The following is a 55242-nucleotide window of genomic DNA, read 5'->3' as shown; positions in this document are numbered from 1 at the left end:
AGGGCGGCAAGCTGCGCTGCATGGGCTCGACCACCTACAAGGAGTTCCGCCAGCACTTCGAGAAGGACCGCGCCCTGTCGCGCCGGTTCCAGAAGATCGACGTGAACGAGCCTTCGGTCGAGGATGCGGTGAAGATCCTCAAGGGCCTCAAGCCCTATTTCGAGGATCACCACCAGATCAAGTACACCGCCGACGCGATCAAGATGGCGGTGGAACTGTCGGCCCGCTACATCAACGACCGCAAGCTGCCCGACAAGGCGATCGACGTGATCGACGAGGCCGGTGCCGCGCAGCATCTCGTGACCGAGAGCAAGCGGCGCAAGACCATCGGCGCCAAGGAAATCGAGGCCGTCATCGCCAAGATCGCCCGCATCCCGCCCAAGAACGTCTCCAAGGACGACGCCGAGGTGCTCAAGGATCTCGAACCCGCGCTCAAGCGCGTGGTGTTCGGGCAGGACGACGCGATCACGGCCCTGTCCTCGGCGATCAAGCTGGCCCGCGCCGGCCTGCGCGAGCCGGAAAAGCCGATCGGCAACTACCTCTTCGCCGGCCCCACCGGCGTCGGCAAGACCGAGGTGGCCAAGCAGCTCGCCTCCACGCTCGGCGTCGAGATGCTGCGCTTCGACATGTCGGAATACATGGAGAAGCACGCGGTCTCTCGCTTGATCGGTGCGCCTCCGGGCTATGTCGGCTTTGATCAGGGTGGCCTGCTGACCGACGGCGTCGACCAGCATCCGCATTGCGTGCTGCTGCTCGACGAGATCGAGAAGGCGCATCCGGACGTGTTCAACATCCTCCTGCAGGTGATGGACCACGGCAAGCTGACCGATCACAACGGTAGGGCTGTGGATTTCCGCAACGTGATTCTAATCATGACCTCGAACGCCGGAGCCGCGGAGCAGGCCAAGGAGGCGATCGGCTTTGGCCGGGCGCGGCGCGAGGGCGAGGACACGGCCGCGATCGAGCGGACCTTCACGCCCGAATTCCGCAATCGTCTCGATGCGGTAATCTCCTTCGCGCCGCTGGCGCGCGAAACGATCATCTCGGTGGTCGAGAAGTTCGTGTTGCAACTCGAGGCGCAGCTCATGGACCGCAACGTCCATATCGAACTCACCCGCGAAGCGGGCGCGTGGCTGGCCGAGAAGGGCTATGACGAGAAGATGGGCGCGCGTCCGTTGGGCCGTGTGATCCAAGAGCACATCAAAAAGCCGCTCGCCGAGGAGCTTCTGTTCGGTCAGCTGACCAAGGGCGGCCTCGTGAAGGTCGGGGTCAAGGATGACAAGATCGTGCTCAGCTTCGAAGAGCCGGGGGCCAAGCGGCTGTCCGGCAACCGCCCGCCGCTGCTCACTGCCGACTGAGCCGGTACTTCGACGGAAACGCAATGATCGCCGCGCGGCCCCCTCCCGGGGCCGCGCGTTTCGTTTGTCACGACCCGGTGCGGTCCCCCGCAGGTTCTGGTTCCCCCCCCTGTCCCGCACCACCCTGCCCCGGCCCCACGGCCCGTCGTCCCGCTTCAAAGGAGCGCCACATGTCCCGTTTCGCCTTCGCCCTTGCCTTGGCTCCTACCGCGATCCTCGCGCAGGAGGCGCCCTTCCGCCTCGCCCTGCCGATCGACTGCACTCCCGGCGAGGACTGCGTGATCCAGAACTATGTCGATGCCGATCCCGGCCCCGAGGCCGCCGATTTCACCTGCGGTCCTCTGAGCTACGACACGCACAAGGGCACCGATTTCCGGCTGCCAACGATCGCGCGGCAACGCGAAGGGGTCGACGTCCTCGCCGCCGCTCCCGGCGTGGTGCTGGGGCTGCGTGACGAGATGCCCGACATCCTGCAAGGCTGGGACGGCGCGCCGGAGCTGGAGGGGCGCGATTGCGGCAACGGCGTCACTATCAGCCACGAGGGCGGCTGGGAGACGCAGTACTGCCATATGGCGCGTGGCTCGATCGCGGTGGCGCAGGGCGATCGCGTGGAGGCGGGCACGCGGCTGGGCGCGGTCGGGCTTTCGGGACAGAGCCAGTTTCCACATCTGCATCTTTCAGTGCGCAAGGATGGAGAGGAAATCGACCCCTTCGATCCCGAGGACACCGCCACCTGCGGCGATGCCGCGCCCGCCGACACGCTGTGGGAAGCGCCGCTGGCCTACCTGCCGGGCGGGCTGCTCGATGCGGGGTTTGCCGCCGGGGTGCCCGACTGGTTCGATATTCAGGCCGGGGAGGTCGTAGCCGAGGTCACGACCGACACGCCGCTGGTGCTCTGGGGCTATGCCTTCGGCGGCCGCGAGGGCGATGTGATGCGGCTCACGGTGACGGGGCCCGACGGTGTCGTGGTCGATAACGAGGTGCTGCTCGACAAGACGCAGGCGCAGCTGTTTCGCGCCAGCGGACGCCGCGCGCCGGAAGGCGGCTGGACCGATGGGAGCTATGAGGGGCGGATCGCCCTGATCCGCGCCGGCGAAATGCTGGACGAACGCCAGGTGCCGCTCGACATGGATGAATGACCCTTCACCGCTCGGTCAGCTTCAGCTCGATCCGCCGGTTGCGCGCGCGCGCCTGCGCCGTGTCCCCCGGGTCGAGCGGCTGGTATTCGCCAAAGCCGTTGGCGGCGAGGCGGCCGGGCGGGATGCCCTCCTCCTCGCTCATGTAGCGCACGACTGAAAGCGCGCGGGCTTGGCTCAGCTCCCAGTTGTCCCTGTAGCGGCCACCGCCCCGGATCGGGATGTCGTCGGTGTGACCATCGACCCGGATCACCCAGTCGATGCCGGGCGGGATCTCCGCGGCGATCCGACGCAGCAGCGCGGCCACCTTGGCGATCTCGGCCTTGCCCGCCTCCGACAGCGTCGCCTCTCCCTGCCCGAACAGAACCTCCGAGGAGAACACGAAGCGGTCGCCCGCGATGCGCACGCCTTCCTGTCCTTCGAGCATGCCACGCAGCTCGCCGAAGAAGTTCGAGCGATACCGCTCGAGGTTCTCCGCCTCGGCGGCGAGGCGTTCGGCCTCCTCCTGAAGCCTGAGGCGCTCATCCTCCTCCAGTTCGCGTCGCCGCCGCTCCTCTGCGGCGGCGCGGGCCAGCGCGGTGGTGAGCTGCCGACCCAGATCCTCGATCTCGGCCTCGGCCACGGCTTCGGTGGTTTCGGCCCGCCCGAGCAGGCTGCGCAGTTCGGCCAAGTCCTCGCGCAACGCCGCGACCTGCGCGTTGAGCGCGGCCATGCGGCGCTGCGCCTCGGCCGAGGCGCCCTCCTCGTCCGACAACGCGGCCCGGGCCGTGGCAAGGAGCGCCGCGCGGCGCTCGGCCTCGCTGCCTTGCCGCTCCGCCTCATCGCGCGCGGCGACAAGATCGGCCAAGGCCTGCGCCAGACGCGATTCGATCTCTGCCCGCTCCTGCTCGGTCTCGCTGCGATCCTGCGACAGGGTCTCGGCGCGGGTTTCGGCGGCCTCGCGCGCCGAGATCGCCGCCGCCAGACGGTCGGCAAGATCGGCTCGGCCGCGCTCGGCCTCTTCTCCGGCGGCGCGTGCGGCCTCGGCCTCGGCGCGAGCCGCGTCGCGGTCGAGCACCGCGGCGGCGAGCCGCGATTGCAGCTCGGCCTGCGTGGTCTCGCCCGCCGCCAGCGCCGCCTCCAATTCGGCCCGCACCGCGTCGAGATCCGCCTCGCCCGCCTCGCGGGCGGCCAGTGCGGCGGCAAGACGGGTCGAAAGATCCTCGGTCTCCGCCTCGGCCTGCACCAATGCCGCGCGGGCCTCCTCCAGTTCGGTTTCGGTCTGCTGCGCCAGATCGAGCGCGGCGGCGAGTCGGGCGTCGAGCCCTTCGCCGCTGCGCAGCGCGCGGGTGAGTGCGTTCTGGCTCTCGGAGCGGGCAAGGACCGCCTCGGCAAGCGCCCGGTCGAGATCGTCGCGCGCGGCCTCGGCAGCGGCCAGAAGCGTCAGCGTCTCCTCGGCCTCGCGCCGCTTTTCCTCAAGCGTCAGCGTCATCGCAGACAGCTCGGCATCCGCGTTCTCGAGCCGGTCGCGCAACCGTTCGGCGGCGGCGGCATCGGCCAACCGCTCGGCCTCGAGTGCGGTGATCTGTTCGGCGTCTTCGTCCCTTTCGCCCTCGAGCGCCGCGATCGTCTCGGCGGCGGCCTCGGCCCCGGTCTCCAAATCGGCGACCAGCGCCTCCAGCGCCTCGCGTCGCGCTGCCGCCAACCGCGCCGCCTCGGCCTGCGCGTCGATTTGGTCGCGCGCGGTGGCCAGCGCGAGGTTCGCCGCGTCGCGCGCGCCCTCGGCCTCGCCCGCGCGTTCGCGGGTGGTCTCCAGGTCCTGTTCGAGCCTGGCGACCCGGTCGCGCGCCTCGGCGCGATCGGCCAGAAGTGCCGCGACCCGCGCCTCGAAATCGGTGATTTGCGTCCGTGCGCCTTCGAGCGCCTCGTCCTGCGCCGCGCGCTCGGCCGAGAGCGTCGCGATCCGGTCGAGTTGCGCCTCGGCCTGCGCGCGTGCCTGCGCCAGCTCGTCGCTGAGCCCGCTGATCTCGGTGTCACGCTCGGCGGCGCGCGACCGTTCGAAACCGAGCGCCACGCCGAGCCGCTCGACCTCCTCGCCCAAGGCGTCGAGTTCGCTCTCCTGTCCGGTGATGGTGTCGCGCAGCACGAATTGCATCACCGTGAAAATCGTCAGCACGAACATCAGCACCAGAAGCAGGCCGGTCATCGCATCGACGAAGCCCGGCCAGATCGAAGACTGGAAGCGGTTGGAGTTGCGGCGCTTGAGGCCCATGGATCAAAGATCCGGATGGCCGCGCGTGGCGCGCAGGCCGCCGGGGTGGTTGGCCTCGCGCAGCACCCGGCTCAGCCCCGAGAGATCGGTGCGCAGCTCGACCAGCATCTCCTGACGCCCGGCGGAGATCTCCTCGAGAATGCGCAGAAGCTGCACGTCCATGTTGCGCAGGCGCATCCGCGTCTCGCTATCATTGCCACCCTCGGCGGCGCGGACCAGCGCCTCGTGCACCCGCTCCTGCCCCTCCGCGATGCGTTCGAGCGCGGCCCGCTCGCCTTCGGGGTCCATGCGTTCGGCGATCCGCGTCAGCGTGTCGGTCAGCGCCGCGATCCGGGCCTCGCCGTCGCGCCGCGCCTCCTGCGTGGCGCCGACGGCGGCACTCAGCCCCTCCATCCGCGCGCCCAGATGTTCGACCATCTGCGCCAGGATCCCGCTGTCGCCGCCTTGGCCCGCATGTTCGTCGCCTGATGCATAGCCGAGCCGGGTGATGGTCGAGAGCCATTCCTCAAGCTCGCGGTAGAACCGGTTCTGGCCATGCGTGGCGAAAAGCTCCAGAAGCCCAACCACGAGCGACCCCGCGAGGCCCAGCAGCGAGGAGGAGAACGCCGTGCCCATGCCGCCGAGCTGGGTCTCGAGCCCCTGTTGCAGCCGCCCGAAGATCGCGCTGCCGCTTTCGCCCTCGGCGGGGTTGAGCGAGCGGATCGTCTCGACGAGGGCCGGCACCGTGGTGGCGAGGCCGTAGAACGTTCCGAGCAGGCCGAGGAAGATCAGCGTGCTCGCGAGGTAGCGCGTGATCTCGCGCTCTTCGTCGATGCGCTGGGCCACCGATTCGAGGATCGAGCGGGCGCTGTCGGGCGAGATGTGCCGCCGCAGCCCGCGCGAGCGCAGCAGTGTCGCCAGCGGCAGGAGCAGCCCCGGCGCGGGGCCGATGCCCTGTGGATGGCGCGCGAAGGTCTCGATCCAGCCGACCGAGCGGATGAGCGCGATCACCTGCCAGAAGCAGGCCAGCACGCCCAGCACGAAGAAGGCCGAGATGGCGCTGTTGAGCCAGGGGTTCGACAGGAAGATGCCGCGCAGCACGTCCCAGCCCAGCACCAGCCCGGCCGCGACCAGGCCCAGCGCCAGCAGCATCGACAGGATCTGCCGGACCGGTTGGGAGAATTGCGGTTTCGCCTCTGGCTGCCTCATGCGGGGCCATGTCCTCGTGGTTGTGACGTGTGAACCATAAGGATCGCGGCGGCAGGAGGCCAATGGCCTTTCACGGCAGCGCGGCGTCCTGTGGCGGCGCCGCCTCTCAACTGCCCGCGCGCAGCGTCTTCACCCGCTCGACCAGCCAGTCGAGATCCGGGTCATGCACGCCCATCTCGGTCAGATGCGCGGAGGTGTTGAAGAGGTATTCGTCATTGGGCCCGCGCCCGCCCACCGCCCCCGCGATGCGCCGCGCCTGGGTTTCGAGATCGAGCGAGACGTATTGCTCATGCGCGGGGTCGATCACGTAGGTCAGCGCCTCGACCACCCGCCCATCGGTGAGCGCCAGAGGCTGGTGCGTCTCGATATAGGCCGAAGAGACCAGTTCGCGTTCGCGCAGCATGGCAATCACCGTTTCAGTCTCGGCCTCGGGCGCGCGCAGCGCCAGACCGGTGCAGACCGACCCCAGCGCACGGTCGAGCGCCAGCACGAGGCCCGGCGTCTCCGGCGTGCCCCGATGGTGGATCGACGACATGCAGAAGCTGCGGTGCCAGCCGTCGAGCCGGGCCACCACCACTTCGCGCGGCGTGAATCCCGGATTCCACAGAAGCGATCCGTAGCCGAAAACCCAAAGCCCAGTCTGGTCGGTCATGCTGGCCCTCCTAGCTGCCCCCCTGTAGATACCCGATCCTGAGCGGGCGAAAGGGCCTAGATACATGCGATTCATCCTCATCCTCGTGGCGCTTCTCGCGCTGGCCTTCGGCGGCTGGTGGTTCTGGGGCAGCCGCGCCGTCGACGCGCGGCTCGCAGAGCTGACGCAGGAGTTGCGGGTAGCGGGCTGGCAGGTCGATTACGCCACCGATGGCACGGAAGGCTTTCCCTACCGGTTCGATCTGGATCTGCGCGAGCTGTCGCTGGTGTCGCCCGACGGCGTCTTCGGCTGGCAGAGCCCGCGGCTCAGGGTCGTCGCGCAAAGCTATCAGCCGAACCGGCTGATCCTCGCGGCGGACGAGACACACCGCGTCTCGATCCCGGGTCAGGACCTCGACATCACCGTCGCGGGGCCGCGCGCCTCTGGCGCGGTGGAGATCGGCGAGACGCTCCCCCTCACTGAATTCACCGCCGAGGCCGGGGATCTCGCGGTCGCCTCGTCGCAAGGCTGGGAGACCCGCGTGGCCAGCTTGCTGGCGGCGCTGCGCGCAAGCGGCGGCGTGAACGGCTATGATGCCTATGCCAAGGCGACCGATGTCGCAGTGCCGCAGATGTGGCGCGCGGCGTGGGACCCGTCGGGCCGCCTGCCTGCCGAGATCGCGGCGCTGACCCTCGACGCGGAACTGGGGTTCGACGCGCCGCTGACGCTTTCGGGCGCGCCTTCGCGCATCAAAAGCATCGACCTGAGTGACCTGTCGCTCGACTGGGGCCCGGTGAGGGCGCGGGGCAATGGCGCCTTGCAGGTCGGCGCCGACGGCGTGCCCGAAGGCGAGGTGTTGCTGGAGATCACCGGTTGGGAGACGCTTCTCGATCTCGCGGCGCAAGCGCGCGTGCCGCTGGCCGAATCCTCGCTGCTGCGCGGCGCGCTGGGCACGATGGCCCAAGGCGACGTGCTCAGCGCGCCGATCACCTTCGCGAACGGGATGATGCGGCTCGGCTTCATCCCGCTGGGGCCTGCGCCCCTGTTGCGCTAACGGCAGTAGGGGCTTCGGTTCGAGGCGGTATCGAAGTGGAAATGGTCCCGATGCGCCGCGTTGGCGTCGGGGCCGAGCACGGTACCGAAGGGACCGCAGGCGGCCTTGTGCAGATCGCGCAGCGCCGGCCCCGCGCCACGGCTGTTCCAGTCCGACTGCACCGAGACCTGACGCCCGTCGCGCAGGCCCAGCGCGGTGATGTCGATGGCGCGGCCGAAAGCGTGTTCGGAGAGCTGCGCGCCTTGTTCGTTGTTGCGCGAGCGGCAGACATAGCTTCCGGCGGTGCGCAGCACGGCAAGGCCGCCGCCGGTGGCCGACAAGGCCGGCTTGGCCGACTGGCCAACCCATTCGGCCAAGGCCCGCGCCGTGTCGCAATCGACCACCGCCACCGGCAGGACCTTCACGCCATGCACCGCCGTAATGCGGACCGGGGCCTCGATGCCGCAGGCCCCCGCCCCGTTGACCGGGGCGATGCGCGCGCCTTCGAGCCCCGGCACGCCGCACAAGGCCCCCGCCGCGTCGGCGGGCGGCGGCGTGCGGGCGGCGGGGGCCGAGACGGCTTGCGACCGGGCCAGCGACGCGGCGATAGCGGCGGGGCGCTCTTCGGGGCGCGAGGCGGTGGAAACCGCCTCCGGCGAGGCGCTGGCGATGACAGCGGCGGGGGGGACCGGTTTGGGCGCGTCCGCCGGCACCGAGGCCGGGGCCGCTGTCGAGGCGAGGCGCGCGCGGGGCCGCGAGACGGTCAGCGGTTGGCCCGTCGCCCCGGCGAGCTCGGCGACAGGGATCTCAGCCGGCGCATCGGCCGGGATCTCGGAAACGGTCTCGGCGGCGCGGCCCACGGGACGGGTGGCGGTTTCGGGCGCCAGATCCTGCGCCGGCAGGACCACGGGCCATGCCAGAAGCAGCGCAGCCAGCGGCCAGCCGGCCCGGCTCATCCCCGGCCCTCCGATTTTTCGGCGCGCGATGCGCCCCGGCCGAAATCCGGGGCCGCAGTGTCCTGCCCCGCCTCGATGATGCCGCGACGGATCGCTCGGGTGCGGGTGAAGTAGTCATGCAGATGATCGCCGTCGCCGGTGCGGATGGCGCGCTGCAGGGCGAACAGCTCCTCGGTGAAGCGCCCGAGGATTTCGAGCGTCGCCTCCTTGTTGGTGAGGAACACGTCGCGCCACATGGTCGGGTCCGAGGCGGCGATGCGGGTGAAGTCGCGAAAACCCGCGGCGGAATACTTGATGACCTCGCTGTCGGTCACGCGGCGCAGGTCGTCGGCGACGCCGACCATGGTGTAGGCGATGAGGTGCGGCGTGTGGCTGGTTACGGCGAGGACGAGGTCGTGGTGATCGGCATCCATCACGTCGACATGCGCGCCCATGCCTTCCCAAAGCGCCGAAAGCCGCGCCGTGGCCCCGGAATCGGTGTCCGGCGTGGCTGGCACGATCAGGCACCAGCGGTTGTCGAAAAGCTCGGCAAAACCCGAACGCGGCCCCGAATGTTCGGTCCCCGCGAGCGGATGGGCGGGGATGAAATGCACGCCTTCGGGGATGTGCGGCGCGACGGCTTCGATCACCGACTTCTTGACCGATCCCACGTCCGAAATCGTGGCGCCGGGCTTCAGCACGGGCGCGATCTCCTTGGCCACGGCGCCCATCGCACCCACTGGCACGCAGAGCACCACCAGATCGGCACCCTCCGCGGCCTCGGCCGCCGTCTCGCAGACCCGGTCGACGAGGCCGATCTCGCGCGCAACGGCGCGGGTCTCGGCCGATCGGGCATGGCCGGTGATCTCGCTCGCGAGGCCCGCGCGACGCATCGCATGCGCCATCGACGAGGCGATGAGGCCAAGCCCGATCAGTGCGACGCGGTCATAGACCGGCGCGCTCATGCCGCGCCCTTGAAGCGGGCGATGGCGTCGATCACGCGCGTGCAGCCTGCTTCGTCGCCCACGGTGATGCGCAGCGCCTGCGGAAGGCCGTAGCCGTCGACACGGCGCACGAGAATGCCTTCCGCGCGCAAGGCGTCGTCGCAAGCCCCGGCCTCGGCCTCGTCGGCGAAACGTGCCAGCACGTAGTTGGCGTGGCTCTCGTCGCAGGCGATACCAAGGCCCAAGAGCTTGTCGCGCAGCCAGCCGCGCAGCCGCGCGTTCTCGGCCCGGCAATGCTCGGTGAAGCCCTCGTCGCGGATCGCGGCCTCGGCCACCGAGAGCTGGGTGCTGGAGAGGTTGAAGGGCTGCCGCACGCGGTTGAGCACGTCGATGATCGCGCGTGGGCCATAGCCCCAGCCGATCCGGAGGCCGCCGAGGCCGTGGATCTTGGAGAAGGTGCGGGTCATCACGACGTTGTCGCGCGTCTCCACCAACTTGGCGCCGCCATCGTAGTCTTCGGCGAACTCCACATAAGCTCCGTCGAGCACGAGGATCACCTGATCGGGGATCGCCTCGGCCAGTCGCGCGACCTCCGTGATCGGGATCATCGTGCCGGTCGGGTTGCCGGGGTTGGTGAGATAGATGATGCGCGTACGATCGTTGCAGGCGGCGAGGATCGCGTCGACATCGACCACACGCTCGCGCTCAGGCACCTCGATCGGGGTGGCCCCGGCCGCGCGGGCGAGGATCGGATACATGGCGAAGCCGTGCTCGGTGTGGATTACCTCGTCACCGGGGCCCGCATAGCATTGGGCCAGGAATTGCAGCACCTCGTCGGAGCCGACGCCGCAGATGATGCGCTCGGCATCGAGTTCGCGGATCTCGGCGATGGCGGCGCGCAGTTCGGCGTGGTCGGTCGAAGGATAGCGGTGCAGCGTCGCGGCCGAGCGTTCCAGCGCGGCCAGCGCGCGGGTGCTGGTGCCGTGGGGGTTCTCGTTGGACGAGAGCTTGAGCGGGCTGGCATGGCCTTCGAGCCTGCTCTGTCCGCCCACGTAGAGGGCGATGTCCATGATGCCGGGTTGCGGGGTGATGGTCATTCTCTGCGCTCCTGTCGACCGGGCCTCCATAGCCGGGGCCGGTCATGGTTTCCAGCGTCATGCGCAGCACTCGCCCCTGCCCGTCAGCGACGTGCCGCCGCAGCCGTCGCGACGACCAAGCCGCAGCGAAGGGCGGCGTTTCACGAATGGGCAATGGTCGGATCGCCCCACCCGCATGCGCAAAGGGCCGCGCGGTCTCCCGCGCGGCCCCTGCCGTCCCTCGATCCGTTGTTCGGATCAGTTCTTGGCGTAAAATTCGACGACGAGGTTCGGCTCCATCACCACCGGGTAGGGCACGTCGCCCAGCGCCGGGGTGCGCACGAAGGTCGCGGTCAGCTTGGAGTGGTCCACCTCGAGGTAGTCCGGCACGTCGCGCTCGGGAAGCTGGATGGCCTCGAGGATCACGGCGAGCTGCTTGGACTTGTCACGGACGGCGATGACGTCGCCTTCCTTGACGCGGTAGGAGGGGATGTTCACGCGCTTGCCGTTCACGGTCACGTGGCCGTGGTTCACGAACTGGCGGGCGGCGAAGACGGTCGGCACGAACTTGGCGCGGTAGACCACGGCGTCGAGACGGCGCTCGAGCAGGCCCACGAGGTTCTCACCGGTGTCGCCCTTGACGCGCTCGGCTTCGCCGTAGATGCGGCGGAACTGCTTTTCGGTCAGATCGCCGTAGTAGCCCTTGAGCTTCTGCTTGGCGCGCAGCTGGATGCCGAAATCCGACAGCTTCTGCTTGCGGCGCTGGCCGTGCTGACCGGGGCCGTATTCGCGGCGGTTCACCGGGGACTTCGGACGGCCCCAGATGTTTTCGCCCATGCGGCGGTCGATCTTGTACTTGGCAGAGGTGCGTTTGGTCACTCTCTGATCTCCTTCTGTCGGCCCGAAGAGCCATGTCTCGAAGGGCGTTGTCCTCTGGGACGGCTCGCGCCGCCTCCCGACAGGGATCCCCTCGCGGGGTCCGCCAACACCAATGAAAGTCCCGGGACACGAGGACCCGGGACGGGCGGCTTATATCCCCCGCAGGCGCGGAGTCAACCACCCCGCTTTAATAGCCGAATTCGAGCTTGAGGGAGCCCAGAACCTGCGACTCATGCTGGCCCTCGAACTCCTCGGACAGCCAGCTCAGCCCGTAGAACAGCCGCGTTTGCGCCTGCGGTTGCCAGTGCAGGCCGATCCGGGCGCGGCGTCGGTCGCGCGTCTCGCGCCTAGGCAGGAACACGCTGTCACCCGCCCATGCCGTGTCGGCACCAACCACCAGCGAGAGGCCGGTCGTCTCGGCCTCGATGCCGCGATAGGGCTGGCCCGTCACCGGATCGCGCAGCCACCGGTCGCCATGGCCGATGCCGCCCCAGATCGCGTCGACGCCGAGGCGCGCGATCTCCTCGGAGCCGGATTCGGCGGCCAGAAAGGGCCGCAGGGTCAGACCGGGGGCCATGCGCCACGGCCGGACCACCTCGCTCTGGGCATGCAGGTGCAGCGCGTCGCCAAGCTGCCGGCCGATGCCACGCGGTGGATCGAAGCCGAGGATCTCATGCGCGCGCTCCTGAAACGCCGAGACCCCGGTCGAGGGACCGATGGCGATGACCTCGCCGCCAAGGCTGGTCTCGAAAGGCCCGAAGGACTGGTGGGCAAAAGCGCCGAAGGCCACGAGCCCGGCATAAGGCCGGTCGTCGCGCCCGTCGCGGGTGCGGGCGGGGGCGATCACCTCTGTACGAAACCGAAGCTCGGTGATCGCATCGGGCGCGGGCGGCGGCGCGCCGTCCCAGCCCTGCCCGCGCAGCATGGACAGGGCGAAGGACCCCGAACGCCAGCGGTCATGACCGTCGCCCGCATAGTCGTTGGAAAAGACCCGCCCCCAGCCGAGCGTTTCGGCCGCAGCGAAGGCCGGGACCGTAGCGGTGAGACCGAAGGTCAGGGCGAGGATCAGGGCGAGGATCAGGGCGCGCATCCGGGGCTCTCCGCTGGGATGCCCCCGGTCTAGCCGCCGCCCTGCCCCGTGCGCCAGCCCCGGCCCGACGCCTCGCCTCAGGGCGTGTCCTTCGCGTCATGCTCGCCCAGCGTCGGGGCGCGGCGGTCGAGCGAGAGAGAGCTTTCGGAGAAGCGCATCGGGCTGCGCAGACCCGGCACGCCGCCCGCATCGATCCGAAGGCCACGCGCGATCACCTGCGGGTCGGCAAAGACCTGATCGACGCGGTTGATCGGCCCGGCGGGCACCGTCGCGGCTTCGAGCGCGGCGAGCACGGCGTCGCGGCCCCATGCGGCAAAGGCCGTGCCCAGCGCCCCGGTGAGCGCCGCGCGGTTGGCCACCCGCGCCCCGTTCGAGGCGAAACGCGGATCGCCCGCCAACTCGGGCAGGCCCAGCACGCCGCAGGCGCGGGCGAATTGCCCGTCATTGCCCACGGCGAGGATCAGGTCCCCGTCCGAGGCCGAGAAGACCTGATAGGGCGCGATGTTGGGATGCGCATTGCCCAAGCGGCGCGGGGCCGCGCCGGTGGCGAAGAAGTTCATCGCCTGATTGGCCAGCACGCCAGTGGCGCAGTCCATCAGCGCCATGTCGATATTCTGGCCGCGCCCGGTGGTCTCGCGTGCCGCCAGCGCGGCCTGGATCGCGATGACGGAATAGAGCCCGGTGAAGATGTCGGTGAAGGCGACGCCGATCTTCTGCGGCTCGCCCTCGGGGTCGCCGGTCAGGTCCATGATCCCCGACATGCCCTGGATCAGGAAATCATAGCCCGCGCGGCTGGCATAGGGTCCGTCCTGCCCGAAACCGGTGATCGAGCAATAGACCAGTGCCGGGTTCGCGGCGCGCAGGCTTTCGTAATCAAGGCCATATTTCTTCAGCCCCCCGACCTTGAAGTTCTCGATCACCACGTCGGCCCCTTCGATCAGGGACCGGACGAGGGCCAGCCCCGCAGGCGTGCGGAAATCGGCGGTGACGCTCTTCTTGCCGCGGTTGCAGCCGTGGAAATAGGCCGCCGAGCGGTCGCCTTCCAACTCGATCCATGGCGGGCCCCAGCGGCGCGTGTCGTCGCCCTCGGGGGCCTCGACCTTGATCACCTCCGCGCCGAGATCGGCCAGCACCTGCCCGGCCCATGGCCCGGCGAGAATGCGCGCCAGCTCGACCACCCTGAGCCCCGCCAGCGGCGCCTGCATCGTGTCCTCGCCCATCACGTCCCTCCCCCGGTGGCCTCGCCGCGCACGCTAGCCGCGCCCCGGCAGGGCCGCAATGCGCGCCGCTTGGAACAACAAGGCGGCGATGGTTTCACGTGGAGCGTTCTTGCCTCCCCCTCCCGGGGGGCTTGCGCCCGGCTCGACTGGTGGCGAGGGTGCAAGGCGACCAAGCCCAAGGACAGCCCGAATGACCGATCCCGCCCCCTGGTGGCACGCCGCCACCGCCTATCAGATCTACCCGCGCAGCTTTTGCGACAGCGATGGCGACGGCATCGGCGACATCCCCGGCATCATCTCCAAGCTCGACCACCTCGCCGATCTCGGGATCGGCTTCGTGTGGCTGTCGCCAGTCTTTCGCAGCCCGATGGCCGACAACGGCTACGACATCTCGGACTACCGCGACATCGCGCCCGAATTCGGCACACTGGCCGACATGGACCGGCTCATCGCCGAGGCGAAGACGCGCGGCATCGGCATCGTCATGGACCTCGTGGTGAACCATTCCTCGGACGAGCACGAGTGGTTCCGGCAGGCGCGCCAGAGCCGCGACAACCCCTGTCGCGACTACTATGTCTGGCGCGATCCAGGTCCAGATGGCGGCGCGCCCAACGACCTGCAATCGAATTTCGGCGGCCCGGCCTGGACCTATGACGAGCGGACGGGCCAGTATTACCTGCACCTGTTCGACCGCAAGCAGCCCGACCTGAACTGGCAGAACCCCGAGCTGCGCGCGGCCATATACGACATGATGAACTGGTGGCTCGACCGGGGCGTCGCGGGCTTCCGGATGGACGTGATCGACCTGATCGGCAAGGACCCCGATGCCGGGATCACCGCCGACGGGCCGGACCTGCACCGCTTCATTCGCGAGATGCATGACGCCACGCTGAAGGGCCGCGACGTCGTCACCGTGGGCGAGGCGTGGAGCGCCACGACCGAAGGCGCGCTGAAATACTCGGGCCGCGACGCGGGCGAGCTGTCGATGGTGTTCCAGTTCGCGCATATCGTGCAGGGCTGGGACGAGGTGCATGGCAAGTGGCGGCCCAAACCCTTCGACCTGGTGGCGTTCAAGCGGGTGATGACCGAGTGGCAGGTGGCTCTGGCCGAGGATGGCTGGAACTCGCTGTTCTGGAGCAACCACGACCTGCCGCGCGCGGTGTCAAAATACGGCAATACCGAGCGCTTCCGGGTGGCTTCGGCCAAGATGCTCGCCACGGTGCTGCATATGATGAAGGGCACGCCCTACATTTATCAAGGCGAGGAGATTGGCATGACCAACGTCTCCTTTACCGACATCAACCAGTTCCGGGACATCGAGACGCTGAACTTCCACCGCATCCAGACCGCCGCGGGGGTGACGCCGGGCGATTTCCTCGACGGCGCCAATTCGAACGGCCGCGACAACGCGCGCACGCCGATGCAGTGGGACGCGGGGCATCAGGCGGGCTTCACCACGGGCGAGCCCTGGATCGAGGTGAACCCGAATCACGTCGCGATCAACGTCGCCGCCGACCGGGCGGACCCGGAGGGGATCTTTGACCATTACCGCGAACTGGCCGGGCTGCGCCGGGAGCTGGCGGTGATGCGCGAGGGCGATTTCACGCCCTACCTCGAGGATCATCCCAAGATCGTCGCCTATGCGCGGCGTCATGACGGCGCGCGGATTTCGGTGCTGGCCAATTTCACCGGCGAGGCTGTTGCTGTCGACGTGCCCGAGGGTCTCGCCCTCACCGGGCGGGCGATCAGCGCCAACTATCCGGGCCGAGACACGCTGACCGGCAGGGTTGAGCTGCGTCCCTTCGAGGCGGTGGCGATCCTCGAAGCCTGAGCCGTGACGGTGGTAGTGGTGGTGGCGCGGGCCGGTGGCCCGCGCCGTGCCTCACGCGGGTTCGACCGCGCGGCGGTAGAGATGCCACGTCGCATGGCCAAGGATCGGCAGAACGAAGATCAGCCCGACCAGCAGCGTCGCCATGCCGAGGCCGAGGCCCACCACGACGATCATGCCCCAGATCGCCACGCTGCGCGGGTTCTCGCGCGCCAGCCGGGTCGAAGCCCGGACCGCGCGACGCACGCCGACATGCCGATCGAGCAGCAGCGGAAACGAGATCGCCCCGATCACCAGCACGGAGGCGGCCAGCACAAAGCCGACCCCTGTGCCCACGACGATCATCGCCCAGCCCGGTGCGGTGGTCAGCGTGTCGCTGACGAAGGCTCCCGCTGAAACCGGCGGCTCGGGTCCCAGCGTGACCGCGTAGATGATCCAGGCCGCCAGCATCCAGACCACGAATATCGCAAGGAACAGCAGGCTCAGGGTCAGGATCGCGATGGCCGAGGGCGATTCGACGACCTTGAAGGCCGCCCCCCAGTTCGGATCACGACCCGCCTCGCGCCTGCGGCTCATCTCGTAGAGGCCGACGGCGGCGACCGGACCCAAAAGGGCGAAACCGGTGATCAGCGGCACCAGCAGCGGCAGCAGGTTCTCGTTCATCGCAAAGCGGATCAACACAAGCCCCGCCAGCGGATAAACCACGCACAGGAAGATCACGTCGGAGCGGAACGCCTTGAAATCCTCGTAGCCCGCGCGCAGCGCCGCCTTGAGGTCCGCCACCTCGATGCGTCGCAGTCGGATCGGCGCGGTGTCGCGCCCGATGGTCTCGCGCGCGCCTTCGCCCAGATGGTGCGAGCCCGCGCCCAGAACGTGCCCCGCCCAGCTGAGCGGATTGCCGATGGTCTTGTCGATATGGCCGTCGGACTTTGCCATGATGCCGTCCTCCCTGATCACCAAGGGACGGCCCCGCCCGGCCCGGATGCGCCGCAGCGGGGTCATCCGGATGGGACGATCCTAGCACGGATTCGCGGCGATGGCTCTCACCCGCGCGTGTGCGGGGTTACAAAGCGTCGAGCAGTCGTGATCCGACGTGACCCCGCCACCGGTCGCATTGGCGTAGGCTGGCCCCATTCGGTGATGAGGGAGGTAACGATGACCATGAAGTTGACGACGGCGAAGTTGATGATGGCGGCGGCGTTCGGGGCGGGGCTGGCCGGACCGGCGATGGCGCAGGACGCGCCGAATTTCGGGGGCGACGAGGATCAGGCCTATGCGCAGCAGGTCTGGCAGGCGATGGTCGACCAGAACCTCGCAGGCGAAGGCGCGATCATGTCCTTTCCCTATCCCGGTACCGATCCGCACGGGATGATGCTCGAGACCTTCTATTCCCGCGCGACGATCGACGGTCATGACGGCGCGCTTGTGGTCAAGCGCAACTACGGACCCGAAGGGGTGACGGTCGACGATGTGCTGGGCGCCCCCGCCGAGCATCTGGGCGCGGTGACGGTGATGTTCCGGCGCGAGGCGGGATATGACGACGAGACCGGCAACTGGTTCTATGCCAAGTACCTGCCCGACGGTTCGCTCGACGCCAATCCGAACGGCGTGGCGCTGGCGGGGCTGGTGGGCAAGAATGCCGAGGCCGGCTGCATCGCCTGTCACCAGAACGCGGGCGAAAACTATCTCTTCACCACCGATGCCGATCTGGGCGCGACGATGGAGTGAGACGGGCCGGGGGCCGCGACGTGCGGCCCCTATTCCGCGAAGAAGCCCGGTCCGGCGCGGCCCAAAAGCCGCTTGCCCATCTCGTGGCCCAGCGCCGCGCCATCGGCGACGGCGCAGTCCCCGGCGTCGTCCAGCACCTCCGAACCATCGGGGCGCAGGATCTCGCCGCGCAGGCGCAGCGTGCCGCCCGACAGCTCGGCGAGCCCCGCGATCGGCGTCTGGCACGATCCGTCGAGTGCGGCGAGAAAGGCGCGCTCGGCGGCGAGGCGCTGCGCCGTCTCCTCGTGGTGGATCGGCTCCAGCAGCCCCGCCACGCGGCTGTCGTCGCCGCGCCGTTCGATGCCGATCGCCCCTTGGGCGATGGCGGGAAGCATCTCCTCGGTGCCGATGGCGCGCGCCGGCACGCTGTCGATCATGCCCAGCCGGCTGAGCCCTGCCATGGCGAGAAACGTCGCCTCGGCTACCCGATCCTCAAGCTTTTGCAGGCGCGTCTGCACGTTGCCGCGAAACTCCACGACGTTCAGGTCGGGCCGCCGCGCGAGGATCTGCGCCTTGCGCCGCAGGCTCGAGGTGCCGACCGTGGCGCCCTGCGCCAGATCCGGGATCGCGCCGTGATTCAGGCTGACGAAGGCGTCGCGCGGGTCCTCGCGGGTCAGGTATCCGTCGAGCACCAGCCCGCCGGGCTGTTCGACCGGCATGTCCTTCATCGAATGCACGGCGATGTCGATGTCGCCCGACAGGAGCTGTTCCTCGATCTCCTTGGTGAACAGCCCCTTGCCGCCGATCTGGCTCAGCGGACGGTCGATCACCCTGTCGCCGGTGGTGCGGATGATCACCACTTCGAAGGCTTCGTACGGCAGGTCCCAGGCCTGGGCCAGCAGCGCGCGCGTCTCGTTGGCCTGCGCAAGCGCCAGCGGCGAGCCGCGGGTGCCGATGCGCAGGGGCTTGGCGGGGGAGGGAAGTTCGCGGGTCATGCGCCAATCTCTACGCCCGGGCCGGAGGCGCGGCAACCGCGACCGCCCGTCGCGCCCCCGCCCGCGCGGCTTGACTTTGCGGCCCCGCAGCGGGACGAGGTGGCATGACCCATGTCCCCACCCCCCCGTCAAAGCTCCTGCTGCGCGCCCTCGCGGGCGAAACCCTGCCCGTCCCGCCGATCTGGATGATGCGGCAGGCCGGACGCTATCTGCCGGAGTACCGCGCCACGCGGGCGCAGGCGGGCGACTTCCTGTCGCTGTGCTACAACCCCGATCTGGCCGCCGAGGTGACGCTGCAGCCGATCCGCCGCTATGGCTTCGACGCCTCGATCCTGTTCGCCGACATCCTGCTCGTGCCGCAGGCGCTGGGCCTCGACCTGTGGTTCGTCACCGGCGAAGGCCCGCGCCTGTCTCCGATCACCGAAAAGGGCGGCGTCGCGGCGCTCAAGCCCGCCGACGCGATCCACGAGCACCTCGCCCCGGTCTACGAGACGGTGCGGATCCTCGCGCGCGAGCTGCCCTCGGAGACGACGCTGATCGGTTTCGCGGGCGCGCCCTGGACCGTGGCCACCTATATGATTGCCGGGCGCGGCACGCCCGACCAGGGCCGGGCGCATACGCTCAAGGATGAGAACCGGCCCGAGTTCGAGGCGCTGATCGACCGGATCACCGAGGCCACGATCGAGTATCTCTCGGCGCAGGTCGAAGCCGGGGCCGAGGTGGTCAAGCTGTTCGACAGCTGGGCCGGGTCGCTCAGGGACGACGATCTCGACCGCTACTCGATCGCGCCGATGGCGCGGATCACCGCCGAACTCAAGGCGCGCCATCCCGGCCTGCCGGTCATCGCCTTTCCACGCGGAGCGGGAGAGCGCTTCGTCGATGCCGCGCGCGCCATCGGCGCCGATTGCATCGCGCTCGACGACGGGGTGAGCCCCGAATGGGCCGCCGAGCACGTGCAGCCGATCGCTTGCGTGCAAGGCAATCTCGCCAGCCGCCACATGGTGACGGGCGGTCAGGAACTGATCGACGAGACGCGGCGCATCCGCGGCGCGTTCTCGGGCGGCCCGCATGTGTTCAACCTCGGCCACGGCATCACCCCCGATGCCGATCCCGAGAACGTGGCGCTGATGATCGAGACGCTGCGCGAGACGCGTTAACCCATGCCGGTCGGGCGCTGGGTCGAGCCCCAGCGCCGCCGGTCATGATGCCAGCTCTGCAGCGCCCAGCCGCTCCAGGCCAAGACGTAGAACCCGCCCGCCGCCAGAACGATCAACCCCGGCACCGGGCCGATGGCGGCGCGGTCCACGAACATCTCAAACCCTTCCACCGGGGTCGGGTGCACGATCAGCTTGCCGATATAGGCCGCCGCCTGAATCAGCAGGATCCACAGGTAGTTGCGCCTGATCCGGCGGCCCACCGAGATCCGGAACGACACGTGGTAGCGCGGCACCCAGTAATCCTCGGCCAACTCGCGCTGCCAGCCCTCGCCCAGCCGCAGATTGCCGTCCTGCAGGAGCGGCGCGTAGAAATGCGTCTCCATCCAGCGGCAGCGCGCGCGCCAGACGTTGAAGTAGCGGTAGCGCCGCGCCTCCAGCATCAGGAAGAACAGGATCAGGATGCCGACGAGCACGAGAGGCAGCGGCGACGCCTCGCGCGAGGCGAAGGCGATCGAGAGCGCGATGCCGAGCGTCACCACCGCCCAGTTGGTCGTGGTGTCGAGCCGGGTGCGCCAGATCGTGGAGCGATAGACCTCGCCGCGCCACAGATGCGCCAGCGCACCGATTTCGGCCGAGGTCATCTCTCGCTGTGCGTCGGCCTCGTGTCTCACCATGGCGCGGTCCTCCCGCACCCATCTGACACGGGCGCGGGCAGGCGGTCAAAGCCCTTGGAAGATCAGGCCCATTTCGCCAGAGGCGGCAGGCTCATCAACACCGCGTCGGGGTCGTGCCCGGTGGCGAGGCCGAACTTGGTGCCGCGATCATAGACGAGGTTGTATTCGGCATAGAGGCCGCGGTGACGCAGCTGCGTGTCCCTGTCGGCCTCGTCCCACGGGGTGGCGCGGCGCGCTTCGGCCAGCGGCAGCCAGGCTGGCAGGAAGGCGCGGCCGATGTCGCGGGTCAGTTCGAAATCGGCGCGCCAGTCGCCAGTGCAGCGGTCGTCCATGAAGACGCCACCGACGCCGCGCGCGCGCTTGCGGTGCGGGATATAGAAGTACTCGTCGGCCCAGGCCTTCAGACTGGGATAGAGATCGGCCCCGTGCGGGTCGAGATGCGCCTTCAGCGTGTCGTGGAAATGCGCCGTGTCCTCGGGGTATTCGATGCAAGGGTTGAGATCGGCGCCGCCGCCGAACCACCATGCACCCGGCGTCCAGAACATGCGGGTGTTCATGTGCACCGCCGCAGCGTGCGGGTTCTGCATATGTGCGACGAGGCTGATCCCGCTTGCCCAGAAGCGCGGGTCGTCCTTGATACCGGGCACGCCGCGCGCCGCCATGGAGGTCTGTGCCGCCTGCCCCAGCGTGCCGTGAACCGTCGAGATGTTGACGCCGACCTTCTCGAACACCCGACCGCCGCGCATCACGCACATGCGCCCGCCGCCTGCGTCCTGGCCATCCTCGCCGGTGCGCCGCGTCGGCGTCACCTCGAAGCGGCCCGGCGCGTGGTCGGAGAGCGGGCCTCGGGAATGGCTTTGCTCCAGCGCCTCGAAGGCGGCGGCGATTTCGCCCTGCAGCGCGGCGAACCAGCCGGCTGCCTCGTCCTTTTCGGTCTTCATGGCCTGCGAGGTCATGCGCGCCCCCTGCTATTGAATATCGCCCGCGTCTAGCATCCTCTCGAACGACCCGCCATGCGACCCGCTGGCCCGACCGATTCGACCGGAGATACACGATGCGCCCCGCCCTGTTCCTCGTCCTGCCCCTCGTCCTCGCCGCCTGCGCCACCCCGCGCGAGAGCTGCCTTTCCTCGGTTGGTCAACAGGGCCGGGTGATCGACGCGCTGATCTCGCAGACCCGCGGCAACGTCGCCCGCGGCTATGCGATCGAGGAGCGCGAGGAGCTGCGCACCCGCCGCGAACTGTGCGAGTTCCGGCGCGACGACGGCTCGATCGGTCGCCGCTTTTGCAACAGGACCACCGCCGAGGATGTCCGCGTGCCGGTGACGATCGACATCGAGGCCGAGAAGGTGAAGCTCGACCAGCTTCTGGCACGTCGCGAGGCGCTTATCCCCGCCGAGGCCACGGCGAAGGCGCAATGCGTGGCGCGCTACCCCCAATGACCGGGCGATGCGGTTCTAATGCGCGGCGACGTGCGAGGGATCGATGAGACTGCGTCCGCCATCCACCGTGATCACCTGCCCGGTAACGAAGGCCGAGGCGTCGGAGGCGAGGTACTGCACCGCGTCCGACACCTCGCTGGCGCTGGCGATGCGGCCGAGCGGCGTGCAGTGCAGGATCGCCTCGCGAATCTCGTCATGCTCGGACAGCGACTGCTTGAGCGAGGCGCTCATCACCGAACCGAAGGCCACGGCGTTGACGCGGATGCGCTTGGGCGCCAGCGCCACCGCCATCGAACGGGTCATCTGGTCGAGCGCCGCACAGCTCACCGAATAAGCGAGCAGTTGCGGATGGGTGAGCCGCGCCGCGATCGAGCTGAGATTTATGATCGAGCCCAAGGGCGCGTCGCTGTCGGGGTCGGCCTGCTTGATCATGCGCCGCGCCGTCGCCTGGCTGAGCCGCAGCGCCGACATGAGGTTCTGATCCAGCAGCCGTTCGACCGAATCATCCTCCGGGTCGAAGGGATCGGAGACCCGCACCTGCCGCGCCGCGTTGACGAGAATGTCGATGCGGTCGAAAGCGTCGATGGTGAAGGACAGAAGGTTGGTGATGGTCAGCCGCTCGCGCAGGTCGCCTGCGAAATGGCGCACCGGGCCATCGGCCTCGCGCAGCACCGAGGTCTCGCGCTCGAGCGCGGCCTCGTCGCGGTCGACGAAGACGACGTTGGCGCCCGCCTCGACCATGGCGCGGGCGATGGCGAGGCCGACGCCATGCGCGGCCCCGGTCACGATCGCGGTCTTGCCGGCGATGGAAAAGCTCATGACGGTCTCCGGGGAAAGGAACGTGTCAGCGGGGTTTCTTGTCGGTGGGTTTGAGCGGCCGGATCGCGTGGAACAGCTTGAAGGTTCCGTCGCCGCCGATCTCCTCGACCGAGCGGAAGCTTTCGCGCAGGCTCGCCTCGTAAGGCAGATGCCGATTGGCGACCATCCACAGCTGCCCCGACGGGGCCAGCATCCGCGCCGCCGCCACGATGAAGGCGCGGCCCAGCGCGGGGTCGGCGGCGCGGCCCACGTGGAACGGCGGGTTCGAGACGATCCCGTCATAGAGATGATCGGGCTTGAACCGGGTGACGTCGGCCCAGTGGAAGGCGGCGCGCGGATCGGTCACGTTGCGCCGCGCGCAGTCGAGCGCCAGCTTCTCGGCCTCGACCAGATCGATCGACTTCACGCCGTCGCGCTCAAGCACCGCGCGCGCCAGATAGCCCCAGCCCGCCCCGAGATCGGCCATGCGCGAGGGCAACTTGCCGGGCAATGCCGCCGCCAGCATCTGCGAGCCGCGATCCGGCCCATCGGCCGAGAAGGCGCCCCATTGCGTCACAAAGCCACCATCGACCGGCGCCGGTGCGGGAGCGGTCCAATCCGAGATGTCGACCGCGGCGGACTCGAACCAGAAGAGCCGCCCATGCGCGCGGGTCACGCAAGGCAGATCGCCGGTGCGCGTGCGCATCTCGCGCCACAGACTGTCGACCCCATCGGTCTTCTGGCCGTCGACGATCACCAGAGGGGCCAGCGCCGCCGCCTGCGCCAGCATGGCGCGCGCTAGCGGCTTGGAGCGCGGCACGAAGACCACAGCGGCGCCAGCGGGGTCGGTCTCGGCCTCCGCCTCGGCCTCGGAGACGGTCCAACCTTGCGCCTCCCACGCGTCGATGTCGGGGCGAAACCCGTGCAGGATTCGGGTGCGATCCTGGGGCAGCGCCGAAAGATCGGTTCCGGCAGCGGGACGCAGCGCGAGAATCTTGCCTTCGGGCAGCACGAGCGCGCCGCTCTCGATCGCGGTGGTCAGGCGGGCATCGGCCATGGGCACTCCGGGGACAGGGGTTGGAACAAGGGCATCGGGGCCCCTATTCCCTTTCCATCGTGCATTGCAACGGGTGCTGGTGCCGCTGGGCGAAATCCATCACCTGCGCCACCTTGGTTTCGGCGATCTCGTAGGAGAACACGCCGACCACGGCGAGCCCCTTCTTGTGCACGGTCAGCATGATCTCGAAGGCCTGCGCGTGGCTCAGCCCGAAGAACCGCTCGAGCACATGCACGACAAATTCCATCGGCGTGTAGTCGTCGTTGAGGATCAGCACCTTGTAGAGGGGCGGACGCTTGGTCTTGGGGCGTGTCTCGACCTTGACGCCGGTCAGGTCGTCGCCGTCGTCGCCACCGCCGGGCCCCGCCATGCGCGCCGTCATCTGCGTCACCATTCGCGTCGTCGTGCCTTGCATCGTCATCCGCTTTCCGACCATCTCGGCTTGGGCCCCGCTGCGTTGCCAATCTCGCTCTGGCTCCGTTATATAAGCGCCCCGTGCCCGGTGAAAAGCCCGGCCCTTGCCGTGGAGCGCCGCAGATGCCGGATCGTTGGACCATAGCCTTCGACGCAGACGACACGCTTTGGCACAACGAGCGTTTCTTTCGCTCCACCCAAGCCCGCTTTGTCGAGCTGTTGCGCGATCATGCGCGAGAGGACCGACTGCGCGAGCGGCTGCTCGCGGCGGAGCGCCGCAACCTCGGGCGGTACGGCTTCGGGGTGAAGGGATTTGTCCTGTCGATGATCGAAACCGCGATCGAGGTCAGCGAGGCGCGCGTGCCCGCCACCGCGATCGGCGAGATCATGGATCTGGGCCGCGAGATGCTGGCGCATCCGATCGAGCTTCTGCCCGGCGTCGAGCAGGCCATCGCGGCGTTGTCGGACGAGGCACGGCTGGTGCTCGTCACCAAGGGCGACCTGCTCGATCAGGAGCGCAAGCTGGCGCAGTCGGGCCTTGGCGAGGCATTCGAGGCGGTGGAAATCGTGTCCGACAAGACCGCGCCGGTCTATGCCGCGATCTTTGCCCGCTACGCGATCCGGCCCGACCGCGCCGTGATGGTGGGCAATTCGCTGAAATCCGACGTGCTCCCGGTGATCGAGGCGGGCGGCTGGGGCGTGTATGTCCCCTCAGAGACGACATGGGAGCTCGAGCACGCCGAGCCCCCTGAGGCGCATCCGCGCTTCCGCCGGATCGACAGCCTCGTCGCACTTCCCGCCATGGTCGCCGAACTTCGCGCCTGAGACCGGCGAAGAAATCCTTGCCTGAGGCTTTTGCGCCACGCCCCTCACGAGGGGCCTCCGGCGCAGGTCCCTGTCGGCGTTGCACACCTTAGGTATAGGGCGAGTCGCGCGGTGCGGCTTCGCCCGATGCCTGAAGACAACGGGCAAAGTATTTGGAAACATATCTGTTTTCGTGACGCCACGTTTGTGTTAGTTTTCGAAACATAAACGAGGTGACCGCGACAAGACGGTCGCCCACGAGGCAAGATAAAGGGCAATCACGTGAGCAGTCGTCTGTTGCGGACGGCCCGGATCGGGCTGTTTCTAATCACCACCCTTACGGCGGGTATCACCATCGCCACCGGCGCGCTTGCCGCGCCCTACGCGGCGATGGTCGTGGACGCCAAAACCGGGGCCGTCATCCACGAGGAAAACGCCGACACCCGTCTGCACCCCGCCTCGTTGACCAAGATGATGACCCTCTACATCGCCTTTCAGGCGATCCAGCGCGGAGAGATCTCTCTCGATTCCGAGATCGCGATTCCCGCCTATGCCGCCGCCCAGCCCCCCTCGAAGCTGGGGCTGCGCACCGGCCAGAAGATCAAGTTCCGCTACCTGCTGCGCGCGGCGGCCGTGAAGTCCGCCAACGACGCCGCCTCTTCCATCGGCTTTGCCATATCGGGAAGCGAGGAGGCCTTTGCCAAGCGGATGAACGCCACCGCTCAGGCGATGGGCATGCGCAACACGACCTTCGTGAACCAGCACGGGCTGACCCACCCCAACCACCTGTCGAGCGCGCGCGACATGACGGTGCTGGGCCGACACATGATTTACGATTTCCCGCAATATTATAACCTGTTCTCGCGCCGCTCGGCCGATGCCGGCATGAAGCAGGTCAACAACACCAACCGCCGGTTCCTCGACGCCTACAAGGGCGCTGACGGCATCAAGACCGGCTTCACCAATGCCGCAGGCTACAACCTCGTGGCCTCGGCGCAGCGCGGCGATCGCCGGATCATCGCCACCGTCTTCGGCGGCACCTCGACCGCGAACCGCAACGCGCAGGTGATGAAGCTTCTCGACAAGGGGTTCGCCAGCCAGCCGGGACAGGCCGCCCCGGCGCAGGCCCCTGCCCTCGTCGCCGCCGCCCCGGCGCTCAGGCCGACCAGCGGCGCGCATACGATTCGCGTGACCGGCGTGGTCCGGCGCAGCCTGCGTCCGCAGCAGCGTCCCGGCACTGCTGCCGCCGCGCCGGTGCTGGTCGCCACCGCGTCCGGCATCGAGGACGCGCTCGCCGCGGCGCTGCTCGTCTCCTCGTCGCCCTCGGCCACGACCCAGCCCGAGTCCGCCCCCGCCCGTGTCTCCGTGGCGGCCGCCATCGCGCCCGCCGCGCCGGTCACGGAGCTGAGCGACATGGCGCCCGCGACCGCCGAGCTTTTCGCCGAGGCCGGGATCACCCCCGAGACCACGCCGGAGGCGCGCCCAACCGAGATGATCATGACCGCCGCCGCGATCGCGCCGGTCGATGCGTCGCGGATGCAGGCAGTCCCCGAGGTGGTGACCCGCGTCTCGACCTCCGGCGGCAGGCTCTGGGGCATCAATGTCGGTCGCTACAACAGCCGCGGTTCGGCCGAGCGCATCCTAATCCAGACCGCGCTCAACGAGCCGGGCGCGCTCGACGGGGCGCTGCGCCGGGTGACCCAGCGCGCGGGCGGCTATGACGCCAACTTCATGGGCCTCACCAACGAGGCCGCCGATCTCGCCTGTCGCCGCCTGCAGGCGCGCGGCGCGATGTGTTTCATGATCGGGCCGTCCTGAGCCTCCTTCCTCCCGGGCTCGTCACGACCCTATCGGCGCCGCGTTTTCCTCCCGGAACGCGGCGCCGTCTTGTTTTCGGGGCCATGCTTGCGTTTGATGGCCCTCGCCTTGATCCGGAGCCCGCATGACCCGTCTCGCCATCACCCCCCCTGCCCCACCGCGTTTCGCCACCACCGATCCTTCGGTTGAGGTCGGGCTGCACCGGATCTTCTGCGTCGGGCGCAACTATGCCGCCCATGCCCGCGAGATGGGCCATGACGACCGCGAGCCGCCGTTCTTCTTTTCCAAGCCCGCGAGCGCTGCCGTCGCCTCCGGCGCGACGCTCTCCTACCCGCCCGCGACCTCGAACCTGCACCACGAGGCCGAACTGGTCGCGCTGATCGGCACGGGCGGCACCGACATCCCGGTGGAGCAGGCGCTCGACCATGTCTGGGGCTACGCCGCAGGCAACGATCTGACCCGCCGCGACCTGCAGGCCGAGGCCAAGGAGATGCGCCGCCCCTGGGACATGGCCAAGGGCTTCGACGCCTCGGCGATCCTTGGACCGTTCCACCCGGCCTCCGAAGTCGGCCATCCCTCCAAGGGGCGAATCACCGCGCATGTGCAGGGCGAGCTGCGGCAGGAAAGCGACCTGTCGGACATGATCTGGACGGTGCCCGAGATCGTGGCGCACCTGTCGCGGCTGGTGACGCTGTGCCCCGGCGACCTGATCATGACCGGCACCCCAGACGGGGTGGGCTCGGTCGCGCCGGGACAGGACTGCGTCGTGGCGATCGAGGGCCTGGGCGAGGCCCGGTTCCGCTACGCCTGACCGGCGGCCTTCGCTCTCGAGTGCCTTCGATGAGCCTGGCCGCCTCCTGCGGGGCGGGCCAAGGTTCAGAACGCCGCTGCCATCAGCTCGCGCGTATAATCGGTCTTGGGGGCGTCGAAGATCTCCGCCGCCGGACCTGCCTCGACCACGTCGCCGTTCTTCATCACCATGACCTTGTGGCTAAGCGCACGCACGACCTTGAGATCGTGGCTGATGAAGACATAGGCGAGGCCGTATTTGCGCTGCAGGTCGCGCAGCAGATCGACGATTTGCACCTGCACCGTCATGTCGAGCGCCGAGGTCGGCTCGTCGAGCACGATGAGGCGCGGCCGCAGGATCAGGGCGCGGGCGATGGCGATGCGCTGTCGCTGGCCGCCGGAGAACTCGTGCGGGTAACGGTCCATTGCCACGGGGTCGAGCCCGACTTCGCGCATGATCTCGGCCACCATGTCGCGCCGGTCGCGGCCCTTTTCGACACCGTGCACGCCCAGACCCTCCGAGATGATCTGCGATACGGTCATGCGCGGCGAGAGCGATCCGAACGGGTCCTGGAACACGATCTGGATCTCGGAGCGCAGCGGCCGCATCCGGCGCTCGCTCAGTCCCTGGATCTCCCGCCCGTCGAACAGAATGCGTCCTTCCGAGCCGATGAGCCGCGCCATGGCGAGCGCCAGAGTGGTCTTGCCCGAGCCGCTTTCTCCCACCACGCCCACGGTCTCGCCCGCGCGCACCGAGAGCGTCGCGTCGTTGACCGCCTTCACATGGCCCACCGTGCGTTTGAGCAGGCCGCGATGGATCGGAAACCAGATCTTCAGGCCCTTGGTCTCGGCAACGACGGGGGCGGCCTCCGGCACCGGGTCCGGCAGGCCGGTCGATTCGGCTTCGAGCAGCATCCGCGTGTAGCCGTGATGCGGGTTGGCGAAGATCTCGGCGGTCGGCCCCTGCTCGACGATTTCGCCATCCTTCATGACGCAGACCCGGTCGGCGATGCGCCGCACGATGCCGAGATCATGGGTGATGAACAGCATCGACATCGCGCCGTCGCGCTTGAGCTCGGCCAGCAATTCGAGGATCTGCGCCTGGATCGTGACATCGAGCGCGGTCGTCGGCTCGTCGGCGATGAGCAGGTCGGGCCCGTTGGCGAGCGCCATGGCGATCATCACCCTCTGCCGTTGTCCGCCCGAAAGCTGATGCGGATAGGCGCCGAGCCGGCTCTCGGGATCGCGGATGCCGACCCGGGTCAGAAGCTCGATGATGCGGGTCCGCACCGCTGCGCCCCGCAGACCCTGATGTAGCTCGATCGATTCCGACAGCTGCCGCTCCAGCGTGTGCAGCGGGTTGAGCGAGGTCATCGGCTCCTGGAAGATGAAGGAGATGTCGTTGCCGCGCACCCGGCGCAGATCGGCCTCCGGCGCGCCGACCATCTCGCGGCCCTCGTAGCGCACCGACCCCGACAGCTCCGCCGTCTCGCCCAGAAGCTGAACGGTCGAGAGCGCCGTGACCGACTTGCCCGAGCCGCTTTCGCCGACCAGCGCCACGGTTTCGCCGCGCGCCACGGTGAAGGAGACGCCGCGCACCGCCGGGATCAGCGCGCCGTCCTGCCGGAAATTCACCTTCAGGTCGCGCACATCGAGAATCGTGTCGGTCATGAAAAGGTCTTCCTCGGGTCGAAGGCGTCGCGCACCCCCTCGAAGATGAACACCAGAAGCGACAGCATGATCGCGAAGGTGAAGAAGGCGGTGAAGCCGAGCCATGGCGCCTGCAGGTTCTGCTTGGCCTGAAGCGTCAACTCACCAAGCGAGGGCGCCGATGACGGCAGGCCGAAGCCGAGGAAGTCCAAGCTCGCCAGCGTACCGATCGCGCCGGTGACGAGAAAGGGCAGCATCGTGACCGTCGCCACCATGGCGTTGGGCAGCATGTGGCGGAACATGATCTTGCTGTCCGACACGCCGAGCGCGCGCGCCGCGCGAATATATTCGAAGTTGCGCGCGCGCAGGAATTCCGCCCGCACCACGCCGACGAGAGCGGGCCAGCCGAACAGCACCGTGAGGAAGACCAGAAGCCAGAAACTTCGTCCCAATATCGCGAAGACGATGATGATCACGTAAAGCGAAGGCGTGCCGGTCCAGATCTCGATGAAGCGTTGGAAGATCAGGTCGGTCCAGCCGCCGAAATAGCCCTGCACCGCGCCTGCAACGATGCCGATGAGCGACGAAGCCAGCGTCACCAGAATCGCGAAGACGATCGACAGGCGAAAGCCATAGATGACGCGGGCGACGACGTCGCGCTTGGTGTCGTCTGTGCCGAGCCAGTTGGTTTCGGAGGGCGGCGCGGGGGCGACGCCGGGCACGTCGACGATGGTGTCGTAAGCATAGGGGATCGGCGGCCAGATCAGCCAGCCCTTCTCGAACTCCGACATGTCATTGGCCACGAGCGGCAGCGTCTCGCCCGCCTCGGCCGCCGCCATGATCTCGCGCGGGGCATCGAAGCAGTCGGTGAGCCCGCCGGTGGCGATCAGACACTGCACCTCGGGGTCCGAATAGGCGGCTTCGGTCGGGAAATCGCCGCCGAAATCCTGTTCGGAATAGAAGCTCACGATCGGGCTGCGGATCTCGCCGCGATAGCTCACGAGAAGCGGTCGGTCATTGGCCAGAAGCTCCGCGAAGAGGCTCAGTCCGAACAGGATCGAGAAGATCACGAGCGACCAGAGCGCCCGGCCGTTGCGCTTGAAATTGCGCCAGCGGCGCGCGTTGAGCGGCGACAGCGCCATTCAGCCTCTCCGTTCGAAGTCGATGCGCGGATCGATCAGCACATATGTGAGGTCGGTCACGATGCCGACGATCAGTCCCAGCAGCGAAAAGGCGAAGAGCGTGCCGAACACCACCGGGTAGTCGCGCGCCACCGCCGCCTCGAACCCGAGACGCCCCAGCCCGTCGAGCGAGAACAGCGTCTCGATGATCAGGCTGCCGCCGAAGAACACGCCGATGAACAGCGCCGGAAAACCCGAGATCACGATCAGCATCGCATTGCGGAACACGTGGCCGTAGAGCACGCGGCGTTCAGGCAGGCCCTTGGCCCGCGCAGTCATCACATACTGCTTCTTGATCTCGTCGAGGAACGAGTTCTTGGTCAGCAGCGTCAGCGTGGCGAAGGCCGAGATGGTCGAGGCCAGTACGGGCAGCGCGATGTGCCAGAAATAGTCGAGCAACTTGCCGATCAGCGACAGGCTTTCCCAATTGTCCGAAGTGAGCCCGCGCAATGGGAAGATGCGCCAGTATGAGCCGCCCGCGAAGAGCACGATCAAGAGGATCGCGAAGAGAAAGCCCGGGATCGCGTAGCCGACGATGATCGCGCCGGAGGTCCATGTGTCGAAGGACGAGCCGTCGCGCACCGCCTTGCGGATGCCCAGAGGGATCGAGATCAGGTAGGCCAAGAGCGTCGACCACAGCCCCAGCGTGATCGAGACCGGCATCTTTTCGAGCACAAGGTCGATCACCGAAATCGAGCGGAAGTAGCTCTCCCCGAAATCGAAGCGCATGTAGTTCCACATCATGGAGAGGAACCGCTCGAGCGGGGGCTTGTCGAAGCCGAACTCGCGCTCGAGCTCGGCGATGAACTCGGGCGGCAGGCCCCGCGCCCCGATATAGTCGCTGTCGCCGCCCTGGCTCACCTCGCTGCCGCCGCCGGCAAAGCTCTCGAACACGTCTCCACCACCCTCCATCTGGGCGATGATCTGCTCGATCGGGCCACCGGGCACGAACTGCACGAGGGCGAAGTTGATAATCATGATCCCGAGCAGGGTCGGAATCACGAGCAGCAGTCGTCTGAGGATATAGGCGCCCATGCGGTCGGAAGCTCTCCCTTATCGCAGCGCGCCGGCGGCGCGCAGCTTGTCTGCGGCTTCGGCGTCGTACCACCAGAAATCCATCTCGCCCAGAGCGAGCGGCGGGATGGTCTCGGGATGGCGGTACTGGTCGTAATAGGCGACGGTGTGGATGTCCTTGTACCATTGCGGCACCCAGATCATCTCGGCGCGCAGCACCCGATCGAGCGCATGTGTCGCGGTGGTCAGATCCTCGAACGAACTTGCGTCGATCACCGTCTTTATCAACCGGTCCACCGCCGCGCTGCGCAGCCGCATCAGGTTGCGCGAGCTGTCGTCGGCGGTCTTGGAGGCGTACCACTGCTCAAGCTCGATGCCCGGCTCGAACCCCATGCCAAAGGTGTGGTTCACGAGGTCGAACTGGCCCGAACGGGTGCGCTCCACGTATTGCGAGGTGTCGACCCGCTCCAGCACGCCCTTCACGCCGAGCCGCGTGAGGTTCTCGATGAAGGGGTTCACGACGCGGTCGAATTGCGGGCTGACCTGCAGGAACACCAGTTCGAGCACCTCGCCGTCCTTTTCGCGCAGGCCGTTCGCGCCGATGGTCCAGCCCGCCTCCTCGAGAAGCTGCCCGGCGCGGCGGTAGGTGCCCCTGTCGGGGGTGTTGGCGGCCGCGTCGAGCACGGGCGCGCGGCGCACCTCGTCGGTCAGGATGCTCTCGGGCAGCAGCCCCTCATCCACCAGCGGCGCGAGAATCGCGCGTTCGCCCTCAGACGGCGTGCCGGTCGCTTCGAGATCGGAGTTCTCCCAGAAGCTGTCGACCCGCTCATAGAGCCCGTAGAACAGCGACTCGTTGGACCATTCGAAGTTGAACATCATGCCGATGGCTTCGCGGACACGGGGGTCCTGCCAAGTCGGATCGTCGAGGTTGAAGACGAAGGCCTGCGCCCCGGCGATGGTGCCGTCGGCGATCTCCTCGGTCTTGACCCAGCCCTTCTGGATCGCCGGAAAGTCGTAGCCCGTGGCCCAGTCCTTGGACGAGTTCTCGACCCGGAAGGTGTATTCGCCCGACTTGAACCCCTCGAAGGCGGCGGCACTGTCGGCGAAATACTCGATCCGGATGGTGTCGAAATTGTTGCGCCCGATGTTGAACGGATGCTCGGCGCCCCAGAAGTTCTCGTTGCGGCCATAGACGATGCGCCGATTGATGTCGAAGCTCTTCATCTCGTAGGGGCCGGTGCCGAGGAACGGCTCTTGCGTGCTTTCGTCTATGCGCGCGCCGGTCTGTTCGAACCACTCCTTCGAAAAGGCCACCGTGCCGCCGGCAAAGCCGATCACGTCGCGGCGCGGCGCCTCATCGGCGAAGGTGAACTTGATCCGGTGCGGCCCTAGCACCTCGACGCTTTCGAGAAAGCCCTCGACCACGTTGCGATATTCGAGAATGCCCTGTTCGAGGAACAGCTCGTTGGTGAATTTCAGATCCTCGGCGGTCATCGGCGTGCCGTCGGCAAAGGTCACGTCGTCGCGCAGGTTGAAGATGACCCAGTCACGGCTTTCGGGATATTCGAGCGTGGTACAGAGATAGCAATACGTGCCGTAGGGATCGTCGGCCACGGAGGTCATGATCCGCTCGTGCGGAAGCGAGTTGAGCGCGGCGGCGACGCCTTGGCGCGAATAGGAATTGAAGCTGTCGAAGGTGCCCATCGCCCATTCGCTGATCTCGCCGCCCTTGGGGGCATCGGGGTTGACGTAGTCGAGATGGGTGATGTCGGGGCCGTATTTCAGATCGCCGAAATTGGTGTAGCCGTGGCTGACGATGACACCTTCCTCGCCCGGCGCCTCGCCTGCCCCGCCCGTCTGCTGCGGCAGGGCGACTTGCGGCAGGATCACGCGCGGGCCCTCCTGCGCCCCGGCGGGCTGCGCCGCGAACAGCGCGGCCATGGCCAGCGCGGAGCCGGTGGTCCACAGGCGCGGGTCGAAGCGGGCGCGGGTCCGCGGGACGGCTTGAAGGGGACGGCGGGTCTGCATCTTGCGCTCCTCATGACGAAACGGCCTCGTCGGGCGAGGCTAGCGGGGCAAGCGCCTGACGTTCAAGGCGAGATTGCGTGAGCGGCGCGTGTCCGCCGTGTCGCGGGCGGGGGGTCGGAACGCGAAAAGAGCCGCCCTTTCGGAGCGGCCCCTTCGACAGCGGCGACGATCGCGCGGGATCAGCCGCCGATGGTCGCGAGATAGGCGATCAGGTTGGCCCGGTCCTCGGCGTCCTTGAGACCGTTATAGGTCATCTTGGTGCCCGGCGCGTAATCGCGCGGCGCGGCGAGGAAACCGTCGAGGTTCTCGGGCGACCAGACATCGGCCACGGCCTTGAGCGCGCCCGAATAGCTGTAGCCCGGATAGGCGCCGACTTCGCGATCGACCACGCCATGCAGCGAGGGGCCGGTGCCGTTCACGCCCTCTTCGAGCGCGTGGCAGGAGCGGCAGTTGCGCCACACACCTTCGCCGGCCCCGGCGTCGGCAGAGGCGTAGATCTCCTCGAAGGGCACGGCCTCCTCTTGGGCGCCGCCGCCCTCGCCGCCCTCTTCGACCGGGATGGAATAGGCCTGGGCGACTTCGCCATGACCGCCGCCGCCGCTATAGATGATGTCGGCGGCCCAGCCACCAAGGAGGAAGACCAGCAGCGTGCCGCAAAGGCCGCCAACGACCTTGGTCAGGGTCATCGTGTCGAACATGTCGCGTTCCATTCCGTTCGGCGTTTCGGGGGTATGTATCCGCTTCCCGCGCAATGTTGCAAGGTATAGTCCCGCGACGAATTGCCCTTATGGGGACGCCTGTTCAGGGGAGGATCTGCCGTGGCCGGTCGCATCGCATTTCAGGGGGAACTCGGCGCCTACGGGCATCAGGCCTGCGCCGAGGCGCGGCCCGACATGGAGCCGCTGCCCTGCACCACCTTCGAGGACGCGATCGAGGCCGTGCGCAAGGGCGCCGCGGATCTCGGCATGATCGCGGTCGAGAACTCGACCTATGGCCGGGTCGCCGATGTGCATCACCTTCTTCCCGAAAGCGGGCTGCACATCATCGACGAGGCTTTCGTGCGGGTGCATATCAACCTGCTCGGGGTCCGGGGCGCACGGCTGAACCAGATCGAGACCGCGACCAGCCACACCGTGCTTCTGGGCCAGTGCCGGGGCTTTCTGCGCGAGCATTCGATCACGCCGCATACCGGCGCCGATACCGCCGGATCGGCCCGCGCCATCGCCGAGCTGAACGACCCGCGCCACGCCGCGCTGGCCTCCGAGATCGCGGCCGAGATCTACGGGCTCGACGTGCTGGCGCGCCACATCGAGGATCACGCGCGCAACACCACGCGGTTTCTGGTCATGTCGCGCGAGCCCGACCTCAAGCGGCGGGGCAAAGCGGGGATGATGACCAGCTTCATGTTCCGGGTGCGCAACATCCCGGCCGCGCTCTACAAGGCGATGGGCGGCTTTGCCACCAACGGCGTCAACATGACCAAGCTCGAAAGCTATATGGTCGGCGGCCAGTTCACCGCGACGCAGTTCTATGCCGAGATCGAGGGCCATCCCGACGACCGCAACGTCCAGCTCGCCTTCGACGAACTGGACTATTTTACTGACAGCATCCGGCTGATGGGCGTGTTTCCGACCGCGCCGCGCCGACACGAGCAGGTGCCGCGCGGCTGAGGCATCAACCCGCGCGCCGCGCCCAGCGCGCCTCGATTTCACGGGCATAGCCCTCGAGCCGCCCCGAAAGACGGGTTTCGAGCGAACTGCGCGCCAGCTTGAGCGACTGCAGCACCAGCCGCCCGGGCATCGTGCGCGGCTCGAGCCGGACCGACAGGCCGAGATGGCTGCCGCCATTGCCGTCGGATTCGGCCTCGACCCGCACGATGATCCCCACGCCCGAGCTTTCACCCTGCACCGTGTAGTCCTGCGGCGCGTCGAAAGAGATGACGCGCGCGGCGATGTCACGCTCGCGGCCCATCAGCGGAACCGAAGCGTTCCAGCTGCGGCCCAGCGGCGCGGGACCGCCCTCCTTGCGCAGCTCGACGCCGCGCCGCAGTGCCTGCCGCTCGAAGGCGGTGAAATCGCTGGCCTGCTCGAAGACGAAGTCCCGCGGTGCGGCGACGGCCTTTTTCGACGTGAGTTCCATGACGCTGCCTCGATCTGCCTCGCCGGGCGCCTGTTCGCCCGGCGGCCCGGTTCTCGCGTCAATCGAGCCGCCCCGCAAGCCAGTTCCACATCAGATGCCGGGCAATGGAGCCCTTGAGCGGCGCGCGGATCTGCGCGTCCTCGCCTGCGAAGATCCGCGCCAGCCGCTGCCGCGACACCCAATGCGCCGCCGCGATCTCGACGGGATCGGGCCGCAGGACCGGGCGCTCGGACCCCGACACCTCGCCTTGGCAGCCGATCATCAGCGAAGCCGGAAAGGGCCATGGCTGGCTCGCCACGTAGCGCACCGACCCGACCGTGACGCCCACTTCCTCGAGCACCTCGCGGCGCACCGCCGCCTCGACCGTCTCGCCCGGTTCGACGAACCCCGCCAGCACCGAATGCATGGCCTCGGGCCAGGCGGGGGCGCGGCCCAGAAGCACCGCGTCGCCATGCGTCACCAGCATGATCACCACCGGGTCGGTGCGCGGGAAATGCGGCGTGCCGCAGGCCGGGCAATCGCGCCGCCAGCCCGCCTGTGCCAGGACGCTCGGGCCGCCGCAGCGCGCGCAGAAGCGGTGCGAGTCGTGCCAGTTCAGCACCGCGCGCGCCATCGCCGCCAGCTCCGCATCGCGCGGGTCCAGCGTTGCCATGGTGCCGCGCAGTTCGGCGAAACCAGCCTGTCCGAGACAGGGATGGACCACGGCTTCGGCCGGGTCGGCCGCCTCCGGCGCGCCGGGCCAATCGGCGATCGGCCGCGCGAGGATCGCCGCCCCCGCCGAGTCGCGCCCCAGCAGCACCGCCGCCTCCGGCGCGCCGTCGAACAGCGCATGATCCGGCGGCAGGCCCGTGAGCCGCCCTTCCTCCAGCAGCACCCGCCCCCGCCACAGGGGCAGGACCCTTGTGCCAGGCTGCGCCACAAGCGCCGCCACGGCGCGCGAATCACCGCGGATCTCGGCCGCGCGATCGAGCCCGCCGCCGCCGAAGATGATGTCGTCCAGCGGCCCCATGCCTATCCTTTCGCGCGTGTGACCGCAGTGACGCTGCGGCGTTCGCCACAGTGCGCAACGTCGCGCCGTTGTAAAGCTGTCCAGCCGCGCCGCCGCCACCCTAGGTTGCCGAAAGCTCCGCGGGCCGACCGTTGGACGGGGTTCGGAGGATATGGAGCATGCGGACCGAGGGGGTATGGCGGTGAGGGATGGCAGCGAGTCGATCGCGCTCAGGCTGTTATGCACCACGGATCTGCACGGGCATGTGCTGCCTTGGGACTACCTCGCCGGTCGCCGCGATCCGCGCATCGGCCTGTCGCGCCTCGTGCCGCTGATCCGGGCGCATCGGCTTCGCCAGCCCAATGTTATGCTGTTCGACAATGGCGATTTTCTTCAGGGCAATCCGATGACGGATGCCGAAACCGAACGGCTCGCACAGGGAGGGCCCGGGCCGCATGCCGTGGTGGCGGCGATGAACGCGCTGGATTACGACGCGGGCACGTTGGGCAACCACGAGTTCAATCAGGGCCTTCCGGTGCTGCGGCGGGTGCTGCGCGGCTTTGGCCACCCCCTCACCTCCTCGAACCTCACGCTCGCGCCTGGGTCCGGTGCGCCGCTGGTGCCGCCCGGCCTGTTGCTGCGCAGGCGGCTGACGCGGCGCGATGGTCGGCAGGCGCTCTTGCGGATCGGCGTCATCGGGGTCGCCCCCCCGCAAACCGCCGAATGGGACAGGCTCCGGCTCGGCGGTCAGCTTCTGGCCGAGGACATGGTGCTCGCGGCGCGGCGGCAGGCGGCGGAGCTGCGCACGCGCGGGGCCGACATCGTCGTGCTTCTGGCCCATAGCGGCCCCGGTGTGGCCCGGCCCCAGCAGGGCGCGGAGAACGCGGGGCGCGCGCTCGCCGCACTGGCGGACATCGACGCGCTGTTCCTCGGGCATACGCACAGCCTGCTGCCCGACCCGCAGCGCGCCGGAAGCGAGCCCGCGTTCGCGCGTCCGACGGCGCAGGCCGGACGCTTCGGCAGTCATCTGGGGGTGATCGACCTCGACCTGTGGCGCGCCGCGCCCGGCGCGCCGTGGCACAGCCGGGGCGCGGGCCGGATCGAGGCACCGACCGCGCGCGGCTGCGACGCCGCCACGGCCCTGCCGGTGCGACGCGCGCATCGCGCGGCGCTGGCGGCGCTGCGTCGGCCCGTCGGCCACAGCACCTTGCCGATCGACAGCCATTTCGCCCTGGTGGCTCCCGACCGTTCCCTGCAGCTCGCTGCCGATGCGCTGCGGGCGGCGGCGCAGCGGATGCTCAAGGGGCGCGCGGAGGCGGCGCTGCCGCTGCTGGTTGCCGTCAGGCCGTTTTGCACCGGGGGCCATGGCGGCGCCGGGCACTACCTGTCCCTTCCCGCGGGCATGCTGACCGAGCGCCACCTGCAGGCGCTGCATCCGCATCCCGACCGGCTGTGCCTGACGGTGGTGGACCGCGCGGCGCTGCTCGACTGGCTTGAACGCGGCGCGGCGCTGTTCTGCCGGGTGCTGCCCGGTCGCCGCGATCAGCCGCTGATCGATCCTTCGCGCCCGCCCTACGGGTTCGAGGTGATCGACGGGCTCGGCTGGCGCATCGATCCCAGCCGCCCCGCCGGGCAAGGGCGGGTCGGCGATCTGCGCCACGAGGGCCGTCCCGTCGGGCCGGCCGACCGCTTCGTCATCGCCATGACCAGCCATCATCTGGGGGGCGACGGACCGCTGCCGCGGCGGCTTCGGGCGGGCCAGCTGCCGATCGAGGGGCCGCTTCTGCGCGAGGCGCTGCGCGCGCATCTGGTCACCGGCCCGGTAACGCCCCGGCCCCGGCCCTCGTGGCGCTTTGCCGCCCTGCCCGGCACCGCCGCGTGGTTCGACGCGCCGCCGGAGGCCCGCAAGGCCGCCGCAGGGGTCGCCTCGCGGCAGATCACACCGGTCGGCCCCGCCGATGACGGCTACCACCGGTTCCAGTTGCGATTCGGCCCGGAGGGTGTGGCCCATCCCATCGACTCGGGGCCGAGGCTTGGCTATGGCGGTCCCGCCAGAACAAGGACGCCCCGATGCCCCGCCGCTATGACGCCGTGATCTTCGACCTCGACGGCACGCTGGTCGACACCGAAACCCTGTGCAACGCCGAGGCGCTGGAGGCCCTCCGCGTGCAGGGCATCGAGATCGATCCCGGCTTTTTCGAAAGCCTCGCGGGCGTGCATGACGCGCGCCGGATCGAGCTGATCCGCGACCACATCGACCAACCGCTCGACGCCGAACGTTTCCTCGAGGACTGGGATGCGCGGGTCGATGCGCGCCTCGCGCCGGGGCTGTCGCTCAAGACCGGGGCCGAGGCGTTGATCGCGCAGATCGCCGGGCTCGGCCTGCCAATGGCGATCGCCACCTCGTCGCGCCGCGCACCGGGGCTGAGCAAGATCCGCGCGGCGGGTCTCGACGCGCATGTCGACACCATCGTCACGGTGGACGACATCGAGAACGCCAAGCCTGCCCCCGACGCCTATCTTGAAGCCGCCCGACGACTCGGCGCCGACCCCGCCCGTTGCATCGTCTTCGAAGACAGCGACACCGGCGCCGAGGCTGGAAAGGCCGCCGGCATGGTGGTCGTGCAGGTGCCCGAAACCTCCGGCACCAAGGGATCGCACGCCACCCACCTCGTCCAGGGGCTGATCGAGGGCGCGCGCGCCGCCGGTCTCCTGCCGCTGCCGGCGTGACCGGTCGGGCTTGCGTCCCGGCGCGGCCTTGCCTATATCGCTTTTCGAGAGGTTGGCGCGGGCGAGCGCCTCGCCAACCCGGTCAGGTCCGGAAGGAAGCAGCCGTAACGAGCCCCGCTTGGGTCGTTGTCCAGCCTCTCACCTACCCACCCGCACCACGGAGGACATCATGCAGATTGTGATCGCCCTCCGGGCCGGGGCCGCCTGAGCCGCCCCTTGCCCGACGCGACGCCGCCCGCCTTCGCGGGCCCGTGTTCTTTCGTGACGGGACCATTCCAGTGACAGACCTCTCGCTTTCCGACCTCGGCTGGTCGGATCATTTCGCACGCCAGCTCGAACAGGGCGACGCGCCCGCGCGCATCGCGGAAATCCATCGCACGATCCTCGTGGCGCTGACCCCCAACGGGCCTGTCAAGATCGGCGCGCCCTCGGGCGCGGGCTCCTTTGCCGTGGGCGATTGGGTCGGCATGCGCGACGGGCAGGCGCGGATGCGCCTCGCGCCGCGCAGCCAGATCGCCCGCAAGGCCGCAGGCCATACCGTCTCGCGCCAGCTCGTCGCTGCCAATGTCGACAGCCTCGGCATCGTCACCAGCTGCAACGACGACTTCAACCCGGCGCGGCTCGAGCGCTACGTCGCGCTCGCCATGGCGGGAGATTGCCTGCCGCTGGTGATCGTGACCAAGGCCGACCTCGTGGACGACGTGGAGCCCTATCTCGTGCAGGCGCGCGCGATCTCGCCGCAGGTCGTGGCGATGGCGCTCAACGCGCGCGATCTGGCCGATGCCTCGCGGCTCGAACCATGGTGCGGGCCGGGACGGACGCTGGCACTGGTCGGCTCCTCCGGCGTCGGCAAGACGACACTTCAGAACGCGCTCACCGGCGGGGCCGGGGCCACGGCGGGCGTGCGCGCCGACGACGCCAAGGGGCGGCACACCACGACCTTCCGGGCGCTGCGACGCTGCGGCGCGGGGGGCTGGCTGATCGACACGCCGGGAATGCGCGAGTTGCAACTCACCGACACGGCCGAGGGCATCGAGGAGCTGTTCGACGACGTGACGGCGCTGGTGAGCGAATGCCGCTTCACCGATTGCGCCCATGAGACCGAGCCCGGCTGCGCGGTGCGCGCCGCCGTCGATGCGGGTGATCTCGACCCCGAGCGCCTCGCGCGCTGGCGCAAGTTGGAGGCCGAGGACCGCCACAACAGCGAAAGCCTCGCCGAAGGCCGGGCGCGCGGCAAATCCTTCACCAAGCACGTCAAATCGACCCAGCGTGGGGCGCGCCGCCGCAAGGGCGGTTGACGCCCCGCCTCCTGCCGGGCCTGATGGCCTTCGCAGGAGGGTGCATGGACGAGACCGAAGGCGACCGCGAGATCGACCGCAAGACGCGATGGGCCGAGGACCGCACCGACTGGGCCGAGGATCGGACGCTTCTGGCCAACGAGCGGACCTTCGCGGGCTGGATGCGCACCGGCATGGCGGCGCTCGCGGTGGCGATCGGCCTCAAGGCGGTGTTCGGCGATTTCTCTCCAATCTGGATGGCCAAGGCCGTCGCCACGATCTTCATCGTCATCGCGGTGCTGATCTTTGCCGCCGCCGCGCGCGAGACACGCCGCGCGCAGCGGCGGATCTCCAGCCATGTGGCCGAGGCGCAGGGGGCGCGGCGAATGCTGATCCTCGCGGTGCTGCTGTCGCTCGGCGCGATTGCCACGGGCGCGATCCTGTGGCTGCTCTGAGCCGCCCCGAGGTGGACCTCCGCGCCCTCAGCGCCTAGTTTGGTCCGGTCCCGATCTCCGGAGCCAAACGCATGTCAGACGCCCCCGCCTATCAGGTTCTCGCCCGGAAATACCGGCCCGAAACCTTCGCCGATCTCGTCGGGCAGGACGCGATGGTGCGCACGCTCAAGAACGCCTTTGCCGCAAACCGCATCGCGCAGGCCTTCATCATGACCGGCATCCGCGGCACCGGTAAGACGACGACGGCGCGTATCATCGCCAAGGGCATGAATTGCATCGGTCCCGACGGCAATGGCGGCCCCACGACCGAACCCTGCGGCCAATGCGAGCATTGCGTGGCGATCATGGAAGGCCGTCATGTCGACGTGATGGAGATGGACGCGGCCTCGAACACCGGCGTCGCCAACATCCGCGAGATCATCGATAGCGTGCATTACCGGGCGGCCTCGGCGCGCTACAAGGTCTATATCATCGACGAGGTGCACATGCTGTCGACGGGGGCGTTCAACGCGCTCCTCAAGACACTGGAAGAGCCGCCCGAGCATGTGAAGTTCATCTTCGCCACCACCGAGATCCGCAAGGTGCCGGTGACGGTGCTGTCGCGCTGCCAGCGTTTCGATCTGCGCCGGATCGAGCCCGAGGTGATGATCGGCCTGCTGCGCCGCATCGCCACCGCCGAGGACGCCGAAATCGCCGACGACGCTCTGGCACTGATCACCCGCGCTGCCGAAGGGTCGGCCCGCGACGCGACCTCGCTTCTGGATCAGGCGATCAGCCATGGTGCGGGCGAGACCACGGCGGAGCAGATCCGTGCGATGCTGGGGCTGGCCGACCGGGGCCGGGTGCTCGATCTGTTCGACATGGTATTGAGGGGCGACGCGGCGGGCGCGCTGACCGAGCTTTCGGCGCAATACGCCGAAGGGGCCGACCCGATGGCGGTGCTGCGCGATCTCGCGGAGATCGCCCATTGGGTCTCGGTCATCAAGATCACGCCCGAGGCCGCCGACGACCCCACCGTCGGCCCCGACGAGCGGGCGCGCGGGGCGCAGATGGCCGAGGCGCTGCCGATGCGGGTGCTGACAAGGCTGTGGCAGATGCTCCTGAAGGCGCTCGAAGAGGTGGCGCACGCCCCCAACGCGATGATGGCCGCCGAGATGGCGGTGATCCGGCTTACCCATGTGGCGGACCTGCCCTCGCCCGAGGAACTGGTGCGCAAGCTGCAGGACGCACCGCCTCCCCCGCCCCCCTCGGGCGGCGGCGGCGGCGGCGCGCGGCCCCCGCAGGGCGGCGAGATGCAGGCGCGCGGCGCCCCTGCCCCGACCCATGCCGGCCCCTCGGGTCCTTCGGCGCGCGGCTCGGCCCAGCCCGCCATGGCCGTCGCCACCGAGAGCGCCTTGGCGCGCTATGCCCGCTTCGAGGACGTGGTGGAGCTGATCCGGCATCACCGCGACGTGCAGATGCTGATCGAGGTCGAGACCACGCTCAGGCTCGTGCGCTACAGCCCCGGCCGGATCGAGTTCGAACCGACCGGGGATGCGCGTCCGGACATGGCGCAGCGGCTGGGTCAGAAGCTTCAGGCCTGGACCGGGGCGCGCTGGGCGATGAGCGTGGTCAGCGAGGGCGGCGCGCCGACCGTGGCCGAGACGCGCGACGCGGCGACGCTGGCGCTCAGGCAGGAGGCCGAGGCGCATCCGCTAGTGCGCGCGGTCTTCGCGGCCTTTCCGAAGGCCAAGATCACCGAGATCCGCACCGAGGCCGAGCGCGCGCAGCATGCGGCCGAAGAGGCGCTGCAGGAGGTCGAGGACGAATGGGACCCCTTCGAGGAGGAGTGAGCCCAATCGCCGCGCCGCCCTTGTGACGCGGCCCCCGCGACCGTATCTCTGGGCCAATGCATTCGAGGAGATCAGCGATGTTCAAGGGGCTTGGTGGCCTGGGCGACATGTCCAAGATGATGAAGGCCGCGCAGGAGATGCAAGGCAAGATGGCGCAGATCCAGGAGGATCTCGAAACCATCACCGTGACCGGCGAGAGCGGCGCGGGGCTGGTCAAGGCCACGGCGACGGCCAAGGGCGAACTCACGGGCCTCGACATCGACCCGTCGATCTTCGTGGCCTCCGAAAAGGAGGTGGTCGAGGACCTGATCCTCGCCGCGATCAAGGACGCGCAGTCGCGCGCGACCGAGCGCGCGCAGGCGGAAATGAAGAAGATCACCGAAGAGCTCGGCCTGCCCGCCGGCATGAACCTGCCGTTCTGAGGTCCGCTCTGCTCCATCGCACTTCAGATACCGGGCCCTGCTCCGGTGGCCCGCGAAAGGCCCGAACATGAGCGAGGACCGCGAGGCCATCGACCGGCTGATCGAGTTGATGTCGCGGCTGCCGGGGCTCGGGCCGCGCTCGGCCCGGCGTGCCGTGCTGCATCTCGTGAAGAAGCGCGGCACGCTTCTCGCGCCGCTGGCCGAGACGATGACCGAGGTGGGCGCGACCGCGCGCGAATGCCTCAACTGCGGCAATGTCGGCACCGGCGACGTCTGCGGCATCTGTGCGGATGAGCGCCGCGCGACGGGGCAGATCTGCGTGGTCGAGGACGTGGCCGATCTCTGGGCGATGGAGCGTTCGGGCGTGTTCAAGGGCCGCTACCACGTGCTCGGCGGCACGCTCTCGGCGCTCGACGCCGTGGGGCCGGAGGAGTTGCGCATCCCGCGGCTGATGGACCGGGTGAAATCCGAAGCCGTATCGGAGGTGATCCTGGCGCTCGGGGCCACGATCGACGGCCAGACCACGGCGCATTATATCTCGGACCAGTTGCCGGACGTCTCGGTAACCTCGCTGGCCCAAGGCGTCCCGGTGGGCGGTGAGCTCGACTATCTCGACGACGGCACGATCAGCGCGGCGCTCAGGGCCCGGCGCAGCCTCTGACCCCTTGCGGCGCAATCGAAAGACATTCTATTCCCCTCACCAAGCGAGGACCACCTCCGCCCCATCGCGGGCCTGACAGGCCGGGACGACCCGGTGAACATGGCACGGCGGAGGCTCCATGCGCACGAAATCCGATCGTATCCGGCAGGCTGTCAGCTTCGAATTGATCGGGCTGGCCACGGTCACACCTCTGGGATCGTGGATCTACGGGTTCCCGCTGCTCGACATAGGCGCGATCAGCGTGATCTCGTCGCTGGTGGCGACCTGCTGGAACTACGTGTTCAATTTCATCTTCGACCATGCGCTGCGGTACTGGCGCGGCACCACCGCCAAGACGCTGCCGCTGCGTGCGCTGCATGCCACGGCCTTCGAACTGGGACTGCTGCTGATCCTGCTGCCCATCTTCTCGTGGTGGCTCGATCTGGGCTACGTGGAGGCCTTCCTGATCCAGCTGAGCTTCGCGCTGTTCTACCTCGTCTACACGATCGTCTTCACCTGGGTCTATGACCGGGTGTTCCCCGATCCGAGCGCCCGGGCCGCCGCCTGAGCGGGACGCCCGATGTGGCGTCGGGGCGCGGGGCGCCCCATGCGGCGCCGGGGGCGCATGACCCCCGGCGCGGCGCGGATCAGTTGTCTTCTTCGTCCTCGTCGTCGCCCTTGCCCGGCAGGTTGAAGAAGCTGTCGGCGTCCTTGACGTCGCGCTTGTCCTCTTTTTCCTCCTCTTCCTCGGCGGCGTTGCTCTCGGAGAGCGAGAAGCTCTCGAGGCCCGACATCGAGGAGGGCATCTTGGGCTCAGGCGACATGCCGAGGCTCTGCTCGGTCGAGACCAGCTTGCGGCGCTCGTCGTCGCTCATCGCCGAGCCGTCGCGCAGACGCTTGGCGTTGGCCTGCTGCACCGCCGCATCCAGCTCGGACTGGCGGCACAGGCCCAGCGCCACGGGATCGATCGGGTCGATGTTGCCGATGTTCCAATGGGTGCGTTCGCGGATCGCCTGAATCGTCGGCTTGGTGGTGCCGACGAGCTTGGAGACCTGACCGTCGCTGAGCTCGGGGTGGAACTTCACCAGCCACAGGATCGAGGCGGGTCGGTCCTGACGCTTAGACAGCGGCGTGTAGCGCGGACCCCGGCGCTTTTCCTCGCCGACGGCCGATGCGTTGAACTTGAGCTTGAGCTTGTGCAGCGGGCTCTTCTCGGCCTTGTCGATCTCGTCCTGCGTCAGCTGGTTGTTGGCGACGGGGTCGAACCCCTTGACGCCAGCGGCCACGTCGCCATCGGCGATGCCCTGCACCTCGAGCTCGTGCAGCCCGCAGAAATCGCCGATCTGCTTGAAGCTGATCGTCGTGTTGTCCACCAGCCAGACGGCGGTGGCCTTGGCCATGAGCGGTTTGTCAGCCATGTGAACACCCTTTCGAAAACACGTCTTCCCCCTGCCCCGGCGCGGGGCGGACCGCGCTTGCGATCCATGTTTCCATTTTCGGGGAACTCACCGGGCTATATAGGGGTCGGACTGGCAGGAGGAAAGACATAAATGACCCTTGCGGCAAGAGCCTTCGCGGTGCTGGCGCTGTTCGCCTCGCCCTTGCGGGCCGAGACGACCGGTGAATTCGACTACTACGTGCTGGCCTTGAGCTGGTCGCCCGGCTGGTGCGCCCGCGAGGGCGCGGCGCGCGATTCGGAACAATGCGACACGGATCGCGACCTCGGCTGGGTGCTGCACGGGCTCTGGCCGCAATACGAGGATGGCTGGCCCGATTACTGCGCCACGCCCGAGGCCCCGCCGTCGCGCGCCCGCACCGGCGCGATGGCCGACATCATGGGCACTTCCGGCTCCGCTTGGCACCAGTGGAAGAAGCATGGCACCTGCTCGGGCCTGTCCGCGGACGCCTATTACGAAACCGCGCGCGACGCCTATGCGCGCATCACCCGCCCCGAGGAGTTTCGCAGGCTCGACCGGGAGATCACCCTGCCCACCTCGCTGGTCGAAGAGGCATTCCTGCGCGACAACCCGGACCTCGCGGCGGACGGTCTCACCGTCACCTGCCGGGACGGCATGGTGCAGGAGGTGCGGATCTGCCTGACCCGCGATCTCGAGCCGCGCGACTGCGGGCGCGACGTGATCCGCGATTGCCGCCTGAACGACGCGCTGATGCCCCCGATCCGCTAGCGCACGCGCTCAGGGCGCGCCCAGCATGTCGAAGAAGGCGATAGTGGCCGCGACCATCTCGTCGAGCCGCTCGGACCCCTCATAGGCGTCGAAGCTGTGGTCCATGTCGCGCAGCCACAGCTCCTCGCGCCCCTCATGGGCCGCGAGGAGCATTTCGGCCTGTGCGGGATCGACGGTGGCGTCGGCGGTGCCCTGCGCCACGAAGAGCGGGCCGTCGTAACGCGACAGCTCGGCGACGGGATCGGACTCGATGACGCCTTCGAAGAAGGGTTGCCCGAGTGTCACCTCCGCGCCCCAAGGCAGGGCGACACGGGTCGGCGTCTCGGACATCACCCCCGCCGCCAGCATCTCGGGGCCGAACAGCGTGGCGAAGGTGATCTGCGGGTCGGCCACGGCGGCCCAGAGCGCCATTGCCTCGACCGGCGCGCCGCGCCCGGCGAGGGTGGCGGCGACGAGACCGCCCTGGCTCCAGCCGATGAGATAGAGCGGCCCGGCCGTGCGCTCGTGGCCCGCCAGCCAGTCGAGCGCCGCACCCGCATCGGCGATCTGGCTTTCGAAGGTGGTGTCGGCGAAATCGAAGCCCTCGACGCTTTCGCCCGAACCGCGAAAGTCGATGCGCAGGCTCGCATAGCCCGCCTCGGCCAGAAGCCGCGCGCTGCGCCGGAACACACCTTCGCCCGTCTCCGCGATGCCAAGCTCGTCGCGGTCGCCGGTGAAGCCGTGCAGCAGCAGCACCGTCGGGGCAGGCCCATCGGGCGGTAGCGCCAGCGTGCCATAGACCGGCGTGCCCTCGACCTCAAAGGAGACGCGGTCCGACAGCCCCGCGCGCCCGTCCGAAAGCGGCAGCGGACGCGGCCACGGCGCGGTGATCATCAAGGTGGAGAGGTCGATCCCGGGGCCTGCGTCACTCGCCTGCGGGTCGGCCTCGGATGCCGCGACCTCGGGCGCCGCCGTCTCCTGAGCGAGCCCCGGCGCGGCGGCCAGAAGGCCGACGAGGAACAGGGCGTGAAACGGCGTCTGCATGGGGCTGTCTCCGATAGGGCAAACGAATTGGGAGGGGCCATGCCCCTCCCTGTCAAGCCCGGCCTGTGGCGGGCCTCAGCCGATGGCGGCGGCGCGTACGTCGTCGTCGATATGCGGCACGTATTGCGCGAAGTTGTCGGCGAACATCTGCGCCAGCTTCGCGGCCTGCGTGTCATAGGCCTGCCCATCGGCCCAAGTGCCGCGCGGATCGAGCAGCGCGTCGTCAACACCCTCGACCGAGACCGGCACGTCGAAGCCGAAATTGGGGTCCTTGCGGAAGCTGCCCTCGGCCAGCGTCCCGTCGAGCGCGGCGGCCAGAAGCGCGCGGGTCGCGGCGATCGGCATGCGGCGGCCGGTGCCATAGGCGCCCCCCGTCCAGCCGGTGTTGACCAGCCAGCAGGTGGCGCCGTGCTTGCCGATCTTCTCCTGCAGGAGCTTGCCGTATTCCTCGGGGCGGCGCGGCATGAAGGGCGCGCCGAAGCAGGTCGAGAAGGTCGGCTCGGGCTCGGTCACGCCGCGCTCGGTGCCCGCGACCTTGGAGGTGAAGCCCGACAGGAAGTGGTACATCGCCTGCGCCGGGGTCAGCCGCGCGATCGGCGGCAGCACGCCGAAGGCGTCGCAGGTAAGCATCACGATGTTCTTGGGATGCCCACCCAGTGCGTCTTCGGAGGCGTTGGAGATGTAGTTCAGGGGATAGGCGCAACGCATGTTGGCGGTGAGCGAGCTGTCCTCGAAGTCGAGTTCCAACGTGTCGTCGTCGCGCACCATGTTCTCGATCACGGTGCCGAACTTGCGCGTGGTGGCATAGATCTCGGGCTCGGCCTCGGCCGAGAGCGAGATCGTCTTGGCGTAGCAGCCACCCTCGAAGTTGAAGGTGCCGCGATCCGACCAGCCATGCTCGTCATCGCCGATCAGCACGCGGCTGGGGTCGGCCGAGAGCGTGGTCTTGCCGGTGCCCGACAGGCCGAAGAAGACGGCCGTGTCGACCGGGTTGCCCGGCGCGTGGTTGGCCGAGCAGTGCATCGGCATGATGCCCTTGGCGGGCAGCAGGTAGTTGAGCAGCGTGAACACGGCCTTTTTGTTCTCGCCCGCATATTCGGTGCCGCCGATCAGGATCAGCTTCTCGTCGAGATTGAGGGCGATCACCGTGCCGGAGCGGCAACCATGACGCTCGGGGTTGGCGCGGAAGCTCGGCGCGTTGATCACGGTATATTCGGGGGCGAAGCCGTCGAGCTCCGCGCGCTCGGGGCGACGCAGCAGATGGCGGATGAACAACCCGTGCCAGGCCAGCTCGGTCACCATGCGCACGTCGATGCGGTGCGCGGGATCGGCCCCGGCGAAGAGATCCTGCACATGCATCGAGCGCCCGGCGAGATGGGCCAGCATGTCGGCCTTGAGCGTCGCGAAGGCCGCAGGCTCCATCGCGGCGTTGTTCTCCCACCAGATCGTGTCTTCGGTGGTTGCGCTGCGGACCACGAACTTGTCCTTGGGGCTGCGACCGGTGTGCTGCCCGGTGGTCACGAGCAGGGTGCCTCCCTGCCCCAGCTCGCCCTCGCCGGCGCGGATCGCCGCCTGCATCAGCTGCGGCTCGGTGAGGTTGTAATAGACCTCGCCCAGTCCGGAGACCCCCTGCGCCTCGAGGGTCATCTCGGGGTTCACGCGTCCATGCTGCATCTGTCCGGCTCCTCTCATCGGGGCCATTCCCCGGCCCGCCATGAATGGCTTAACACGATGATTTCCAAGGCGACCATGCAGTTAGCGCAACCATGCTGACTGTTAGCGCAACCGCCCCGCGCGACCCCCTTTCGCAGCGGCATAGAGCCGCGAAACACGCATGGAGTGCAACGAGAAGGTGAGGCATTTTAGCCATTGGTTATCGTATTTCGGCGCAAATGGGGCGTCTTTGGGGCCCCGATTCGCCCTGCAGGCTTGATCTGCGGGTGGCAAACCGGAACAACGTGAATAACCCGTTAACAAGAATCCATGCTGAAGAGGGATCACGAATGTCGAGAATCGCACTGGTAGATGACGACAGGAACATCCTGACCTCCGTATCGATGACGCTCGAAGCCGAAGGCTTCGAGGTCGAGACCTACAATGACGGGCAGCAGGCGCTTGACGCCTTCAACAAGAAGCTCCCCGACATGGCCGTGCTCGACATCAAGATGCCACGCATGGACGGCATGGACCTGCTGCAGCGGCTGCGCCAGAAGACCCAGATGCCGGTGATCTTCCTCACCTCCAAGGATGACGAGATCGACGAGGTTCTCGGCCTGCGCATGGGGGCCGACGACTACGTCAAGAAGCCCTTCAGCCAGCGCCTGCTGGTCGAACGGATCCGCACGCTGCTGCGCCGCCAGGACGCGATCTCGGGCGACACGGTCGAGGTTACCGAAGAGAACAAGGTGATGGAGCGCGGCCAGCTCACCATGGACCCGCTGCGTCACGCAGTGAAATGGAAGGGCCGCGACGTCTCGCTCACCGTCACCGAATTCTTGCTGCTGCAGGCGCTGGCCCAGCGTCCGGGCTTCGTGAAGAGCCGCGACCAGTTGATGGACGTGGCCTATGACGATCAGGTCTATGTCGACGACCGCACCATCGACAGCCACATCAAGCGGCTGCGCAAGAAGATGCGCAACGCCGATCCGGATTTCTCGGCGATCGAGACCCTTTACGGGATCGGCTATCGCTACAACGAGGAATAGGTTCCGCGCCGCCAAAGGATGAACCCCGCATGACTGCCGCTCCCAAGATCGATGTGAGGGATCTCAACTCGGTCCGCCGCGCCGCCCGCGGCGGGGAGGGCGAAGCGCGCGAGCGGGTGGTTCTGGGCGACGACTGGGTCACGCCCCAGACCGCCGACCAGCCGCGCCGCCGCCGCAGGCTGGTTCAGCTCAACCGCTCGCCGTTGGCGCGCAAAATCATCACGTTCAACCTCGTGGCGCTGTTGCTTCTGGTGGCGGGGATGCTCTATTTCACCCCTTCGCGCGACAACCTCGCCTTTCAGAGAGCCTCGTCTCTGGTCAGTCAGGCCGAGCTGGTGGCCGACCTGTTCGAAGTGCAGCTGCCCGTGGGCGGACCCGTGAACATGATCACCGGCGACGGCATCGACGTGAAGGCAAGCCTCGACGCGCTCGACCTGCGCGATGGTATCGAGCTTCGGGTCTACGACCCGTCCGGCAAACTGGTGGGCGAAACCGCCGCCATGGGGGGCGAGGCGGTGAGCGGCCTCGATCTCGGCCATGGCGGCACCCTGCTGACGGATCTTCTCAACTCCGGATGGGAGGCTCTGGCCGGCCTCCTGTCGCCCAGAAGCGCCGAGCCGCCCGCCTTCGGCACCGCCGATGCGGCGCGTGCGCTGGTGTCGCCCGCCCTCAACGGCGGCACCGCGGTCCAGACCCGCACCGACGCGCAGGGTCGCACGATCTTTGCCGTCGCCACCCCGATCCAGCAGGGCCGCCGCGCCGTGGGTGTGGTGGCGGTGACCTCGGCGGCGGGCGAGATCGATTCGCTGGTGCGCCGCGAGCGCGAGCAGGTGTTGCAGATGTTCGTGGTCGGCATGCTGGTGTCGATCGGCCTGAGCCTCGTGCTCGCCTCGACCATCGCCAACCCGCTCTCCGAGCTTGCCGCCGCCGCCGAGACCGGACGCGACCGCAATGCCCGCAAGTTCGCGCCGACCAAGGTGCGCATCCCCGACCTGACCGCGCGCCCCGACGAGATCGGACGCCTCTCGGCGGCGCTGCGTGGCATGGTCGCGGCGCTCTATGACCGGATCGAAGGCAACGAGCAGTTTGCCGCCGACGTGGCGCACGAGATCAAGAACCCGCTCGCGTCGCTGCGTTCGGCCGTCGGCAGCCTGCGCATCGTCAAGCGCGAGGACCACCGCGAGAAGCTGCTCGACGTGATCGAGCATGACGTGCGCCGCCTCGACCGGCTCGTCTCGGACATCTCCAACGCCTCGCGGCTCGATGCCGAGCTGGTCAAGGAGGAGGAAGAGAGCTTCGACCTTCTGAAGATGCTGTCGAACCTCAACGATTTCCTCGGGCGCGAGGCCACTCTCAAGGGCATCGACTTCATCGCCGACCTGCCGTCGCGGCCGATCGAGATTCAGGGCCTCGAGGGGCGCTTGGCGCAGGTCTTCGTCAACCTGATCACCAACGCGATCTCGTTTTGCGAGGACGGCGACGCAATTCGCATCTGGGCGCGTCAGCGCGAAAACCGGGTGCTCATCGTGATCGAGGACACCGGGCCCGGCATCCCCGAAGAGGCGCTGACCAAGATCTTCCAGCGCTTTTACTCCGAGCGGCCCGAGGGCCAGTTCGGTAACAATTCCGGCCTCGGCCTCGCCATCTCCAAGCAGATCGTCGAGGCGCATGGCGGCGTGATCTGGGCCGAGAACATCCGCCCAACCGAGGCTGATCCCACCTCCGAGCCGCTGGGCGCGCGCTTTGTGGTGGGCCTGCCGGTCTGACACCTTCGCCGCTCACCCTGCATGCAAGCTGCGTGGCCTGGCGCGGACGCGGCGTGCTGATCACCGGCCCCTCGGGCAGCGGCAAGTCGACGCTGGCGTTGGCGCTGATGGCGCTGGGCTGCGAGCTGGTGGCCGACGACCGCACCCACATAACCCCCGCTCCCGATGGCGGCCTTTGGGCAAGTTGCCCGGCCACCATCGCCGGGTTGGTCGAGGCGCGGGGCGTGGGGCTGCTCCACGCCGTTCCCCATGGGCCGGCGCGGCTGTATCTGGCCGTGGAGCGCGGCACGCCGGAGACGCTCCGTCTTCCACCGGAACGTCGCGTCATGCATCTGGGAAGTTCGCTCCCCTTGCTTCACGATATCGATACGGGGCATTTCGCGCCCGCGATCCTGCAGTATCTGAAAGCAGGACGGAGAGAGCCATGATACCCGACCCCGCGCTTGCCGACATTACTCCTCGCGCCGCCGATCCCGACGGGCGCCATACTCTCGTGCTCGTCACCGGCCCTTCGGGTGCCGGGCGCACGACCGCGATAAACGTGCTGGAGGATCTCGGTTTCGAGGTGATCGACAATCTGCCACTTTCCCTTCTGGGGCGCTTGCTCGACGGACCACCTCTGTCGCACCCGCTGGCACTCGGGCTCGACGTGCGCAACCGTGATTTTTCGACCGACGCGCTGATCGACGCGATCGACCGGCTGGCGCAGCGGTCGGAGCTGCGGTTGCAGGTGCTCTATCTCGATTGCGACGAGGATGAATTAGTGCGCCGCTATTCCGAAACGCGCCGCCGCCATCCTCTCGCCCCGGCCGACAGCCCTCTTGCCGGCATCGCCCGCGAACGCGAACTGCTGGTGCCGGTGCGCGCCCGCGCCGACGTGCTGCTCGACAGCTCGGGGCTGTCGCCGCATGATCTGCGGGCCGAGATCGAACACTGGTTTGCGCCGCCCGAGGGGCGCACTCTCGCGGTGACGATCCATAGCTTCTCCTACAAGAGGGGGCTGCCGCGCGGGCTCGATCTGGTCATCGATTGCCGCTTCCTGCGCAACCCGCATTGGGACGCGGCTCTGCGCCCACTCGACGGGCGCGACGCACGGGTGGATGCGCATGTCGCGGGCGATCCCCGCTTTGACGGCTTCTTCACGTCGATGTGCGATTTTGTGGTACCGCTGCTTCCGGCCTATCACGCCGAGGGCAAAACCCATCTGTCGATCGGCTTCGGCTGTACCGGCGGGCAACACCGCTCGGTCGCCGTGACCGAGCGTTTGGCCAAGGCCCTTGCGAAGGAGGGATGGCAGGTGTCTAAACGTCACAGGGAGTTGGAACGCCGCGCCGGGACGGGTGTCTCGTCGGCCGCACGGGGACAAGTCGCGTGATCGGAATCGTCATCGTGGCCCATGGAGGCCTCGCACGCGAATACCTCGCTGCTGTGGAACACGTCGTCGGACGCCAGACCGGCGTCATGGCCATCACCATCCTGCCCGATGATGATCGCGCCGCCAAGCAGGACGAGATCTGCGTCGCCGCCGACAGCGTCGATACCGGCCACGGCGTCGTCATCGTGACCGACATGTTTGGCGGCTCGCCTTCGAATCTGTCGCTCAGGGCCTGCTCGGTCTCGGATCGGCGCATTCTATATGGCGCCAACCTCCCCATGCTCATCAAGCTCGCCAAATCCCGCGGCAAGACCGTCCCGGAGGCGGTGCGCGCGGCGCTCATGGCGGGCCGCAAATATATTGATAGCCTCATCGTCGATGCGGGGCTGCAGACGGAGACACGCACCGGAACATGACGACTTCGAGACGCCTGCAAATCATCAACGTGAAGGGGCTTCACGCCCGCGCCTCAGCCAAGCTCGCCGAATGCGTCGAATCCTTCGACGCCGACGCGACCGTGAGCCGGGACGGTCTTTCGACCACTGGCGACAGCATCATGGGGCTCCTGATGCTCGCCGCCTCGCGCGGTACCTGGATCGAGGTCGAGACCTCCGGAGCCGAGGCCGAGCGGCTCGCCGACGCGATCGAGACGCTGGTCGCGGACTACTTTGGCGAAGGGGGCTGAGGCCCCCCCCTCAGCGTGTCGGCACCGGCGTCTCGCCCCGGTAGTCGTAGAAGCCGCGCTTGGTCTTACGGCCGAGCCAGCCCGCCTCGACGTATTTCGTCAGCAATGGGCAGGGTCGGTACTTGGTATCGGCCAGCCCGTCATGCAACACGTTCATGATCGCGAGGCAGGTATCAAGGCCGATGAAGTCGGCCAGCTCCAGCGGCCCCATCGGATGATTCGCGCCGAGCTTGAGCGAGGTGTCGATGGAGGAGACCGACCCCACCCCCTCGTAGAGCGTATAGACCGCCTCGTTGATCATCGGCATCAGGATCCGGTTGACGATGAATGCCGGAAAATCCTCTGAGGTCGCCGCCGTTTTGCCAAGCCGCTCGACCACCTCGAAACAGGCGCGGAACGTCTCTTCATCCGTGGCGATGCCGCGGATCAGCTCGACGAGCTGCATGACCGGGACCGGGTTCATGAAGTGGAAACCCATGAACTTCTCGGGACGGTCGGTGCGCGAGGCCAGCCGGGTGATCGAAATCGAAGAGGTGTTCGAGGTCAGGATCGTGTGCGGCGCGAGATGTGGCACCAGCTCCTCGAAGATCGCGGTCTTGACGGCCTCGCGCTCGGTGGCGGCCTCGATGATGAGGTCGCAAGAGCCAAGATCGGTGAGGGTCGGCGTGGTTGAGATGCGGCCCATCGCGGAGGCTTTCTCGTCTTCGGTGGCAGCGCCTTTCGCGACCTGTCGGTCGAGGTTGCGCTCGATAAGTGCCACGGCCTTGTCGAGCGCCTCGGCGCTCACATCGGTCATCACCACCTCGTAGCCGGCCAGCGAAAACACATGAGCGATGCCGTTACCCATCTGACCCGCACCCACGACACCCACGCGTTCGATCGTCATTGTACACCATCCCTGTCCAGTTCGGCGCAGCATAGGTCCGCCCCCGCCCCGGTCACAAGGGCGGCGAGGTCCTTAGCGGTATCTCAAGCCTTCGATGGCCTAATCACCGGCGGGAAAAATGGGTGAGATTGTGCCATGAAGCATGACAGGACCGGTCTGAAAACCGGCGATATCGCACGCGTATGCTACAAAGGTTCGCGGCTCGAGGTGCGGGGACCGGAACGGCTACGCGCGGGGCGTTACATCGCCTGCCCCGGTGGCACCGAAACCTTCGGGCCGGGAATGTCCGCCTCTTATGTGGCGCTGCTCGAAGAGCGGACCGGTCTGGAATGCGTCAATCTGGGCGCGCTCAATGCCGGCGCGGGGGCGTTTCTGGGGGATCGGGCCTTGCTCGACATCTGCAATCGCGCGGAACGGGTCGTGCTGCAAATCACGGGCGCGCAGGGGCTGTCGAACCGGCTCTACACGGTACACCCGCGGCGCAACGACCGCTTCCTGCGAGCATCGGCGACCCTAAGGGCGCTCTATCCGGAGGTCGATTTCACGGAATTCTGCTTCGTGCGCCACATGCTGTCGTCGTTGCAGGACCTCGACCCCGTGCGTTTCGCGACCTTGCGCGCGGAGTTGCACATCGCCTGGACCATGCGGATGCGCAAACTGATCAGCTGCCTCGCCTCGCCCGTGACACTGGTGCTTCTGCCCGAACGGCGGGGTGACGGTCGGCTCGGGGATGATCCTCTGTTCGTGACCGGCGAAATGGTCAATGATCTCCGCCCGATCGTGAGCGGGATCGTCGCAATGACGACGCCCGACCTCTCCGAGGCCATGCGGCATCGCGCCATTGCGGAGGCGCTTGAAGTTTCCTTTGCCGGGCAAACAGTCTGAAAGGGGCGGCATCGGCGACGCCGCCCCTGCGGCCTCACAGCTTCTCGGTCAGCTCCGGCAGCACCTCGAACAGATCTCCGACGAGGCCGTAATCGGCGACCTGGAAGATCGGCGCCTCCTCGTCCTTGTTGATGGCGACGATGACCTTGCTG

54 protein-coding genes, 1 other RNA gene and 1 pseudogene (1 of these 56 only partly in view) are annotated in these 55242 nt (G+C 68.2%); 28 read left to right on the top strand and 28 right to left on the bottom strand.

Annotation, left to right across the window (positions count from 1 at the left end):
- A protein-coding gene (gene clpA / locus ACJASC_RS03555) for an ATP-dependent Clp protease ATP-binding subunit ClpA (protein WP_415143602.1) crosses the window boundary here: on the top strand, window positions 1-1358 show its 3' portion. Its footprint begins 973 nt before the window's first position; only the last 1358 of its 2331 coding nucleotides appear in the window; its start codon lies beyond the left edge, outside the window; it ends in the stop codon at window positions 1356-1358.
- A 170-nt stretch (window positions 1359-1528) separates the two neighbouring features.
- Entirely contained in the window at window positions 1529-2497 is a 969-nt protein-coding gene (locus tag ACJASC_RS03550; protein ID WP_415143600.1) for a M23 family metallopeptidase, read from the top strand.
- A 4-nt stretch (window positions 2498-2501) separates the two neighbouring features.
- Here the strand turns inward: ACJASC_RS03550 and ACJASC_RS03545 are convergent, their stop codons facing one another.
- The 3 genes from ACJASC_RS03545 to ACJASC_RS03535 all read right to left on the bottom strand — a co-directional run bounded on the left by ACJASC_RS03545 (window position 2502) and on the right by ACJASC_RS03535 (window position 6585).
- Entirely contained in the window at window positions 2502-4745 is a 2244-nt protein-coding gene (locus tag ACJASC_RS03545; RefSeq protein ID WP_415143598.1) for a peptidoglycan -binding protein, read from the bottom strand.
- 3 nt (window positions 4746-4748) lie between these two features.
- A complete protein-coding gene (locus tag ACJASC_RS03540) occupies window positions 4749-5933 on the bottom strand; it encodes a biopolymer transporter ExbB (protein WP_415143596.1) in 1185 nt (394 codons plus the stop codon).
- A gap of 106 nt (window positions 5934-6039) precedes the next feature.
- Window positions 6040-6585 (bottom strand): gamma-glutamylcyclotransferase, encoded by a 546-nt coding sequence (locus tag ACJASC_RS03535; RefSeq protein ID WP_415143594.1) that lies wholly within the window; start codon window positions 6583-6585, stop codon window positions 6040-6042.
- A 64-nt stretch (window positions 6586-6649) separates the two neighbouring features.
- Here ACJASC_RS03535 and ACJASC_RS03530 point away from each other — a divergent pair, with 64 nt between their 5' ends.
- Window positions 6650-7618, top strand: coding sequence for a DUF2125 domain-containing protein (locus tag ACJASC_RS03530; protein WP_415143592.1), 969 nt, complete (start codon window positions 6650-6652; stop codon window positions 7616-7618).
- Here ACJASC_RS03530 and ACJASC_RS03525 read toward each other — a convergent pair.
- The 6 genes from ACJASC_RS03525 to ACJASC_RS03500 all read right to left on the bottom strand — a co-directional run bounded on the left by ACJASC_RS03525 (window position 7615) and on the right by ACJASC_RS03500 (window position 13726).
- A complete protein-coding gene (locus ACJASC_RS03525; RefSeq protein WP_415143590.1) occupies window positions 7615-8553 on the bottom strand; it encodes an extensin-like domain-containing protein in 939 nt (312 codons plus the stop codon). The two genes, ACJASC_RS03530 and ACJASC_RS03525, sit on opposite strands and share 4 nt — an antisense overlap.
- Window positions 8550-9497 (bottom strand): prephenate/arogenate dehydrogenase family protein, encoded by a 948-nt coding sequence (locus ACJASC_RS03520; protein ID WP_415143588.1) that lies wholly within the window; start codon window positions 9495-9497, stop codon window positions 8550-8552. Before ACJASC_RS03520 ends, ACJASC_RS03525 begins: the two co-directional genes overlap by 4 nt.
- Complete coding sequence (gene hisC / locus ACJASC_RS03515) at window positions 9494-10573, bottom strand: histidinol-phosphate transaminase (RefSeq protein ID WP_415143586.1); 1080 nt, start codon at window positions 10571-10573, stop codon at window positions 9494-9496. Before hisC ends, ACJASC_RS03520 begins: the two co-directional genes overlap by 4 nt.
- 237 nt (window positions 10574-10810) lie before the next feature.
- Window positions 10811-11431, bottom strand: a complete 621-nt coding sequence (rpsD, locus tag ACJASC_RS03510) for a 30S ribosomal protein S4 (protein ID WP_021694020.1) — start codon at window positions 11429-11431, stop codon at window positions 10811-10813.
- 187 nt (window positions 11432-11618) lie between these two features.
- Entirely contained in the window at window positions 11619-12521 is a 903-nt protein-coding gene (locus ACJASC_RS03505) for a lipid A-modifier LpxR family protein (RefSeq protein WP_415143582.1), read from the bottom strand.
- A gap of 77 nt (window positions 12522-12598) precedes the next feature.
- On the bottom strand, window positions 12599-13726 hold the full coding sequence (locus ACJASC_RS03500) for a CaiB/BaiF CoA transferase family protein (protein ID WP_415143907.1): 1128 nt from the start codon (window positions 13724-13726) through the stop codon (window positions 12599-12601).
- A 205-nt stretch (window positions 13727-13931) separates the two neighbouring features.
- Between ACJASC_RS03500 and ACJASC_RS03495 the strand changes: the two genes are divergently transcribed.
- Window positions 13932-15572 carry a glycoside hydrolase family 13 protein gene (locus tag ACJASC_RS03495; RefSeq protein WP_415143580.1) on the top strand — a complete coding sequence of 547 codons (1641 nt, stop codon included), beginning with the start codon at window positions 13932-13934 and terminating at the stop codon, window positions 15570-15572.
- A gap of 51 nt (window positions 15573-15623) precedes the next feature.
- Here ACJASC_RS03495 and ACJASC_RS03490 read toward each other — a convergent pair whose 3' ends face one another.
- Window positions 15624-16505 carry a DUF2189 domain-containing protein gene (locus ACJASC_RS03490; RefSeq protein ID WP_415143578.1) on the bottom strand — a complete coding sequence of 294 codons (882 nt, stop codon included), beginning with the start codon at window positions 16503-16505 and terminating at the stop codon, window positions 15624-15626.
- Between the two features lie 219 nt (window positions 16506-16724).
- On the opposite strand from ACJASC_RS03490, the gene ACJASC_RS03485 reads away from it, so the two are divergent.
- Window positions 16725-17297, top strand: a complete 573-nt coding sequence (locus ACJASC_RS03485; RefSeq protein WP_415143576.1) for a cytochrome P460 family protein — start codon at window positions 16725-16727, stop codon at window positions 17295-17297.
- 29 nt (window positions 17298-17326) lie between these two features.
- Here ACJASC_RS03485 and hemC read toward each other — a convergent pair whose 3' ends face one another.
- Window positions 17327-18271, bottom strand: a complete 945-nt coding sequence (gene hemC, locus ACJASC_RS03480) for a hydroxymethylbilane synthase (protein ID WP_415143574.1) — start codon at window positions 18269-18271, stop codon at window positions 17327-17329.
- 104 nt (window positions 18272-18375) lie between these two features.
- Here hemC and hemE point away from each other — a divergent pair, with 104 nt between their 5' ends.
- Entirely contained in the window at window positions 18376-19428 is a 1053-nt protein-coding gene (gene hemE / locus ACJASC_RS03475; protein WP_415143572.1) for a uroporphyrinogen decarboxylase, read from the top strand.
- Here hemE and ACJASC_RS03470 read toward each other — a convergent pair.
- Together ACJASC_RS03470 and hemF are read right to left on the bottom strand one after the other, a co-directional pair.
- The gene (locus tag ACJASC_RS03470; RefSeq protein WP_415143570.1) at window positions 19425-20102 is read right to left on the bottom strand and encodes a DUF2270 domain-containing protein; all 678 of its coding nucleotides are present in this window, start codon (window positions 20100-20102) and stop codon (window positions 19425-19427) included. The two genes, hemE and ACJASC_RS03470, sit on opposite strands and share 4 nt — an antisense overlap.
- 62 nt (window positions 20103-20164) lie before the next feature.
- Entirely contained in the window at window positions 20165-21058 is an 894-nt protein-coding gene (gene hemF, locus ACJASC_RS03465) for an oxygen-dependent coproporphyrinogen oxidase (protein WP_415143568.1), read from the bottom strand.
- 98 nt (window positions 21059-21156) lie between these two features.
- On the opposite strand from hemF, the gene ACJASC_RS03460 reads away from it, so the two are divergent.
- On the top strand, window positions 21157-21543 hold the full coding sequence (locus ACJASC_RS03460; RefSeq protein ID WP_021694009.1) for a hypothetical protein: 387 nt from the start codon (window positions 21157-21159) through the stop codon (window positions 21541-21543).
- Window positions 21544-21558: 15 nt separating this feature from the next.
- Here ACJASC_RS03460 and ACJASC_RS03455 read toward each other — a convergent pair whose 3' ends face one another.
- Genes ACJASC_RS03455 through clpS form a run of 3 tightly spaced genes read right to left on the bottom strand, consistent with a single transcriptional unit; the run spans window position 21559 to window position 23780 of the window.
- The gene (locus ACJASC_RS03455; RefSeq protein WP_021694008.1) at window positions 21559-22362 is read right to left on the bottom strand and encodes an SDR family NAD(P)-dependent oxidoreductase; all 804 of its coding nucleotides are present in this window, start codon (window positions 22360-22362) and stop codon (window positions 21559-21561) included.
- 25 nt (window positions 22363-22387) lie between these two features.
- Window positions 22388-23398 (bottom strand): class I SAM-dependent methyltransferase, encoded by a 1011-nt coding sequence (locus tag ACJASC_RS03450; RefSeq protein ID WP_415143566.1) that lies wholly within the window; start codon window positions 23396-23398, stop codon window positions 22388-22390.
- A 43-nt stretch (window positions 23399-23441) separates the two neighbouring features.
- Window positions 23442-23780 (bottom strand): ATP-dependent Clp protease adapter ClpS, encoded by a 339-nt coding sequence (gene clpS, locus ACJASC_RS03445; RefSeq protein ID WP_415143905.1) that lies wholly within the window; start codon window positions 23778-23780, stop codon window positions 23442-23444.
- Between the two features lie 155 nt (window positions 23781-23935).
- Between clpS and ACJASC_RS03440 the strand changes: the two genes are divergently transcribed.
- The 3 genes from ACJASC_RS03440 to ACJASC_RS03430 all read left to right on the top strand — a co-directional run bounded on the left by ACJASC_RS03440 (window position 23936) and on the right by ACJASC_RS03430 (window position 27245).
- A complete protein-coding gene (locus ACJASC_RS03440) occupies window positions 23936-24637 on the top strand; it encodes an HAD family hydrolase (RefSeq protein ID WP_415143564.1) in 702 nt (233 codons plus the stop codon).
- A 261-nt stretch (window positions 24638-24898) separates the two neighbouring features.
- Window positions 24899-26434: a D-alanyl-D-alanine carboxypeptidase family protein gene (locus ACJASC_RS03435; RefSeq protein ID WP_415143562.1), complete on the top strand. Its 1536-nt coding sequence runs from the start codon at window positions 24899-24901 to the stop codon at window positions 26432-26434.
- Between the two features lie 124 nt (window positions 26435-26558).
- Window positions 26559-27245 (top strand): fumarylacetoacetate hydrolase family protein, encoded by a 687-nt coding sequence (locus ACJASC_RS03430; protein WP_415143560.1) that lies wholly within the window; start codon window positions 26559-26561, stop codon window positions 27243-27245.
- A gap of 65 nt (window positions 27246-27310) precedes the next feature.
- Here ACJASC_RS03430 and ACJASC_RS03425 read toward each other — a convergent pair whose 3' ends face one another.
- The 5 genes from ACJASC_RS03425 to ACJASC_RS03405 form a co-directional block, all read right to left on the bottom strand.
- Window positions 27311-28894, bottom strand: a complete 1584-nt coding sequence (locus ACJASC_RS03425; protein ID WP_415143558.1) for an ABC transporter ATP-binding protein — start codon at window positions 28892-28894, stop codon at window positions 27311-27313.
- Window positions 28891-30015 carry an ABC transporter permease gene (locus ACJASC_RS03420; protein ID WP_415143556.1) on the bottom strand — a complete coding sequence of 375 codons (1125 nt, stop codon included), beginning with the start codon at window positions 30013-30015 and terminating at the stop codon, window positions 28891-28893. The genes ACJASC_RS03425 and ACJASC_RS03420 overlap by 4 nt, the downstream gene beginning before the upstream one ends.
- Window positions 30016-31089 (bottom strand): microcin C ABC transporter permease YejB, encoded by a 1074-nt coding sequence (locus ACJASC_RS03415; RefSeq protein ID WP_021694002.1) that lies wholly within the window; start codon window positions 31087-31089, stop codon window positions 30016-30018.
- 18 nt (window positions 31090-31107) lie between these two features.
- The gene (locus ACJASC_RS03410; protein ID WP_415143553.1) at window positions 31108-33096 is read right to left on the bottom strand and encodes an extracellular solute-binding protein; all 1989 of its coding nucleotides are present in this window, start codon (window positions 33094-33096) and stop codon (window positions 31108-31110) included.
- 179 nt (window positions 33097-33275) lie between these two features.
- Entirely contained in the window at window positions 33276-33794 is a 519-nt protein-coding gene (locus ACJASC_RS03405) for a c-type cytochrome (RefSeq protein ID WP_021693999.1), read from the bottom strand.
- A 120-nt stretch (window positions 33795-33914) separates the two neighbouring features.
- Between ACJASC_RS03405 and ACJASC_RS03400 the strand changes: the two genes are divergently transcribed.
- Entirely contained in the window at window positions 33915-34766 is an 852-nt protein-coding gene (locus ACJASC_RS03400) for a prephenate dehydratase (RefSeq protein WP_415143551.1), read from the top strand.
- Between the two features lie 4 nt (window positions 34767-34770).
- Here ACJASC_RS03400 and ACJASC_RS03395 read toward each other — a convergent pair whose 3' ends face one another.
- On the bottom strand, window positions 34771-35235 hold the full coding sequence (locus ACJASC_RS03395; protein WP_415143549.1) for an SRPBCC family protein: 465 nt from the start codon (window positions 35233-35235) through the stop codon (window positions 34771-34773).
- Between the two features lie 58 nt (window positions 35236-35293).
- The gene (nudC, locus tag ACJASC_RS03390) at window positions 35294-36244 is read right to left on the bottom strand and encodes an NAD(+) diphosphatase (RefSeq protein ID WP_415143547.1); all 951 of its coding nucleotides are present in this window, start codon (window positions 36242-36244) and stop codon (window positions 35294-35296) included.
- 181 nt (window positions 36245-36425) lie between these two features.
- Here nudC and ACJASC_RS03385 point away from each other — a divergent pair, with 181 nt between their 5' ends.
- From ACJASC_RS03385 to ACJASC_RS03345, 9 genes are all read left to right on the top strand, one after another.
- A complete protein-coding gene (locus tag ACJASC_RS03385) occupies window positions 36426-38318 on the top strand; it encodes a metallophosphoesterase (protein ID WP_415143545.1) in 1893 nt (630 codons plus the stop codon).
- Window positions 38294-38953 carry an HAD family hydrolase gene (locus tag ACJASC_RS03380; protein ID WP_415143543.1) on the top strand — a complete coding sequence of 220 codons (660 nt, stop codon included), beginning with the start codon at window positions 38294-38296 and terminating at the stop codon, window positions 38951-38953. Before ACJASC_RS03385 ends, ACJASC_RS03380 begins: the two co-directional genes overlap by 25 nt.
- Before the next feature lie 46 nt (window positions 38954-38999).
- An RNA gene (gene ffs, locus ACJASC_RS03375) (signal recognition particle sRNA small type) lies at window positions 39000-39096 on the top strand.
- Between the two features lie 135 nt (window positions 39097-39231).
- On the top strand, window positions 39232-40251 hold the full coding sequence (gene rsgA / locus ACJASC_RS03370) for a ribosome small subunit-dependent GTPase A (RefSeq protein WP_415143541.1): 1020 nt from the start codon (window positions 39232-39234) through the stop codon (window positions 40249-40251).
- A 44-nt stretch (window positions 40252-40295) separates the two neighbouring features.
- Window positions 40296-40685, top strand: coding sequence for a YidH family protein (locus ACJASC_RS03365; protein ID WP_415143539.1), 390 nt, complete (start codon window positions 40296-40298; stop codon window positions 40683-40685).
- Between the two features lie 71 nt (window positions 40686-40756).
- Window positions 40757-42517 (top strand): DNA polymerase III subunit gamma/tau, encoded by a 1761-nt coding sequence (locus tag ACJASC_RS03360; protein ID WP_415143537.1) that lies wholly within the window; start codon window positions 40757-40759, stop codon window positions 42515-42517.
- Window positions 42518-42594: 77 nt separating this feature from the next.
- Window positions 42595-42939 carry a YbaB/EbfC family nucleoid-associated protein gene (locus ACJASC_RS03355; protein WP_021693992.1) on the top strand — a complete coding sequence of 115 codons (345 nt, stop codon included), beginning with the start codon at window positions 42595-42597 and terminating at the stop codon, window positions 42937-42939.
- 67 nt (window positions 42940-43006) lie between these two features.
- Window positions 43007-43600 (top strand): recombination mediator RecR, encoded by a 594-nt coding sequence (gene recR / locus ACJASC_RS03350; protein ID WP_415143534.1) that lies wholly within the window; start codon window positions 43007-43009, stop codon window positions 43598-43600.
- Between the two features lie 118 nt (window positions 43601-43718).
- The gene (locus ACJASC_RS03345) at window positions 43719-44147 is read left to right on the top strand and encodes a PACE efflux transporter (RefSeq protein ID WP_021693990.1); all 429 of its coding nucleotides are present in this window, start codon (window positions 43719-43721) and stop codon (window positions 44145-44147) included.
- Window positions 44148-44226: 79 nt separating this feature from the next.
- Here the strand turns inward: ACJASC_RS03345 and ACJASC_RS03340 are convergent, their stop codons facing one another.
- On the bottom strand, window positions 44227-44997 hold the full coding sequence (locus tag ACJASC_RS03340; RefSeq protein WP_021693989.1) for a DUF1013 domain-containing protein: 771 nt from the start codon (window positions 44995-44997) through the stop codon (window positions 44227-44229).
- Window positions 44998-45129: 132 nt separating this feature from the next.
- Between ACJASC_RS03340 and ACJASC_RS03335 the strand changes: the two genes are divergently transcribed.
- A complete protein-coding gene (locus ACJASC_RS03335; RefSeq protein WP_415143532.1) occupies window positions 45130-45765 on the top strand; it encodes a ribonuclease T2 family protein in 636 nt (211 codons plus the stop codon).
- 9 nt (window positions 45766-45774) lie between these two features.
- Here ACJASC_RS03335 and ACJASC_RS03330 read toward each other — a convergent pair whose 3' ends face one another.
- Both ACJASC_RS03330 and ACJASC_RS03325 read right to left on the bottom strand, forming a co-directional pair.
- Complete coding sequence (locus tag ACJASC_RS03330; RefSeq protein WP_415143530.1) at window positions 45775-46788, bottom strand: alpha/beta hydrolase family protein; 1014 nt, start codon at window positions 46786-46788, stop codon at window positions 45775-45777.
- 75 nt (window positions 46789-46863) lie between these two features.
- Window positions 46864-48462 carry a phosphoenolpyruvate carboxykinase gene (locus ACJASC_RS03325; protein ID WP_415143528.1) on the bottom strand — a complete coding sequence of 533 codons (1599 nt, stop codon included), beginning with the start codon at window positions 48460-48462 and terminating at the stop codon, window positions 46864-46866.
- Window positions 48463-48791: 329 nt separating this feature from the next.
- Between ACJASC_RS03325 and ACJASC_RS03320 the strand changes: the two genes are divergently transcribed.
- Genes ACJASC_RS03320 through ACJASC_RS03295 form a run of 6 tightly spaced genes read left to right on the top strand, consistent with a single transcriptional unit; the run spans window position 48792 to window position 53319 of the window.
- Entirely contained in the window at window positions 48792-49493 is a 702-nt protein-coding gene (locus tag ACJASC_RS03320) for a response regulator transcription factor (protein ID WP_021693985.1), read from the top strand.
- Window positions 49494-49522: 29 nt separating this feature from the next.
- Window positions 49523-51259, top strand: a complete 1737-nt coding sequence (locus ACJASC_RS03315) for a sensor histidine kinase (protein WP_021693984.1) — start codon at window positions 49523-49525, stop codon at window positions 51257-51259.
- Window positions 51260-51312: 53 nt separating this feature from the next.
- Window positions 51313-51687, top strand: coding sequence for an HPr kinase/phosphorylase (locus tag ACJASC_RS03310; protein ID WP_415143525.1), 375 nt, complete (start codon window positions 51313-51315; stop codon window positions 51685-51687).
- On the top strand, window positions 51684-52634 hold the full coding sequence (gene rapZ, locus ACJASC_RS03305; protein ID WP_415143523.1) for an RNase adapter RapZ: 951 nt from the start codon (window positions 51684-51686) through the stop codon (window positions 52632-52634). Before ACJASC_RS03310 ends, rapZ begins: the two co-directional genes overlap by 4 nt.
- Window positions 52631-53050, top strand: coding sequence for a PTS sugar transporter subunit IIA (locus ACJASC_RS03300; protein ID WP_021693980.1), 420 nt, complete (start codon window positions 52631-52633; stop codon window positions 53048-53050). The genes rapZ and ACJASC_RS03300 overlap by 4 nt, the downstream gene beginning before the upstream one ends.
- Window positions 53047-53319: an HPr family phosphocarrier protein gene (locus tag ACJASC_RS03295; protein ID WP_021693979.1), complete on the top strand. Its 273-nt coding sequence runs from the start codon at window positions 53047-53049 to the stop codon at window positions 53317-53319. Before ACJASC_RS03300 ends, ACJASC_RS03295 begins: the two co-directional genes overlap by 4 nt.
- 10 nt (window positions 53320-53329) lie before the next feature.
- On the opposite strand, the gene ACJASC_RS03290 is transcribed toward ACJASC_RS03295, so the two are convergent.
- Complete coding sequence (locus ACJASC_RS03290) at window positions 53330-54205, bottom strand: 3-hydroxybutyryl-CoA dehydrogenase (RefSeq protein ID WP_021693978.1); 876 nt, start codon at window positions 54203-54205, stop codon at window positions 53330-53332.
- A 135-nt stretch (window positions 54206-54340) separates the two neighbouring features.
- Here ACJASC_RS03290 and ACJASC_RS03285 point away from each other — a divergent pair, with 135 nt between their 5' ends.
- A complete protein-coding gene (locus ACJASC_RS03285) occupies window positions 54341-55090 on the top strand; it encodes a DUF6473 family protein (protein WP_415143520.1) in 750 nt (249 codons plus the stop codon).
- Window positions 55091-55124: 34 nt separating this feature from the next.
- On the opposite strand, the pseudogene ACJASC_RS03280 reads toward ACJASC_RS03285, so the two are convergent.
- Window positions 55125-55242, bottom strand: a pseudogene (locus ACJASC_RS03280) (electron transfer flavoprotein subunit alpha/FixB family protein); the annotation flags it as partial.

It is taken from the genome of Limimaricola cinnabarinus, assembly GCF_047631075.1.
GTDB lineage: Bacteria > Pseudomonadota > Alphaproteobacteria > Rhodobacterales > Rhodobacteraceae > Limimaricola > Limimaricola cinnabarinus.
The sequence above is the reverse complement of the archived record's forward strand: the minus strand, read 5'-3'. Positions and strand labels throughout refer to the sequence as shown.

What these genes read in the sequence shown, in the direction of transcription:
- ACJASC_RS03550 (WP_415143600.1), top strand. Translation starts at nt 1,529, where the DNA reads ATGTCCCGTTTCGCCTTCGCCCTTGCCTTGGCTCCTACCGCGATCCTC.
- ACJASC_RS03355 (WP_021693992.1), top strand. Translation starts at nt 42,595, where the DNA reads ATGTTCAAGGGGCTTGGTGGCCTGGGCGACATGTCCAAGATGATGAAG.
- ACJASC_RS03345 (WP_021693990.1), top strand. Translation starts at nt 43,719, where the DNA reads ATGCGCACGAAATCCGATCGTATCCGGCAGGCTGTCAGCTTCGAATTG.
- rapZ (WP_415143523.1), top strand. Translation starts at nt 51,684, where the DNA reads ATGATACCCGACCCCGCGCTTGCCGACATTACTCCTCGCGCCGCCGAT.
- ACJASC_RS03295 (WP_021693979.1), top strand. Translation starts at nt 53,047, where the DNA reads ATGACGACTTCGAGACGCCTGCAAATCATCAACGTGAAGGGGCTTCAC.
- ACJASC_RS03330 (WP_415143530.1), bottom strand. Translation starts at nt 46,788, where the DNA reads ATGCAGACGCCGTTTCACGCCCTGTTCCTCGTCGGCCTTCTGGCCGCC.
- ACJASC_RS03380 (WP_415143543.1), top strand. Translation starts at nt 38,294, where the DNA reads ATGCCCCGCCGCTATGACGCCGTGATCTTCGACCTCGACGGCACGCTG.
- ACJASC_RS03455 (WP_021694008.1), bottom strand. Translation starts at nt 22,362, where the DNA reads ATGAGCTTTTCCATCGCCGGCAAGACCGCGATCGTGACCGGGGCCGCG.
- ACJASC_RS03405 (WP_021693999.1), bottom strand. Translation starts at nt 33,794, where the DNA reads ATGTTCGACACGATGACCCTGACCAAGGTCGTTGGCGGCCTTTGCGGC.
- hemC (WP_415143574.1), bottom strand. Translation starts at nt 18,271, where the DNA reads ATGACCCGCGAACTTCCCTCCCCCGCCAAGCCCCTGCGCATCGGCACC.
- ACJASC_RS03365 (WP_415143539.1), top strand. Translation starts at nt 40,296, where the DNA reads ATGGACGAGACCGAAGGCGACCGCGAGATCGACCGCAAGACGCGATGG.
- ACJASC_RS03535 (WP_415143594.1), bottom strand. Translation starts at nt 6,585, where the DNA reads ATGACCGACCAGACTGGGCTTTGGGTTTTCGGCTACGGATCGCTTCTG.
- ACJASC_RS03450 (WP_415143566.1), bottom strand. Translation starts at nt 23,398, where the DNA reads ATGGCCGATGCCCGCCTGACCACCGCGATCGAGAGCGGCGCGCTCGTG.
- hemF (WP_415143568.1), bottom strand. Translation starts at nt 21,058, where the DNA reads ATGACCTCGCAGGCCATGAAGACCGAAAAGGACGAGGCAGCCGGCTGG.
- ACJASC_RS03500 (WP_415143907.1), bottom strand. Translation starts at nt 13,726, where the DNA reads ATGCAGGCGCCGCTGGCGGGGCTCAGGGTGGTCGAGCTGGCGCGCATT.
- ACJASC_RS03415 (WP_021694002.1), bottom strand. Translation starts at nt 31,089, where the DNA reads ATGGGCGCCTATATCCTCAGACGACTGCTGCTCGTGATTCCGACCCTG.
- ACJASC_RS03360 (WP_415143537.1), top strand. Translation starts at nt 40,757, where the DNA reads ATGTCAGACGCCCCCGCCTATCAGGTTCTCGCCCGGAAATACCGGCCC.
- ACJASC_RS03440 (WP_415143564.1), top strand. Translation starts at nt 23,936, where the DNA reads ATGCCGGATCGTTGGACCATAGCCTTCGACGCAGACGACACGCTTTGG.
- ACJASC_RS03395 (WP_415143549.1), bottom strand. Translation starts at nt 35,235, where the DNA reads ATGGAACTCACGTCGAAAAAGGCCGTCGCCGCACCGCGGGACTTCGTC.
- ACJASC_RS03470 (WP_415143570.1), bottom strand. Translation starts at nt 20,102, where the DNA reads ATGGTGAGACACGAGGCCGACGCACAGCGAGAGATGACCTCGGCCGAA.
- ACJASC_RS03545 (WP_415143598.1), bottom strand. Translation starts at nt 4,745, where the DNA reads ATGGGCCTCAAGCGCCGCAACTCCAACCGCTTCCAGTCTTCGATCTGG.
- ACJASC_RS03540 (WP_415143596.1), bottom strand. Translation starts at nt 5,933, where the DNA reads ATGAGGCAGCCAGAGGCGAAACCGCAATTCTCCCAACCGGTCCGGCAG.
- nudC (WP_415143547.1), bottom strand. Translation starts at nt 36,244, where the DNA reads ATGGGGCCGCTGGACGACATCATCTTCGGCGGCGGCGGGCTCGATCGC.
- clpS (WP_415143905.1), bottom strand. Translation starts at nt 23,780, where the DNA reads ATGACGGCGCGCATGGCGGGGCCCGGCGGTGGCGACGACGGCGACGAC.
- ACJASC_RS03285 (WP_415143520.1), top strand. Translation starts at nt 54,341, where the DNA reads ATGAAGCATGACAGGACCGGTCTGAAAACCGGCGATATCGCACGCGTA.
- ACJASC_RS03420 (WP_415143556.1), bottom strand. Translation starts at nt 30,015, where the DNA reads ATGGCGCTGTCGCCGCTCAACGCGCGCCGCTGGCGCAATTTCAAGCGC.
- ACJASC_RS03430 (WP_415143560.1), top strand. Translation starts at nt 26,559, where the DNA reads ATGACCCGTCTCGCCATCACCCCCCCTGCCCCACCGCGTTTCGCCACC.
- ACJASC_RS03520 (WP_415143588.1), bottom strand. Translation starts at nt 9,497, where the DNA reads ATGAGCGCGCCGGTCTATGACCGCGTCGCACTGATCGGGCTTGGCCTC.
- ACJASC_RS03495 (WP_415143580.1), top strand. Translation starts at nt 13,932, where the DNA reads ATGACCGATCCCGCCCCCTGGTGGCACGCCGCCACCGCCTATCAGATC.
- ACJASC_RS03290 (WP_021693978.1), bottom strand. Translation starts at nt 54,205, where the DNA reads ATGACGATCGAACGCGTGGGTGTCGTGGGTGCGGGTCAGATGGGTAAC.
- ACJASC_RS03320 (WP_021693985.1), top strand. Translation starts at nt 48,792, where the DNA reads ATGTCGAGAATCGCACTGGTAGATGACGACAGGAACATCCTGACCTCC.
- ACJASC_RS03490 (WP_415143578.1), bottom strand. Translation starts at nt 16,505, where the DNA reads ATGGCAAAGTCCGACGGCCATATCGACAAGACCATCGGCAATCCGCTC.
- ACJASC_RS03485 (WP_415143576.1), top strand. Translation starts at nt 16,725, where the DNA reads ATGACCATGAAGTTGACGACGGCGAAGTTGATGATGGCGGCGGCGTTC.
- ACJASC_RS03325 (WP_415143528.1), bottom strand. Translation starts at nt 48,462, where the DNA reads ATGCAGCATGGACGCGTGAACCCCGAGATGACCCTCGAGGCGCAGGGG.
- hemE (WP_415143572.1), top strand. Translation starts at nt 18,376, where the DNA reads ATGACCCATGTCCCCACCCCCCCGTCAAAGCTCCTGCTGCGCGCCCTC.
- ACJASC_RS03460 (WP_021694009.1), top strand. Translation starts at nt 21,157, where the DNA reads ATGCGCCCCGCCCTGTTCCTCGTCCTGCCCCTCGTCCTCGCCGCCTGC.
- ACJASC_RS03525 (WP_415143590.1), bottom strand. Translation starts at nt 8,553, where the DNA reads ATGAGCCGGGCCGGCTGGCCGCTGGCTGCGCTGCTTCTGGCATGGCCC.
- recR (WP_415143534.1), top strand. Translation starts at nt 43,007, where the DNA reads ATGAGCGAGGACCGCGAGGCCATCGACCGGCTGATCGAGTTGATGTCG.
- ACJASC_RS03425 (WP_415143558.1), bottom strand. Translation starts at nt 28,894, where the DNA reads ATGACCGACACGATTCTCGATGTGCGCGACCTGAAGGTGAATTTCCGG.
- ACJASC_RS03410 (WP_415143553.1), bottom strand. Translation starts at nt 33,096, where the DNA reads ATGCAGACCCGCCGTCCCCTTCAAGCCGTCCCGCGGACCCGCGCCCGC.
- hisC (WP_415143586.1), bottom strand. Translation starts at nt 10,573, where the DNA reads ATGACCATCACCCCGCAACCCGGCATCATGGACATCGCCCTCTACGTG.
- ACJASC_RS03530 (WP_415143592.1), top strand. Translation starts at nt 6,650, where the DNA reads ATGCGATTCATCCTCATCCTCGTGGCGCTTCTCGCGCTGGCCTTCGGC.
- ACJASC_RS03315 (WP_021693984.1), top strand. Translation starts at nt 49,523, where the DNA reads ATGACTGCCGCTCCCAAGATCGATGTGAGGGATCTCAACTCGGTCCGC.
- ACJASC_RS03505 (WP_415143582.1), bottom strand. Translation starts at nt 12,521, where the DNA reads ATGCGCGCCCTGATCCTCGCCCTGATCCTCGCCCTGACCTTCGGTCTC.
- ACJASC_RS03340 (WP_021693989.1), bottom strand. Translation starts at nt 44,997, where the DNA reads ATGGCTGACAAACCGCTCATGGCCAAGGCCACCGCCGTCTGGCTGGTG.
- ACJASC_RS03335 (WP_415143532.1), top strand. Translation starts at nt 45,130, where the DNA reads ATGACCCTTGCGGCAAGAGCCTTCGCGGTGCTGGCGCTGTTCGCCTCG.